This window comes from Microbacterium sp. MMO-113 (assembly GCF_037148555.1).
In the GTDB taxonomy this organism is placed as follows: Bacteria; Actinomycetota; Actinomycetes; order Actinomycetales; family Microbacteriaceae; genus Microbacterium.
In genome coordinates, this window is sequence record NZ_JBBCTD010000002.1 from 226,429 (window position 1) to 281,767 (window position 55,339).

General features: G+C 71.3%; 56 protein-coding genes (2 of these 56 running past the window's edge). 31 read left to right on the plus strand and 25 right to left on the minus strand.

The features are described from left to right. The 3 genes in view from WFJ36_RS07960 to WFJ36_RS07970 are tightly spaced (at most 38 nt apart) and all read right to left on the minus strand, a layout consistent with a single transcriptional unit that may run on beyond the window. On the minus strand, positions 1-1,260 hold the 5' portion of the coding sequence (locus WFJ36_RS07960) for an ABC transporter permease (RefSeq protein WP_336643073.1). It extends 600 nt beyond the left edge of the window; only the first 1,260 of its 1,860 coding nucleotides appear in the window; the start codon lies at positions 1,258-1,260; its stop codon lies off the left edge, out of view. 1 nt (position 1,261) lies between these two features. Then, positions 1,262-2,281 carry an ABC transporter ATP-binding protein gene (locus tag WFJ36_RS07965; protein WP_336643074.1) on the minus strand — a complete coding sequence of 340 codons (1,020 nt, stop codon included), beginning with the start codon at positions 2,279-2,281 and terminating at the stop codon, positions 1,262-1,264. Between the two features lie 38 nt (positions 2,282-2,319). Next, a complete protein-coding gene (locus tag WFJ36_RS07970) occupies positions 2,320-3,393 on the minus strand; it encodes an extracellular solute-binding protein (RefSeq protein WP_336643075.1) in 1,074 nt (357 codons plus the stop codon). Positions 3,394-3,658: 265 nt separating this feature from the next. Here WFJ36_RS07970 and WFJ36_RS07975 point away from each other — a divergent pair, with 265 nt between their 5' ends. Next, the gene (locus tag WFJ36_RS07975) at positions 3,659-5,002 is read left to right on the plus strand and encodes an HNH endonuclease signature motif containing protein (protein WP_336643076.1); all 1,344 of its coding nucleotides are present in this window, start codon (positions 3,659-3,661) and stop codon (positions 5,000-5,002) included. A 48-nt stretch (positions 5,003-5,050) separates the two neighbouring features. Here the strand turns inward: WFJ36_RS07975 and WFJ36_RS07980 are convergent, their stop codons facing one another. From WFJ36_RS07980 to WFJ36_RS07990, 3 genes are all read right to left on the minus strand, one after another. Further along, positions 5,051-6,652, minus strand: coding sequence for a glycosyltransferase family 2 protein (locus WFJ36_RS07980; protein WP_336643077.1), 1,602 nt, complete (start codon positions 6,650-6,652; stop codon positions 5,051-5,053). 127 nt (positions 6,653-6,779) lie between these two features. Continuing rightward, positions 6,780-8,282: a DUF4127 family protein gene (locus WFJ36_RS07985; RefSeq protein WP_336643078.1), complete on the minus strand. Its 1,503-nt coding sequence runs from the start codon at positions 8,280-8,282 to the stop codon at positions 6,780-6,782. A 39-nt stretch (positions 8,283-8,321) separates the two neighbouring features. Continuing rightward, a complete protein-coding gene (locus tag WFJ36_RS07990; protein WP_071327886.1) occupies positions 8,322-9,038 on the minus strand; it encodes a GntR family transcriptional regulator in 717 nt (238 codons plus the stop codon). Between the two features lie 127 nt (positions 9,039-9,165). Between WFJ36_RS07990 and WFJ36_RS07995 the strand changes: the two genes are divergently transcribed. From WFJ36_RS07995 to WFJ36_RS08030, 8 genes are all read left to right on the plus strand, one after another. After that, positions 9,166-10,455 carry an ABC transporter substrate-binding protein gene (locus WFJ36_RS07995; protein ID WP_336643079.1) on the plus strand — a complete coding sequence of 430 codons (1,290 nt, stop codon included), beginning with the start codon at positions 9,166-9,168 and terminating at the stop codon, positions 10,453-10,455. Positions 10,456-10,465: 10 nt separating this feature from the next. Continuing rightward, a complete protein-coding gene (locus tag WFJ36_RS08000) occupies positions 10,466-11,434 on the plus strand; it encodes a carbohydrate ABC transporter permease (protein WP_083391638.1) in 969 nt (322 codons plus the stop codon). After that, the gene (locus WFJ36_RS08005) at positions 11,421-12,287 is read left to right on the plus strand and encodes a carbohydrate ABC transporter permease (protein ID WP_025104068.1); all 867 of its coding nucleotides are present in this window, start codon (positions 11,421-11,423) and stop codon (positions 12,285-12,287) included. Before WFJ36_RS08000 ends, WFJ36_RS08005 begins: the two co-directional genes overlap by 14 nt. After that, positions 12,284-12,967: an N-acetylmannosamine-6-phosphate 2-epimerase gene (locus tag WFJ36_RS08010; protein WP_292790472.1), complete on the plus strand. Its 684-nt coding sequence runs from the start codon at positions 12,284-12,286 to the stop codon at positions 12,965-12,967. The genes WFJ36_RS08005 and WFJ36_RS08010 overlap by 4 nt, the downstream gene beginning before the upstream one ends. Next, positions 12,964-13,875, plus strand: a complete 912-nt coding sequence (locus WFJ36_RS08015; protein WP_336643080.1) for an ROK family protein — start codon at positions 12,964-12,966, stop codon at positions 13,873-13,875. The genes WFJ36_RS08010 and WFJ36_RS08015 overlap by 4 nt, the downstream gene beginning before the upstream one ends. Before the next feature lie 71 nt (positions 13,876-13,946). Then, positions 13,947-14,570, plus strand: coding sequence for a PadR family transcriptional regulator (locus WFJ36_RS08020; RefSeq protein WP_247641783.1), 624 nt, complete (start codon positions 13,947-13,949; stop codon positions 14,568-14,570). A gap of 45 nt (positions 14,571-14,615) precedes the next feature. After that, on the plus strand, positions 14,616-16,331 hold the full coding sequence (locus WFJ36_RS08025; protein ID WP_336643081.1) for an ABC1 kinase family protein: 1,716 nt from the start codon (positions 14,616-14,618) through the stop codon (positions 16,329-16,331). Between the two features lie 136 nt (positions 16,332-16,467). After that, entirely contained in the window at positions 16,468-18,429 is a 1,962-nt protein-coding gene (locus WFJ36_RS08030) for a BCCT family transporter (RefSeq protein ID WP_336643082.1), read from the plus strand. Between the two features lie 18 nt (positions 18,430-18,447). On the opposite strand, the gene WFJ36_RS08035 is transcribed toward WFJ36_RS08030, so the two are convergent. The 3 genes from WFJ36_RS08035 to WFJ36_RS08045 all read right to left on the minus strand — a co-directional run bounded on the left by WFJ36_RS08035 (position 18,448) and on the right by WFJ36_RS08045 (position 20,925). Continuing rightward, positions 18,448-20,031: an SDR family oxidoreductase gene (locus WFJ36_RS08035; protein WP_336643083.1), complete on the minus strand. Its 1,584-nt coding sequence runs from the start codon at positions 20,029-20,031 to the stop codon at positions 18,448-18,450. A 115-nt stretch (positions 20,032-20,146) separates the two neighbouring features. Next, positions 20,147-20,692 carry a MarR family winged helix-turn-helix transcriptional regulator gene (locus WFJ36_RS08040; RefSeq protein ID WP_336643084.1) on the minus strand — a complete coding sequence of 182 codons (546 nt, stop codon included), beginning with the start codon at positions 20,690-20,692 and terminating at the stop codon, positions 20,147-20,149. Beyond that, a complete protein-coding gene (locus WFJ36_RS08045) occupies positions 20,689-20,925 on the minus strand; it encodes a hypothetical protein (protein ID WP_025104060.1) in 237 nt (78 codons plus the stop codon). The genes WFJ36_RS08040 and WFJ36_RS08045 overlap by 4 nt, the downstream gene beginning before the upstream one ends. Positions 20,926-21,053: 128 nt before the next feature. Here WFJ36_RS08045 and WFJ36_RS08050 point away from each other — a divergent pair, with 128 nt between their 5' ends. Both WFJ36_RS08050 and WFJ36_RS08055 read left to right on the plus strand, forming a co-directional pair. Further along, positions 21,054-21,500, plus strand: coding sequence for a MarR family winged helix-turn-helix transcriptional regulator (locus WFJ36_RS08050; RefSeq protein ID WP_085604560.1), 447 nt, complete (start codon positions 21,054-21,056; stop codon positions 21,498-21,500). A gap of 69 nt (positions 21,501-21,569) precedes the next feature. Continuing rightward, a complete protein-coding gene (locus WFJ36_RS08055; RefSeq protein WP_336643085.1) occupies positions 21,570-21,896 on the plus strand; it encodes a DUF7882 family protein in 327 nt (108 codons plus the stop codon). Positions 21,897-22,064: 168 nt separating this feature from the next. Here the strand turns inward: WFJ36_RS08055 and WFJ36_RS08060 are convergent, their stop codons facing one another. Further along, positions 22,065-22,817 carry an SDR family NAD(P)-dependent oxidoreductase gene (locus WFJ36_RS08060; protein WP_071327875.1) on the minus strand — a complete coding sequence of 251 codons (753 nt, stop codon included), beginning with the start codon at positions 22,815-22,817 and terminating at the stop codon, positions 22,065-22,067. A gap of 237 nt (positions 22,818-23,054) precedes the next feature. On the opposite strand from WFJ36_RS08060, the gene WFJ36_RS08065 reads away from it, so the two are divergent. The 4 genes from WFJ36_RS08065 (at position 23,055) to WFJ36_RS08080 (ending at position 26,830) form a co-directional block, all read left to right on the plus strand. Then, positions 23,055-23,945: a GrpB family protein gene (locus WFJ36_RS08065; RefSeq protein ID WP_336643086.1), complete on the plus strand. Its 891-nt coding sequence runs from the start codon at positions 23,055-23,057 to the stop codon at positions 23,943-23,945. Positions 23,946-23,998: 53 nt separating this feature from the next. Next, complete coding sequence (locus WFJ36_RS08070) at positions 23,999-24,403, plus strand: ArsR/SmtB family transcription factor (RefSeq protein WP_060921761.1); 405 nt, start codon at positions 23,999-24,001, stop codon at positions 24,401-24,403. Position 24,404: 1 nt separating this feature from the next. Continuing rightward, the gene (locus WFJ36_RS08075; protein ID WP_336643087.1) at positions 24,405-25,382 is read left to right on the plus strand and encodes an SRPBCC family protein; all 978 of its coding nucleotides are present in this window, start codon (positions 24,405-24,407) and stop codon (positions 25,380-25,382) included. A gap of 95 nt (positions 25,383-25,477) precedes the next feature. Continuing rightward, positions 25,478-26,830 carry a flavin monoamine oxidase family protein gene (locus WFJ36_RS08080; protein WP_336643088.1) on the plus strand — a complete coding sequence of 451 codons (1,353 nt, stop codon included), beginning with the start codon at positions 25,478-25,480 and terminating at the stop codon, positions 26,828-26,830. On the opposite strand, the gene WFJ36_RS08085 is transcribed toward WFJ36_RS08080, so the two are convergent. The 6 genes from WFJ36_RS08085 to WFJ36_RS08110 all read right to left on the minus strand — a co-directional run bounded on the left by WFJ36_RS08085 (position 26,821) and on the right by WFJ36_RS08110 (position 30,617). Then, entirely contained in the window at positions 26,821-27,519 is a 699-nt protein-coding gene (locus WFJ36_RS08085; protein WP_071327872.1) for a Pr6Pr family membrane protein, read from the minus strand. The two genes, WFJ36_RS08080 and WFJ36_RS08085, sit on opposite strands and share 10 nt — an antisense overlap. A 139-nt stretch (positions 27,520-27,658) precedes the next feature. Continuing rightward, the gene (locus WFJ36_RS08090; RefSeq protein WP_071327871.1) at positions 27,659-28,045 is read right to left on the minus strand and encodes a DoxX family protein; all 387 of its coding nucleotides are present in this window, start codon (positions 28,043-28,045) and stop codon (positions 27,659-27,661) included. Between the two features lie 28 nt (positions 28,046-28,073). Then, positions 28,074-28,832, minus strand: a complete 759-nt coding sequence (locus tag WFJ36_RS08095) for a ribonuclease H family protein (RefSeq protein ID WP_071327870.1) — start codon at positions 28,830-28,832, stop codon at positions 28,074-28,076. 103 nt (positions 28,833-28,935) lie between these two features. Continuing rightward, positions 28,936-29,157: a hypothetical protein gene (locus tag WFJ36_RS08100; RefSeq protein WP_336643089.1), complete on the minus strand. Its 222-nt coding sequence runs from the start codon at positions 29,155-29,157 to the stop codon at positions 28,936-28,938. A gap of 103 nt (positions 29,158-29,260) precedes the next feature. Next, entirely contained in the window at positions 29,261-29,572 is a 312-nt protein-coding gene (locus WFJ36_RS08105; protein ID WP_071327868.1) for a protealysin inhibitor emfourin, read from the minus strand. Continuing rightward, complete coding sequence (locus tag WFJ36_RS08110; RefSeq protein WP_336643090.1) at positions 29,547-30,617, minus strand: M4 family metallopeptidase; 1,071 nt, start codon at positions 30,615-30,617, stop codon at positions 29,547-29,549. Before WFJ36_RS08110 ends, WFJ36_RS08105 begins: the two co-directional genes overlap by 26 nt. A 68-nt stretch (positions 30,618-30,685) precedes the next feature. On the opposite strand from WFJ36_RS08110, the gene WFJ36_RS08115 reads away from it, so the two are divergent. After that, on the plus strand, positions 30,686-32,203 hold the full coding sequence (locus tag WFJ36_RS08115; protein WP_071327866.1) for an SDR family oxidoreductase: 1,518 nt from the start codon (positions 30,686-30,688) through the stop codon (positions 32,201-32,203). Positions 32,204-32,273: 70 nt separating this feature from the next. Here the strand turns inward: WFJ36_RS08115 and WFJ36_RS08120 are convergent, their stop codons facing one another. Then, complete coding sequence (locus WFJ36_RS08120) at positions 32,274-33,365, minus strand: sensor histidine kinase (protein ID WP_336643091.1); 1,092 nt, start codon at positions 33,363-33,365, stop codon at positions 32,274-32,276. Next, positions 33,358-34,029, minus strand: coding sequence for a response regulator transcription factor (locus tag WFJ36_RS08125; RefSeq protein WP_292790429.1), 672 nt, complete (start codon positions 34,027-34,029; stop codon positions 33,358-33,360). Before WFJ36_RS08125 ends, WFJ36_RS08120 begins: the two co-directional genes overlap by 8 nt. Positions 34,030-34,116: 87 nt before the next feature. Here WFJ36_RS08125 and WFJ36_RS08130 point away from each other — a divergent pair, with 87 nt between their 5' ends. The 4 genes from WFJ36_RS08130 to WFJ36_RS08145 are packed head-to-tail and all read left to right on the plus strand — an operon-like array spanning position 34,117 to position 37,285. Further along, a complete protein-coding gene (locus WFJ36_RS08130; protein WP_336643092.1) occupies positions 34,117-34,788 on the plus strand; it encodes a M15 family metallopeptidase in 672 nt (223 codons plus the stop codon). Continuing rightward, a complete protein-coding gene (gene alr / locus WFJ36_RS08135; RefSeq protein WP_292790423.1) occupies positions 34,785-35,906 on the plus strand; it encodes an alanine racemase in 1,122 nt (373 codons plus the stop codon). Before WFJ36_RS08130 ends, alr begins: the two co-directional genes overlap by 4 nt. Continuing rightward, a complete protein-coding gene (locus WFJ36_RS08140; RefSeq protein ID WP_336643093.1) occupies positions 35,903-36,853 on the plus strand; it encodes a D-alanine--D-alanine ligase family protein in 951 nt (316 codons plus the stop codon). Before alr ends, WFJ36_RS08140 begins: the two co-directional genes overlap by 4 nt. Before the next feature lie 42 nt (positions 36,854-36,895). Continuing rightward, complete coding sequence (locus WFJ36_RS08145) at positions 36,896-37,285, plus strand: VOC family protein (protein WP_025104040.1); 390 nt, start codon at positions 36,896-36,898, stop codon at positions 37,283-37,285. A gap of 15 nt (positions 37,286-37,300) precedes the next feature. Here the strand turns inward: WFJ36_RS08145 and WFJ36_RS08150 are convergent, their stop codons facing one another. The 7 genes from WFJ36_RS08150 to WFJ36_RS08180 all read right to left on the minus strand — a co-directional run bounded on the left by WFJ36_RS08150 (position 37,301) and on the right by WFJ36_RS08180 (position 44,052). Next, on the minus strand, positions 37,301-39,886 hold the full coding sequence (locus WFJ36_RS08150; RefSeq protein WP_336643094.1) for a DEAD/DEAH box helicase: 2,586 nt from the start codon (positions 39,884-39,886) through the stop codon (positions 37,301-37,303). Between the two features lie 24 nt (positions 39,887-39,910). Continuing rightward, positions 39,911-40,411, minus strand: a complete 501-nt coding sequence (locus WFJ36_RS08155) for a hypothetical protein (protein ID WP_071327860.1) — start codon at positions 40,409-40,411, stop codon at positions 39,911-39,913. Further along, entirely contained in the window at positions 40,408-40,971 is a 564-nt protein-coding gene (locus tag WFJ36_RS08160) for a hypothetical protein (RefSeq protein WP_292790411.1), read from the minus strand. Before WFJ36_RS08160 ends, WFJ36_RS08155 begins: the two co-directional genes overlap by 4 nt. 68 nt (positions 40,972-41,039) lie before the next feature. Beyond that, the gene (locus tag WFJ36_RS08165) at positions 41,040-41,411 is read right to left on the minus strand and encodes a hypothetical protein (protein ID WP_071327859.1); all 372 of its coding nucleotides are present in this window, start codon (positions 41,409-41,411) and stop codon (positions 41,040-41,042) included. Between the two features lie 110 nt (positions 41,412-41,521). After that, a complete protein-coding gene (deoD, locus tag WFJ36_RS08170) occupies positions 41,522-42,235 on the minus strand; it encodes a purine-nucleoside phosphorylase (protein ID WP_071327858.1) in 714 nt (237 codons plus the stop codon). A 13-nt stretch (positions 42,236-42,248) separates the two neighbouring features. Then, entirely contained in the window at positions 42,249-42,908 is a 660-nt protein-coding gene (locus WFJ36_RS08175; protein WP_336643095.1) for a DNA alkylation repair protein, read from the minus strand. A gap of 106 nt (positions 42,909-43,014) precedes the next feature. After that, positions 43,015-44,052 carry an FUSC family protein gene (locus WFJ36_RS08180; RefSeq protein WP_336643096.1) on the minus strand — a complete coding sequence of 346 codons (1,038 nt, stop codon included), beginning with the start codon at positions 44,050-44,052 and terminating at the stop codon, positions 43,015-43,017. A 101-nt stretch (positions 44,053-44,153) separates the two neighbouring features. Here WFJ36_RS08180 and WFJ36_RS08185 point away from each other — a divergent pair, with 101 nt between their 5' ends. The 11 genes from WFJ36_RS08185 to WFJ36_RS08235 all read left to right on the plus strand — a co-directional run. Further along, complete coding sequence (locus WFJ36_RS08185) at positions 44,154-44,609, plus strand: SRPBCC family protein (RefSeq protein WP_336643097.1); 456 nt, start codon at positions 44,154-44,156, stop codon at positions 44,607-44,609. A gap of 95 nt (positions 44,610-44,704) precedes the next feature. Continuing rightward, positions 44,705-45,793: a hypothetical protein gene (locus tag WFJ36_RS08190; protein ID WP_336643098.1), complete on the plus strand. Its 1,089-nt coding sequence runs from the start codon at positions 44,705-44,707 to the stop codon at positions 45,791-45,793. Positions 45,794-45,925: 132 nt separating this feature from the next. Then, a complete protein-coding gene (locus WFJ36_RS08195; RefSeq protein ID WP_071327854.1) occupies positions 45,926-46,144 on the plus strand; it encodes a hypothetical protein in 219 nt (72 codons plus the stop codon). Positions 46,145-46,212: 68 nt separating this feature from the next. Continuing rightward, the gene (locus WFJ36_RS08200) at positions 46,213-49,080 is read left to right on the plus strand and encodes a helix-turn-helix transcriptional regulator (RefSeq protein WP_336643099.1); all 2,868 of its coding nucleotides are present in this window, start codon (positions 46,213-46,215) and stop codon (positions 49,078-49,080) included. A gap of 73 nt (positions 49,081-49,153) precedes the next feature. Further along, positions 49,154-49,357: a cold-shock protein gene (locus WFJ36_RS08205; RefSeq protein ID WP_025104028.1), complete on the plus strand. Its 204-nt coding sequence runs from the start codon at positions 49,154-49,156 to the stop codon at positions 49,355-49,357. A gap of 233 nt (positions 49,358-49,590) precedes the next feature. Further along, the gene (locus tag WFJ36_RS08210) at positions 49,591-50,616 is read left to right on the plus strand and encodes an iron-siderophore ABC transporter substrate-binding protein (RefSeq protein WP_336643100.1); all 1,026 of its coding nucleotides are present in this window, start codon (positions 49,591-49,593) and stop codon (positions 50,614-50,616) included. A gap of 32 nt (positions 50,617-50,648) precedes the next feature. Beyond that, on the plus strand, positions 50,649-51,692 hold the full coding sequence (locus tag WFJ36_RS08215) for a FecCD family ABC transporter permease (RefSeq protein ID WP_071327852.1): 1,044 nt from the start codon (positions 50,649-50,651) through the stop codon (positions 51,690-51,692). Beyond that, a complete protein-coding gene (locus WFJ36_RS08220; RefSeq protein ID WP_336643101.1) occupies positions 51,689-52,762 on the plus strand; it encodes a FecCD family ABC transporter permease in 1,074 nt (357 codons plus the stop codon). The genes WFJ36_RS08215 and WFJ36_RS08220 overlap by 4 nt, the downstream gene beginning before the upstream one ends. Then, on the plus strand, positions 52,759-53,559 hold the full coding sequence (locus WFJ36_RS08225) for an ABC transporter ATP-binding protein (RefSeq protein ID WP_071327850.1): 801 nt from the start codon (positions 52,759-52,761) through the stop codon (positions 53,557-53,559). The genes WFJ36_RS08220 and WFJ36_RS08225 overlap by 4 nt, the downstream gene beginning before the upstream one ends. Then, positions 53,549-54,505, plus strand: coding sequence for a siderophore-interacting protein (locus tag WFJ36_RS08230; RefSeq protein ID WP_336643102.1), 957 nt, complete (start codon positions 53,549-53,551; stop codon positions 54,503-54,505). The genes WFJ36_RS08225 and WFJ36_RS08230 overlap by 11 nt, the downstream gene beginning before the upstream one ends. 1 nt (position 54,506) lies before the next feature. Continuing rightward, positions 54,507-55,339: the 5' portion of an ABC transporter ATP-binding protein gene (locus WFJ36_RS08235; protein WP_336643103.1), read on the plus strand. The gene runs 7 nt beyond the window's last position; 833 of the gene's 840 nt are visible here — the first part of the coding sequence; its start codon is at positions 54,507-54,509; the stop codon falls past the right edge of the window.

Consider the following 55,339-nt stretch of genomic DNA (forward strand, 5'->3'; position numbering starts at 1 on the left):
CCCGCCCACGACGATGACCGCGGCGAGGGCGCTGTAGACGACGCTCACGATGAACGGGCGGAGGGCCGCCGCGCTGGAGAACACGGTGATGTAGTTGTCGAGTGTGAAGCTGTCGAGCGTGATCGATCCGGCGAGGATGCTCCGCGCGTCCACGAACGAGAAGATCACGATGAGCACGACCGGGATGAGATAGATCACCCACAGCAGGTAGGCGACGACGTGCACGACGGCGTTCGCGAACGGGTTGCGGATCCGCTGCTTCTGGATCGGCGTCGCCACCTTCGCCACCGAGAAGTACACCCCCGACTTCTCGGCGCGGTTCATGATCGCGAGCAGGATGATCGTCGCGACACCGAGCACGATCGCCAGCAGCGCCGCGATGTCGCGCGTGATCGGGCTGCGCGACAGGTCGATGATGAGGGGTGCGACGGTCTGGAAGTCCGGCCCGCCGAGCACGAGGGGCGCGGTGAGGGCCCCGAGGCCGATGAGGAACGTCAGCACCGTGACCGCGAAGAGCATCGGCTTCATGACCGGCAGCACGATGCGGCGCAGAATCGTCCAGGTCGAGGCGCCCATGAGCTTCGCGGCCTCGATCGACGCGTAGTCCACCTTGCCGAGCGACGAGGACAGGAACAGCATGTGGTTCGTCGTCGTCGCGAACGTCATCACGAACACGACCGCGAAGTAGCCGGAGAACCAGTCCCGGTTCATGTCCGGCCAGATGTTCACCATCAGGTTCGTGATGAAGCCGAATTTCCCGTAGATGAAGTTGTAGCCGGCGGCGAGCACGATGCCGCCGTAGATCAGGGTCGTGGCGTAGCCGAGCCAGAGGAGTTTCGCGCCGCGCACCTGGAAGTACTGCGTCACCAGCACGATGAACACCCCGACGACGTTGACCGTGACGGACAGCGTGATCGCGAGGAGGAAGCTGTTGCCGAGCGTCTTCAGCGCGCGCTCGCTGCCGAGCAGCTTCTCGACGGCGCGGATGCTGAACTGGCCGTCCGGGAAGAAGGTCGCGGCGAGCAGCTCGGCGTTCGGCAGCACGAGGAAGGCGGCGGCGAACCAGATCACGACGATGCCGGTCACCCAGGCGAGCGGTGAGCGGAGCATCGCGCGCACGCTGCCGGGCCGTCCGCGGCGGAGGCGGGGCTTCGTCGCGGTGCCCGTCTCGGCGGCCTCGGTCGTCAGGGCGCCGGGCGCGTCGGTCATGGCCGCGGACGGCGGCGGCACCGGGCGGGAGTCGTTCTGCGGAGCGCTCATGTCACGCCGCCGGGTACTGCAGGATCCACCGCGGATCGACGTCGATGCGCACGGCGTCGCCGACGCCCCAGCGGTGCGCGCTCGCCGCGGCCGGCACGCTCACCCGAAGCGTCGCATCGGCCGCCGACACCGTGTAGACGCTGTGGCTGCCGTGGTACGTGCGCTCCGCGACAGTGCCGTCGAGCGACGCCGGGCCGCCGGCGGTGGCCTCGGACGGCGATGCCAGGTGCAGCTTCTCCGGACGGACGTAGCTCTCGGCCGTGGCGTCGAGGCCCGCACCGATCGCGACGAGCTGCGCGGGGCTGAGGCGGTTGTTCTCGCCGATGAACCGGCAGACGAAGGGCGTCGCGCTGCGGTCGTAGATCTCCTCCGGCGTGCCCACCTGCTGCAGCGTCCCGGCGTCGAGCACGGCGATGCGGTCGCTGAGGGTGAGCGCCTCCTCCTGGTCGTGGGTGACGTACACGGTGGTCACGCCGACCTCGTGCTGCAGCTCCTTGAGCTGTTCGCGCAGCTGCACGCGGAGCTTGGCGTCGAGGTTCGACAGCGGCTCGTCGAGCAGCAGGATGCTGGGGGTGAGCGCGAGCGCCCGGGCGATGGCGACGCGCTGCTGCTGGCCGCCGGACAGCTCCGCCACGTTCTTCTCGAGCTGCGACGCGGCGAGTCCGGTGCGGTCGGCGACCTCGTCCACGCGCCGCCGCTGCTCGGCCTTCGACACCTTCTGCACCGAGAGGCCGAACGCGATGTTCTCCCGCACGTTCATGCTCGGGAACAGGGCGTAGTTCTGGAACACCATGCCCACGCCGCGCTTCTCGCTCGGTACGCGGGTCACGTCGCGGCCGGCGATGTGGATGCGGCCTCCAGTGGGCTCGATGAACCCCGCGAGCGTGCGCAGGGCCGTGGTCTTGCCGCAGCCGGACGGACCCAGGAGGGTGAAGAACTCACCCTCCCGGATCTCCAGATCGAGGTGCGAGACCGCACGGTGGTCGCCGAACACGACCTCGACGTCGTCGAAACGGATCATCGTCTTCTCTCTCTGCCGGAGCGGCGGGACGGCTCGGCTCAGCCGATGTACTCGAGCGTGACCTTCTCGACCCAGGCGCCGAGGTTCTCGCTCACGAAGCCGAAGTCGATGTCCTGACGGTCGAGCGTGCCCATGAGCTCGACGACCTCGGGATTGGCCTTCTCGACCGCGCCCTCGTTCACCGGCATGGCGTTGAACTCCGCGGCGAACTCGCCCTGCACCTCGGCGCTGCCGAACCAGTCGATGAACTCCTGCGCCTTGTCCTCGTTGTCCGTGCCGTTGATCTGCGCGATCTGCTCGGTCACGTAGGGGACGCCGTACCCGGGAACGATCATGCCCGTGCTGGTGCCGTACTCCTCGTCGCGGGCGGAGATGCCGCTCGACGGCAGCACGCCGTAGTCCACCTCGTCGCGGGTGATGCGGGCGTAGAGGTCGGTGCCCTCCACGGCGGGGGAGCCGTTGGCGTAGTACGACTTCACCAGGTCCCAGCCCTCGTCGCTCACGCCGAGGTCGCCGTCCTCGTCGAGGTGACGGGTGAGGATGCTGGCGAGCACGAGCTGCGGGGTGGCCTGGCCGAGCGCAGGGTTCACCTCGTAGCGGCCGGCGAACTCCTCGTCGGTGTACAGGTCGTCGGGGTCGGTGGGCGCGTCGCTGATGCGGTTCTCGTCGTAGACCGTGACGATCGCCTGCTCCACGAGCGGCCAGAACACGCCGTCCTTCGGGTCACCGGCGTCTGCAGGGACCTCGCCGCTCCAGCTCGGCTCGTAGGCGGTGATGGCCTCTTCCGTCTTGAGCTGCTCGAAGAACATGTTGTTCAGGCCGAACACCACGTCGCCGACGGGGTTGTTCTTCTCCGCGATGATGCGGTTCGTCAGGTCGGCGCCGCCGAGGCCCACGATCTCGATGTCGATGCCCGCGTCCGCCGCCTTCTCGGTGATCCACTCACCGCGGCCGTCGCTGTTGGAGTTCGTGTAGACGATGAGGGTGTCCCCGGAGCCGCCGTCGCTGCCGCCCGCGTCTCCGTCGCCGCCCGCCGTGCATCCGGTGAGCGCGATCGCCGCCGCGGCCGTCAATCCGATGAGCGCCCAGCGCCTCTGCTGCCTGTCGGCCATGTTCGTCCCTTTCTCGCCTTCGAGGTGTGTCGATGCGACATTACCGGTTCTTGTGGTGAAGGCACAAAGATTGTCTGGTTTCGTGAGCGCGGTCGCGCGTCCGCACTCAAGATAGGCGCGCGGCGTGAACGCGAGGATGCGATGAGGTGAACGGGCGGGGGTCTGCGCCGGATCCGGACGCGAGATCCCCTGTCGGTCGGGCGGAATGCCGGCATCCGTTAGAACAAATCTTCGAAAGTCGGGCCACTGGAAGATAAAATGAAGCATGTCGAAAATGTCCGGGTTGCGCGAGGCGATGGATCGCCTCGACGAGGCGTGGAGCGCCTCGGGCGATGCGCTGGAGCTCTCCCGCGCGCAACTCGTTGACGTGGCCGACGCGATCGGACTTCTGCAGCGCCGGCTCGACGCACTGCACGTGGACGTGGCGGCCGGCATCGCTCGGGAATCGCGCGCGGAGCTCGGGGCCGACAGCCTGGCGAAGCAACGCGGGTACCGCACGGCGGCGAAGCTCATCGCCGCGATGACAGGCATCTCGACGGGAGAGGCGCAGCGTCTGGTGAAGGTGGGCGAAGCGACGGCCCCGCGGAGCGATCTGCTCGGCGCGCCGCTGCCCGCGCGGTACCCGCTCCTCCGGGAAGCGCTCGCGTCGGGTGCGCTCGGAGCGCCGGCGGCGGCACTCCTCGTCGCCCTTCTGGATCGCTGCCGAGTGGCCGCCGGGATGGAGCGCATCACCGAGGCGGAGCGCGTGCTGGCCGCCGCAGCCGAGGGGCTTGAGCTCGATGCAGTGCGCAAGCTCGTTCTCCGCGCCGAAGCGTGGCTCGACCCCGACGGCGTGGCGCCACGGGCGGAGGAGCAGCGCGCTCGGCGCGGACTGCGCATCTTCGAACGGGACGGCATGGTGCACCTGCACGCGCAGCTCGATGCCGAGACCGCGGCGCCGGTCGTCACCGCGATCCGGGGGCACATGTCCGCCGTCTTCGCGGCCCGCCTCGACGCCCCGGACGCCGGTGCGCCGGACGCGGATCGGCGGACCGTCGCGATGATCCAGGCCGATGCGCTGGCCCTCTTCTGCGCGCACGTGCTCGGGTGTGAGGGTGATCGGCTTCCGCTCGCGGGGGCGACGGTGATCGTCCGGGTATCGCTGGACGATCTGCAGGCGGGGGCCGGGTCGGCGACGATCGACGGGCTCGACCAGGTGATCGACATCGGCGCCGCGCGGCGGATGGCGGCCAGCGGCGGGATTATCCCGTGTGTCCTCGGCGGGGCGAGCGAAGTGCTCGACTGGGGTCGCGAGAAGCGCCTCTTCACCCGAGCCCAACGCCTGGCGCTCGCCGAACGGGACGGCGGGTGCGCGATGTGCGGGCTTCCCCCGGGGATGACGAAGGCTCACCACCTCCGCTGGTGGCAGCGCGACCGAGGTCCGACCGATCTCTCCAACGGGATCCTGCTCTGCGAGACCTGTCACCACCGCATCCATGACAACGGGTGGGAGATCGTCATCGAGGGTTCCGGTGTGGCCGGCCGGCCCTGGTTCCTTCCGCCGCGGTGGGTCGACCCGCAGCGCACACCACGGCTGGGCGGACGGGCGCGCTTCGATGTCGCGGCCTGAGTGCGGTGCGCAGGCACGCGAGTTCGGGCGCGGGGCGTTGTGGGGCTGTCAGCGGCGGAGGCGGGAGCGCACGCGTCGCGCGGTGCGTGCCAGGGCGTCACGCCAGGCGCCTCCGGGCCATTCCCGGTGCAGGCGCAGGCTGCCGTCGTCGTTCCGCACGAGTTCGACCCGCCGGCCCGCGAGAAGGGGCGAGCGGCCGAGGTGTGCGACCACGTCCGGGGCGGCCGTCAGTGGCGCCGTGAACACCCAGCCGGCCACGCGGACCGCGACCGACAGATCGGCGTCGCGCGCACCGTCCTCGCGGAACACCTTCATGGGGTCCACGGCGACGGGAACCGCGTCGAGGCGCTTCGGTCGGCGCCCGCCGACCTTGCGCTCCGAACCCGCGGTGGACTCCGCGGCCTGGCCCGGCTCCGGGGTGTCCTGCGCGACCACGTCGACCCGGTCGGCACGGCGCTCCTTGCGGGCGTTCAGGAGGCCCGAGGGAAGGTCCTCCGTCGTCGACAGCGGGAGGGACACCAGCCGGTCGGCGGAACCGACGGTCTCGAACACGAACGCCTCCTTGCCGTCCCGGAGCAGACGGACGCGCACCGTGAGCTGCAGGCCGCCGCGCGACCAGCGCGCCGCGGTCACGGTGGCGGTGCAGGTCGTCTCCGCTTCGAAGGCGGCGAAGGCGAGCAGGTCATCTCGGCGATCGGCGCGCAGCAGAGCGGCGCGGATGCGCTGCGGGAACGACAGCCCGGCGTCGACCCCCGGGCCGAAGCGCCGCTGCACGAGCGGCACCACCACATCCAGCAGGCGGTCGCGGTACTCCGCCGGGTACTTCACCATCCGGCGGCCGGCGATCCGGTTGAGGATCTTGCCGCGGAACCAGTGCCGCAGCAGTCGATCCCGCACCTTCCCCGGTTCGGTGTTCGCCTCGACCACGTCGAGCACGGTCTCCAGATGCGGGAAGTACGACTCCGGCTCGATGCGGGCCGAGCTCGCGCTCCCCGGCTCCTTCACCCATGCGTAGCAGGGCTCGCTCGCCAGGACCGAGATCGTGTCGGCGGCGAAGTACGCCTGCATCACGAAGAGATGGTCTTCGAGTCGCACCTTCCCGTCGGGGAAGCGGATGCCGTTCTCCCGCAGGAACGCCGTCCGGAACATCTTGTGCGGCGTCAGCATCTCCAGGATCGGGTCTTCCCCGAGCACGGCGTGCGGGATGTCGCGCTGGAAGATCTTGGCGGGCAGCTTGCGTCCGATGCCCACCTCTTTGCCGGCCACGACATCGGATCCGTGCTGATCCGCATAGTCGCACAGCCGCTCCAGTGCCCGCGGGTAGAGCCAGTCGTCCTGATCGACGAACTGCACGTACGTCCCCCTGGCCTCTTCGACGCCTCGGTTGCGCGGAGTGCCCGGCCACCCGGAGTGCGGCAGCGAGAGCACGCGCACATGGGGGCGATCCCTCGCGATGCTCTCGAGCCGCGCGGCCGTCTCCTCCCCGGAGCCGTCGTCGCAGAGCAGGACCTCGAACGCCTCCCGCTCCAGTGTCTGCGCGTCGAGAGATGCGATCAGGTCGTCGAACGAGGCCTTCGGCCGGAACACCGGCACCACCACGCTCACCCGCACGCGGCCGCCGGCCGCCTCGTCCCCGGTCGCACTGCTCATGGACGTCGTCCCCCTGTGATCATGGCTGGCCCGAATCTCCCCCGCCGGAGGTTCCAGCCAACCATCCCTTCCTGTGGAGCGCGCCAGGCTCGCGGTGGTCCCGGGTGTATGCCGACGCCGCGGAGGATCAGTGCAGGGTGAGACCGATCTCGAACGAGCGCCGCCAGGGGAGGGTCAGCTCCGCGATCCGCACGTCATCGGCGGGCAGCATCGACTCCAGCAGGGCCGTGAGCTCCGCACGGATGACGCGCTCCGCCGTCGCGACCTGCGCATCCTCGGCCATCGGGTAGATGTCGGGGAAGAGGGAGGGGCCCGCATCGGTGCGCACCACGGCCTGGTAGGCGAAATCGTCGAGCAGCCGCGTGAGCAGGGCGATCCGCGCGGCGCGCTCGTCGAAGGAGCCGGTGGCCCGGCCCACCACTCCGGCGGCGGCCACCGCGACGACGCTGCCGAGCGTGTTCCCGGCGGTGTTCCACCCGCCGAAGGCCTCCAGGCGCCCGAGCAGTCCGGCCGCGGACAGCGCGCGCACGAGCGCCTCATCCGCGCCGTTCGGGTAGCGCACGTCGGCCAGGGCCACGTGCTCCCCGGCGTCCAGACGCTCCCGCACGAGCGCGACCGTCCCCGCGACGGCCTCCGCGTCGACGACCTCCGGGCGCCCGCGGAACATGTCGTGCCGGTCGGGGTCCGGGGCGTGCAGCACGAGGGTGACATCGCCTCCCGCGGCGACCTCCTCGGCGCCTGCCGCGCGGATCTGCCGGCTCGCCGACGCCGCGAGCGACATGTTCTCGTAGGGCGGGATGCGCTCCATGCCGGCGGCGTCCGCGCAGGCGACCGAGAACGAAGCGGTCACCCCGGCGTTCGCCGCGAGGGCCCGGGCGACCAGCGCCGCGCCCACTTCGTCCGCCCCCGGGTACATCAGCACCTGGCGGCCCGACGGCAGCATCCGCATCCAGTGCCGGAGCCATACCTGCTCTGCACTGCCCGCCGCGAAGGGCGCGGTGTCATCGGCGGTGATCGCCAGGAAGTCGAGGGTCTCATCCTCCACGAGGCCGAGCGTGGAGAGGTTCACGATGTGGTTGCGCAGCCGCCGCGACGAGTAGTCGGAGACCACATCGGCCGGCACCGGGGTCAGTTCGTCGAGCGGCAGCACCTCGGTCTCGCCGAGCAGCCGGTGCGCGTCGCCGCCGAGCGCGTGGATCTCCTTGCCGTGCTCCGTCCAATAGGTCGGCTCCTCGGCCGCGGAGTAGGAGTTGCTCGCCCTGGTCACCAGCGACACCGCCGAGATCGGCAGGTCGGGCCGCATCCGCCGCACCTCGCGCAGCACGTCCAGGCGCGCCAGCACGTCGCGGGTGGTGTCGTGACTCATGCGGCTCGCGATGAGGCCCCCGTAGAGCAGCATGTCCACCGACACCACCAGGTGCACCGTGGCCGGGTCCGCGGCACGCTCGCGCAGCCAGGCACCCAGCCCGTCGGCGTCGCCCGCGGTCCGGTAGGAGGGGAGGATCGCGGCAGGCGGAACGTCGAGGGTCACCCCGGCAACGGCCGCGACGTCTCCCGGGAGCTTGACGTTCACTGGGCGGTCGTCGAGGGGCAGCAGCGCGATGCGAGGGCGGAGGATCGGGTCGGACACGAGGAGCCTTTCGTCGGTGAAGGGGTCGCAGATCGGGGATCAGGGGCGGGCGATGGAGACGAGATACGAGTAGCGGTCGCCGCGGTACACCGACTCGGCGTACTCGATCGGACGGCTGCGGGCGTCGTAGGTCGTGCGCTTCACGAGGAAGGCGGGGGAGAACGGCGGCGTCTGCAGCGCGGCAGCCTGCTCCTCGTCGAGGACGACCGCGTGGATCTCCTGGTCGGCGCGCACGGCGGTGATGCCGAAACGGGTGCGCAGGTCGTCGTAGAGCGAGTCGCCCTCGATGCCGTCCTCCAGGCCCGGCACCGCGTCGGCCGCGATCGAGCACACCTCCAGGCAGATCGGGATGTCGTCGGCGGTCCGCACCCGGCGGATCCGGACGACGGGCGACTGCGGGCTGAGGTTCAAGGCGTATCCTGCGGTCTGCCCGGCCGCCGCGGTGCCGACATCGACGGAGAGGGAGCCTGGTCTCATGTTCCGGGCGAGCATGTCCTCCGAGAACGAGGTCAGCTCGAACGCCTTGCTGATCCGCGAGGCGCTCACGAAGGTGCCCGCCCCCTGAAGCCGGTACACGAGGCCGTCCCGTTCGAGCTCGTCGAGGGCGCGACGCACCGTCTGCCGGTTCACCTCGAGCGACTCCGCGAGCTCGCGCTCCGTGGGCAGCTTCTCGTGGGGTGCGAGCCCCTGGTCGATGACCTCCTCCAGATGCCGCCGCACGCGTTCGTGCTTCGTGACGCCCTCGATCGCCGCCATGGTTCCCCCTCGTTTGGACTAACCCAATCTTGACGATCACGCGGGATTGTGTCAATGTCTCCTCTCAGCGGTTCTTAATTGGTCTATTCCAATCCTTTGCACGGTCAACGATGAGCGGAGAATCCCCATGCACGTGAAGCACAACATGCGCCGACGCGTCCTGGTCGCCGGGGCGGTGGGCACGGCGACGATCGTCGCCCTAAGCGGCTGCGCCGGCGGCGGCGGTGACGCGGACGGCCCCACCGAGATCACGTTCTCGTACCTGTGGGGAGGGGAGGAGGCGAAGGCGCTGGAGGCGATCATCGCCGACTTCAACGCCAGCCAGGGCGACATCGTCGTCACGGGCGTCTCCAGCCCCGACACCCAGAAGCAGCTCACGTCGATGTCGTCGTCGAACGGTTCCTTCGACATCTCCGACAACTTCGGCAACACCGTCGGCGCCTGGGCTTCGAAGGGCATCCTCGCACCGCTCGACGAGGCGATCGCCGCCGAGGACATCGATGTCGACGACTTCGTCCCCAGCGCCATGGAGCAGATGACCTACGACGGCAAGGTCTACTCGCTGCCGATCGCCATCCACAGCTTCCAGCTGCTCTACAACCCGCAGCTCCTGGAGGAGGCCGGGGTCACCCCGCCGACCACGATGGACGAGCTCGCCGCCGCCATCCCGAAGCTCACCAAGAAGGACGCGTCGGGCAAGATCACGCAGCTCGGACTCGGCTCGGCGAACGACAGCACCACCCTCACGACCCTCGGCTACGCGTTCGGCGGGAGCTGGGACGGCGACGACGGCCCGACCCCCGCGGAAGACGGGAACATCGAGGCCCTGCAGTGGTATCAGGACAACGTGATCGAGCCGGTCGGTGCCGACGCCATGGCCACGTTCGTGTCCGGTCAGGGCGAGTACCTCTCCGCGCAGGACCCCTTCTTCAGCGGCCAGGTCGCCATGATCATCGACGGCGAGTGGCGGTCGGCCAGCGCCGCCAAGATCGCCCCCGACTTCGAGTGGGGTGTGACCGCGATCCCCGCCGCCTCACCCGACCTGGAGAACAGCACGCAGGTCACCGCGAGCACCCTCTTCATCCCCGCGAACTCGAAGCACAAGGAGGAGGCGGCCACCTTCCTCGCCTACCTCGTGAGCGACGAGCCCATGGAGAAGTTCGCCGTCGCCCTCGGCAACCTCCCCGGCCGCTCCTCTCTCGCCGGCAGCGCCGCGTTCGACGAGCTGCAGGACTTCGGTGTCTGGGCGGAGGCCGCGTCCTCCCCGAACGCGAAGTCCCTGGCGAGCCGTCCGTACAGCGCCGAGTACGCGACCGACCTCGCGACCGCGTTCGACGAGGTCGTGCGACTGACCGCCACCCCGGAGGAGGCGATCGCGACCGTCGAGGAGCGCATGGCCTCCTACGCCTCGAAGTGAGCCGGTCCTCGTGACCACGGCAACAGCACCCCGGGTCCGGCAGGAGAACGCTCCTGCCGGACCCGGCGCTCCCGTCCGGCGGCGCCGCAGCCGCCGGACCACGCTGATCGGCCTGGCCTTCGCGTCGCCGTTCATCGTCGGCTTCCTGTTCCTGTTCGCCTATCCGATCGCGGCGTCGGCGTACTACAGCTTCACGGACTTCAACCTGTTCCAGGCGCCGGAGTGGGTGGGGCTGGACAACTACACCCAGATGTTCGCCGACGGGGTCTTCTGGAAGTCCCTCGCCAACACAGCCGTGCTCACGGTGTTCGGCGTGCCGCTCGCGATCGGCATCGCGCTCGCCGGCGCGCACCTGCTGAACACCCCCGTGCGGGGCCAGCCGCTCTATCGCGCGCTCGTGTATCTCCCGTCGATCGTGCCGGTCGTCGTCGGCGGCTACCTGTGGCGCTGGCTGCTGAACGCCCAGTACGGCTTCATCAACCACTTCCTGTCGTGGTTCGGCATCGAGGGGCCGGCCTGGCTGCAGCAGCCGGAGTGGACGAAGCCCGCCATCATCCTCATGTCGCTGTGGACCGTCGGCGGCACCATGATCATCTACCTCGCCGCCCTGCAGGAGGTGCCGAAGGAGCTGTACGAGGCAGCCGAGCTCGACGGCGCGGGGGCCTGGCGTCGCTTCACGAACGTCACCTGGCCCACGGTCTCCCCGGTCACCCTGTTCCAGGTGATCGTGAGCATCATCGGGTTCCTGCAGATCTTCACGCAGCCCTACATCCTGTCGCAGGAGCGCCTCAACCAGGCGGGCTCGGGGCCGGGGCAGTCGATGCTCTCCTACGCGATGTACCTGTACCAGAACGCGTTCGTGTTCCTGAAGATGGGCTACGCCTCCGCCATGGCGTGGACGCTGTTCATCATCACGCTCGCCGTGAGCCTCATCGTGCTCGCGACCTCGAGGAAGTGGGTCCACGATGGTGCACGCTGACATCTCCGCACCGGTGCGCCGGCCCCGCCGCACCCGGCGCACGCTCCGCCGCGTCCGGCAGCAGATCGCGGTGACGCTGCTCGCGCTGCTGTTCCTGTTCCCGCTGCTGGTGATGCTGTCGACCGCGTTCAAGACACCCGGCGACGTCTTCTCCTCCCCGCCCACCCTGCTTCCCGCGGAGTGGACCACGGCCAACTTCGCCGAGGCGTTCGCGCAGATCCCGGTGTGGCGCTACCTCGCCAACACGCTCTTCGTCTCGGGCATGAGCATCCTCGGCACGGTCATCTCCTGCCCCCTCGTCGCCTACGCGCTGGCGAAGGTGAAGTGGCGCGGCGCCCGACCGCTCCTGATCCTCGTGCTCGCCACGATGATGCTGCCGCCGCAGGTCACGCTGATCCCGCTGTTCCTCGTGTGGAACGGGCTGGAGGCGACGAACACCTACCTCCCGCTCATCGTCCCCGCGTTCCTGGGCACGCCGTTCTTCATCTTCATGATCCGGCAGTTCCTCCTCGCGGTGCCGGACGAGCTCATCGAGGCCGCCCGTCTGGACGGTGCCTCCGAGTTCCGCACCTACGCGACGATCGTGCTCCCGCTGGCGCGTCCGGCCATCGTGACCGCCGCGATCTTCCAGTTCGTCTGGGCGTGGACCGACTTCCTCAATCCCCTCATCTACCTCAACGACCAGTCCACGTACACGCTGTCGATCGGTCTGTACGCCTTCTTCGGGGAGAACGACGTGGCCTGGGGGCCCCTCATGGCTGCGTGCGTGATGTTCACCCTCCCGGCCGTGGCGATCTTCCTCCTCGGACAGAAGTTCTTCATCGGCGGTGCCAGTGCAGGAGCCCTCAAGTGACCCATGAATCCCTCGCCCTCCTCCGCGGCCGGCTCGTCGCCTCGGTCCAGGCCTCCGCTGGTGCCCCCGCGAGAGACACCCACGTCATCGGCGCGCTCGCCGAGTCGGCGCTGCTCGGCGGCGCGAGCGGCCTGCGGCTGAACGGGCCGGAGGACATCCGTCGGGTGCGACCGGTGACCGATGCGCCGATCATCGGGCTTCACAAGGTCTGGAACGGCGTCCGCAACGTCATCACCCCGGAACGCGCGCTCGCCGCGGGGCTGGCAGAGGCCGGGGCCGACATCATCGCGGTGGACGCCACGACGGAGCAGCTCGGCACGGACTTCCGGCTCATCGGGGAGGTCGCCGCGGCGACGGGGCGACCGGTGATGGCCGACGTGTCGACGGTCGCGGAGGGCGAGCGCGCCTGGGCGGCGGGGGCGGCGGTCGTCGGCACGACCCTGTCCGGCTACACCCCGCATTCGCCGCGTCAGGACGACCCTGACCTCGACCTCGTGGCCGCGCTCGTCGCCGCGGGGATCCCGACCATCGCCGAGGGGCGCTACCAGACCCCTGCGCAGGTGCGCGCGGCCTTCGACGCCGGGGCCTTCGCGGTCGTCGTCGGCGGAGCGATCACCGACCCGATTGCCCTCACGCGTCGGTTCGTCGCGGCGACGCCGGCCGCCCGGGAGCGGGTGTGATCGTCGGGGTCGACATCGGCGGCACGAAGATCGCCGTCGCCGGGTTCCGTGCGGAGCCGGGCGGGGCGCGCCGTCGCGCCACCGCCGTGCACACCCTGCCGACGCCGGCCCGGGAGGGTGGCGAGGCCATCGTGCGGGCGGTCGTCGAGGCGATCGATGCGATCCGCGGCGGGGAGCGGCTCGCGGCGGTCGGCGTGGGCACCGCGGGCGTGGTCGATCAGGACGGCGGCATCACCTCCGCGACCGATGCGATCAGCGGCTGGGCGGGCTTCCCGCTGCGTGCGGCGCTCGTCCGATCCCTCGATGCCCCGGTGGCGGTCGTCAACGACGTGCACGCGGCGGCGGTCGCGGAGGCCACGGCAGGGGCGGGCCGGGGCGCGCGTGGTCTGCTGATGGTCACAGTCGGCACCGGTATCGGGGGAGCCGTCGTCCTGCCGGACGGTCTCCGCGCGGGTGTGACCGGCACGGCGGGATCGGTCGGGCACACCGAGCTCTCCCTCCCTCCGGAGCTGGCCGGGCGTCGCTGCGGCTGCGGAGGGGTCGGGCACGTCGAGGCCGTGGCCTCCGGTCCGGCATTGGAGCAGACGTACCGCGAGCGCACCGGCGTGGCGCGCACATTGCGGGAGGTGGACGCGGCCGCTCGTGCCGGGGATGCGGTCGCCGAGGAGGTGATCGCGGAGGGTGCGGCGTTCCTCGGCCGCTCGCTCGCCGGGGCGCAGGCGCTCCTGGACGTGGAGGTCGTCGCCGTCGGCGGCGGCGTGGCGGCCATCGGGGAGCGGTATCTCGCCGGGGTCGCCCGCGCCTACCGCGCGGCGGCGATGCCGGGGCCGTCGACCGCCCACGTGCGATCCGCGGAGCTCGGGGTCGATGCGACCGTCACCGGGGCCGCGGTGCTGGCACCGGTCTGAGTCCGGATTCCCACCCTGCATTCAGCGTTAACGATATATCGTTGAGTATCGTTCACGACTGGGAGGTCATCATGAACAACGCATTCCCCTCCACCCCGTTCGGCGGCAGCGGCAACGGCAGCAACGGCGGCGACTTCGCCGGCGGCCTCGGCAACCTCTTCGGCGGCTCGCAGGGTCCGGCCGGAGCACTGTTCGAGGCGATGGACCAGCTCCGCAAGTCGTTCGAGTCGCGTCCCTCCGGCGGGTCCCGCATGGCCCGCGGCGACGTGCGCGCCGCCGTCCTCTCGCTCCTCACCGAGCGACCGATGCACGGCTACCAGATCATCAACGAGATCGCCGAGCGCAGCGGCGGCACCTGGAAGCCGAGCGCCGGCTCCGTCTACCCGACGCTCCAGCTCCTCGCCGACGAGGGTCTGATCGAGGCCGAGGAGCAGAACGGCCGCAAGACGTACGCCCTCACCGAGGCCGGCCGGGCCGTCGCCGCGGAGAGCACCGAGACCCCGCCGTGGGTGCCGTCCTCCGACAAGGACCGCAGCCGCGACGCCCGGTACAGCGCTCTGCCCAAGGCCGGGGTCGACCTTGCCGCCGCGGCCGCGCAGGTCGGGCGCAGCGGCTCGCCGGAGCAGGTGCAGCAGGCCATCGAGGTGCTCGACGAGGCCCGCCGTAGGCTGTACACGATCCTCGCCCAGGACTGACCGCGTCGTGCGGCGTCCGGCGCGGAACGGCGGAAGGATGACGCGATGACGGCAGCGGCGGCACAGGGTCCTCACCGAGCCCGGTACCGCCGCATTCTGTCGTTCGCGAGCCGTGAGTTCCTGAAGATCTGGTGGTTCGAGCTCGTCCTTCCGCGGTTCGGGCTGTCTTCCGTCGCGGAGCGCACGCGCACCCGCCGCATGCAGCGGTTCGCGCGGCGGTTCCATACGCTCGCGGTCGAACTCGGCGGGCTCATGATCAAGGTCGGGCAGTTCATGTCCTCGCGCCTCGATGTGCTCCCGCCCGAGATCACGGCCGAGCTGGAGGGGCTGCAGGACGAGGTCCCCGCCGTGCCCACCCCGCAGATCCGGGCGCTCGCGGAGGCCGAGCTGGGCATGCCGCTCGAGCGGGTGTACACCTGGTTCGACGACACCCCCGTCGCGGCCGCGTCCCTCGGCCAGGTGCACCGTGCCCGGCTGTCGGCGCTCGACGCGGAGGACACCGGGCTCGACGAGGTCGTCGTCAAGGTGCAGCGCCCGGGCATCGACGAGATCGTCGCGGTCGACCTCGCCGCCCTCCGCCGGGTCGCGCGGTGGCTCACCCGGGTCCGGATCGTGGCCGACCGCGTGGACGCCCCCGCCCTCGTGGAGGAGTTCGCCGTCACGAGCATGGAGGAGATCGACTATCTCCACGAGGCCCGCAGCGCCGAGCGGTTCCGGGAGAACTTCGCCGACGACCCGCGCGTCGCCGCCCCCGAGATCGTCTGGGAGCGCACGACCCGCCGGGTGCTCACGCTGTCCGACGTGACGGCGATCAAGATCAACGACACCGCGGCGCTCCGGGCGGCCGGCATCGACCCCTCCGCGGTCGCCGACGCTTTCGCCGAGGTCATGTTCGACCAGGTCTTCACGCACCGGTTCGTGCACGCCGACCCGCACCCCGGCAACATCTTCGTCACGCCCGTCCCTTCGACGGGCTCAGGGGTCCAGGGGGGCTCAGGGACCCCGGGCGGCTTCCGGCTCACGTTCATCGACTTCGGCATGATGGCGGAGGTCTCCGACAACCTCCGGCAGGGACTTCGGACCCTCCTCATCGCGGTGACCGCGCGGGACAGTCGCGGCCTCGTCCGTGCGGCGAAGGAGATCGGCGTACTCCTCCCCACGGCCGACACCGGCGAGCTGGAGCGGGCGCTGACCGCCCTCTTCGCGCGCTTCGGCGGGATGGGGTTCGCGGAGCTGAGCCGGGTGGACCCGCGGGAGTTCACCGACTTCGCCGAGGAGTTCGGCGACATGGTGCGGCGCCTTCCGCTGCAGCTCCCCGAGGACATGCTGCTCCTCATCCGGGCCGTGTCCCTCACCTCCGGCATGTGCAGCGGCCTCGATCCCGCGTTCAACGTGTGGGACGCGGCCGAGCCGTACGCCGCGCGGCTGCTCCGCGACGAGTCCGGCACCCTCATGCAGGACATGGCGCAGCAGGCGATGGCGAACGCGGCCACGACCTGGCGGCTCCCGAAGCGCATCGACGACATCATCACCCGCGTCGACGACGGCAACGTCTCCTTCGACACCTCGCGTCTGGAGCGCCGCCTCGACCGGCTGGAGGGTATCGCGCGGCGGATCGCCTCCGGCGTGCTGTTCGCCGCGATGCTCATCGGCGGGGCGCTGCTCGTCGGTCCGGTCCCGCCGCTGGGTATCACCCTGCTGTGGGTCTCGGTGCTGCCGCTGCTGGGCGCCCTCTTCCTGGGTCGCCGCCGCCCCCGCTGACCCGCCAGGCCCCGCCCAGATCCCGCCGGGCGGCCCCGCCAGAACAGGCGATCGCGCGGAATCAGGCGCTCCCGCGCCGGGGGTGCCTGATGTCCCGCGTCCGCCTGAGCCCGCACAGGTGGAAAGATGGTCTCTCATGGACACGCCTGACGAGAAGCCCACCGAACGCTCCGCAGGATCCCCGACCCGTCCGCGCACCGACGCCGTCGTGACCGGGACGCACCGCCAAGCCGCGAAGGCCTCCGAGACCGCGCGCAAGATCGTCCGCGACATCACGACGGTCCCGCCGCGCAGCGTGCACCCGGCGCTGGTTCCCGGGGTGTCGGTGGAGGAGACGGGGCGCACCTACCGCACCGACCCGCTCGTGTTCGGCGTCGCCGCCGCGTTCGCCCTCGCCTTCATCGCGTGGGGCGTGTTCGCGGGGGACAACCTCGCCGGCACCACGAGCACGGTCCTTGCCTGGGTCGTGGAGTACTTCGGCTTCTTCTTCACGACCATCGCCACGATCATCCTCGTGTTCATGCTGTTCGTCGGCTTCAGCAAGTACGGGCGCATCCCGCTCGGCCGCGACGACGAGGAGCCCGAGTTCTCGATGTTCTCGTGGATCTCCATGCTCTTCGCGGCGGGCATGGGCATCGGCCTGGTGTTCTGGGGCGCCGCCGAGCCGCTGACGTTCTTCGAGAACCCGCCACCGGGCACCGTCGAGGCGAACACCCTCGAGGCCATGCACACGGCGCAGGCCCAGGTGCTCTACCACTGGGGTCCGCAGGCCTGGGCGTTCTACGCGCTCGTCGGTGGCGCCATCGCCTACGGCGCCTACCGCCGCGGGCGCACGCCGCTGATCTCCTCGATCTTCGCCCCGCTGCTCGGCGAGAACCGCACGACGGGTCCGGTCGGCCGCACGATCGACATCTTCTCCATCATCGTGACGCTGTTCGGCACGGCCGCCTCCCTCGGTCTCGGGGCGCTGCAGATCGGCCACGGTGTCGAGCTCGTCAGCGGCATCGGCCCGCTCGGCAACGGCATCCTCATCGCGGTGATCGCGGTGCTCACGGCGTGCTTCATCGCCTCCGCTGTCTCCGGCGTCTCCAAGGGCATCCGGGCGCTGTCGAACATCAACGCCGTCGTCGCGATCCTGCTCGCGTTCTTCGTGTTCTTCGTCGGTCCGACGCTGCTGATCCTCAATGTGATCCCGTCGGTCGCCGTGCAGTTCCTCGGCGATCTGCCGACCATGATCGGCCGCTCCGCATCGCAGGGCGAGGCCGCGCAGGCCTTCCTGTCGAGCTGGACGATCTTCTACTGGGCGTGGTGGATCTCCTGGTCGCCGTTCGTCGGCATGTTCATCGCGAAGATCTCCCGCGGACGCACCCTCCGTCAGTTCGTGTCGGTCGTCATCGTGGTGCCGTCCGCCATCTCGCTCGTGTGGTTCGCGATCTTCGGGACCACGGCGATCCAGCAGCAGATGGACGGCGCAGGGCTCACCGTCGACCCGCCGGAGGAGGTGCTGTTCGGGGTGTTGGAGAACCTGCCGTTCCCGCTCATCACCAGCATCGTCCTCATCCTCCTCATCGCGATCTTCTTCATCACGGGCGCCGACTCGGCCTCGCTCGTCATGGGCACGCTGTCCCAGCAGGGCCGCCCGGAGCCGTCCCGCTGGGTCGCGGTGGTCTGGGGTGTGCTGGTCGGTGTGATCGCGGCGGTGCTGCTCGTCAGCGGCGCCGAGGGCAGCGGACTGCAGTCGCTGCAGAACGCCACGATCATCGCGGCGCTGCCGTTCGCGATCATCATGACGTTCATGATGATCGCGTTCATGAAGGACCTGCGACGCGATCCGCTGATCCTACGCGACCGCTACGCCCGGGCCGCCGTCCGCCACAGCGTCATGGCCGGGCTCGAGGAGTACGGCGACGACTTCGCCCTCGTGCCCGTCGAGTACGACCACTCGGAGGACGACCTCGCCTGGATCGACGAGGACACTGTCGATGACACCCTCGCCGAGGTGTACGAGGCCGCGACCGAGGCGATCGACATCATCCCGCCGGCCGAGGTGGACGCCGCCGTCGATGCCGAGATGGACGCCCCTGCCGACAAGGACTGAACGCGAGAGCTCAGGCGCTCACGCCGGGTCAGGCATGTCCTCTCGCAGGACGCCTGAAGCGGCGTGGTCGCCTGTCTCGGCGGCCGCGGTGATCCGGGCGGCCATGCCGGAGAAGATGAGCCCGTGGAAGGGCAGCACGGCGAGCCAGTACAGCCGGCCGAGGAGCCCGCGGGGGAAGAACACGGCACGCTGCTCGTAGCGGGCACCGTCGCCTTCGGGCACCGCGCGCAGTTCCAGCCACGCCTCGCCCGGCACCTTCATCTCGGCGCGGAGCCGCAGCAGATGGCCGTCCTCGGTCTGATCGACCGCCTCGACGCGCCAGAAGTCGATCGCATCCCCGACCCGGGCGGCGGTGCGGCTGCGGCGTCCGCGGCGCAGGCCCACGCCGCCGACCACGCGGTCCATGAGCCCCCGCACCGCCCAGAGCAGCGGCGACGAGTACCACCCGTTCTCCCCGCCGATCCCGAGGATGACGCGCCACAGCTCCGTGACGGACGCGCGGGTCGCGACGGAGCGCTTGTCCGTGAACACGGTGCGTCCGGCCCAGTCCGGGTCGCTCGGCAGCGGGTCGCTCGGGGCGCCGGTCACCTCGGCGTCCTGCCAGCTCGTCTCCACGGCGTCCGCGTCCACCCGGCCGAGGGCCAGCGCCACGGAGCGGCGATACGGCGTGAGTCCGCCCTCGGGCCGCGGGATGAGCGTGTCGACGGCGTGGTCCTTCATGATGCACTCGTTCTGCAGCGAGGCGACGAGGGGCCGGGCGATGGAGCGCGGCACCGGCGTCACGAGGTTCACCCAGTGCGAGGCGAGCTCGGGGGTCAGCACCGGAAGGGCCGCGATGGCGCGCTGCCGCAGTCCGGCCTCCACCGCGTACCCGTTCATCATCTGGCCGTAGCGCAGCACGTCCGGGCCGCCGATGTCGACCGCGCGATTCACCTGGTCGTCGACCCGCGCGGCGCCGAGCAGGTAGTGCAGCACGTCGCGCACGGCGATGGGCTGGATGCGGTTGCGCACCCACTTCGGCGCCGGCATGTAGGGCAGCACATCGGTGAGGTGTCGGATCATCTCGAAGGACGCCGACCCGGAGCCGATCACCACGCCCGCCTGCAGGACGAGGGTGGGCACCCCGGACTCCAGGAAGATCTCGCCGACGTGGACCCGGGAGCGGAGGTGCGGGGAGAGCTTCACGTCGTCTGGATGCAGGCCGCCGAGATACACGATCCGCCGCACCCCGGCCCGGGCGGCCGCGGTGGCGACGGTGGTCGCCGCGCGCTCGTCGCTCTCCTCGAAACCCTTGCCGGCCGACATGGAGTGGATGAGGTAGTACACGACATCGACCTCGTCCATCGCGGAGGCCACGGCGTGCTCGTCGTCGGCGGACCCCTCGAAGATCTCGCACTCCTCGCCCCAGCCGAAGGAGGCGGCGCGGACGGCGTCGCGGGCGAGGACCCGGACCCGGTAGCCGGCGTTCAGCAGGCGCGGGGTCAGGCGGCCGCCGATGTAGCCGGTGGCGCCGAGCACGAGGGCGCGGGGCGCGGAGCCGTCGTCGCGGGGGACAGCCCGAAGGGCGTCTTCGCGACCGGTGGGCTGGGTGAGCTCGCTCATGCTCCGAGCGTAGATCCCGGGGCCGACATGCGGTACGGGCTTGCGCCCCGGAGCGTCGCCGTCACGACATGGTCGCGGGCTTCCTGGACACGCGTCGTCCGCGGAAAGCGTCGGACTAGGCCGGCTCGTCCACGAGGTCGGCGCTGCCGTGCACGGCGTCCGCCTCGGCGGCCTCCTGGATCGCGGCGGTCATCCCGACGAGGAACCGCATGACGACCACACGCTCCTCATCGGAGAGGTCGTCCACGAGGGAGAGCATCCGACGGTGCATCGCACCGAGTGTCGCGCGCACCTCGTCGTCGCTGCTGACAGTGGGCACGACGATCCCGGCGCGGCGGTCGGTCGGGTGCGGTTCGCGGCGGGCGTGCCCGCCCTTCTCCAGCCGGTCGATGAGCGTCGTCGTCGACGCGGTGGAGATGTCGAGCATGCGCGCCAGATCGATGGGCCGCACGATGCGCCCGGCCTTCTGCTCGCGCAACAGGAACCGGAGGGCGACGAGGTCGGTCTCGTTCATGCCCATGGACGCGCGCGTGCGGGCGCGCATCGCCGTCTCGGCACTGCGGTAGCGCCGCAGCATGTTGAGCACGTCGACCGTGGTGGCGCGCTCGCTGTCGGGGTACCAGTATCCGGAGGCGTGGAACTCACCGGTGCTGTCGGTCACGCGACCTCTCCTTCGTCGCTGGAACCGGCCTCCCGCTCGAGCATCTCCATCGCGCCGGTCTCGACCTCGGCCGGGACGATGCGCAGAAGACCGCCCGTGATCGCATCGGTCTCGGCGGCGATGATCTGCTCGATCCGGCGTCGCGAGACGGAGGGGAAGAGTTCCTCCAGGCGTGCGAGCAGATCGGCGTAGCGGATGTACGACGCCTCCTCGAGGCTCAGTGGCTCGGGCATGGCATCCTTTCGGGGGCAGGGTTCCATCATCGCACCTCCGGAAGTCCCTGGTCGCACCCGATATCGCTAGACAGCCTTACTGTCAGGTTGCCGAGGTACCATGGAGTTCGGGGAAGGAGGATCTCTGCATGGGAAACACGAGTACCGACGTCACGACCTCAGCGCTCGCTCGCGATGTCGACGACTTCCGTCGCGCCGACGCGCAGTTGAACCGCCGTCTCGCCGCCCGGCGCGAACCCAACGATACCGACCGTGCGGCGATGCACTTCATCAGCACCGCGCCCGTCGAGAAGCCCGTCACTCCCCGCGACCTCGCCACCTACCTCGGCATCAGTACGGCCGCCGTCACGAGCGTCGTGCGACGGATGTCGGAGCGGGGGCAGATCGTCGTCGCGCCTCACCCCCTGGATGCGCGGTCCAAGGTCCTCCGGCCGTCGCTCCGCGATCTGCACGGACAGGGCGACGAGCTGGCGCAGCGCGTGGCCGCCATCGAAGGCGAGTTCACCGCAGAGGAGGCGACCGTGATCTCCCGCTTCCTGCGCCGCCTGACCGACGAACTCGGCGATCTCCCCTGATCGATTTGATTTAACTAGTTAAACTAGTAAACTATCCTCGTCCAGCTTTTCTGCCACGAGGAGAAGATCATGGGAACCCTCACTTACGCGAACCTCGCCGAGCCGATCGAGATCGACGACGAGCTGCTCGCCCACCTTCGCGCCGCCACCGTCACCAAGCTGCGGCGCAACGAGCCGTTCGCGCTCACGGTGGAGACCGGCGCCGACCGCACCGAGACGCTGTGGATCCACGCGTCCATCCCGATCCGCTTCGTCGTCGAGACACCGGTCACCCTCCAGCGGCCGCTGCTGGCCCGTCTCATGCAGGCCGCGGGTTCGACCGGCGGGCTCGACCTCACCGACCCCGAGCTCGCGCTCGATGCGGTATCGCGCGAACTGCACGCGCTGTCCGCCTGATCACGGAGGGGTGCAGACCTGCCTCACCGCCTCGGGATCCTCTTCAAGGGCTCTCGGATTCCCGGACGGTGACGGCTACGGCGAGAACGGAGCGGGGGCTCTCGATCGCCGACCGCGGCATCCGGCCGCCGGGATTCGGGTTCCCGGCAGTCGGATGCCGTTTCTTCGTCAGAGGGCGGTGTAACCGCCGTCGACCAGGTGGTAGCTGCCGGTGATGAAGCTCGCGGCGTCGCTCGCGAGGAACACCACGAGGTTCGCGACCTCCTCGGCCTGGCCGAGGCGCCCGATCGGGTGCTTCGACACGAGGAAGTCCTTCGCCTCGTCGCCCATGTTCGCCAGGAGCGGGGTGTCGATGAAGCCGGGGCCGACCGAGTTCACGCGGACGCCCTGCGCCGAGTACTCGAGGGCGGCGGTCTTCGTCATGCCGACGACGCCGTGCTTGGCGGTGACGTAGGCGGGGGAGCCTGCGAAGCCGACGCTGCCGAGGATCGAGGCGATGTTCACGACCGAGCCGCCGCCATTGGAGAGGATCGACGGGATCTGCGCCTTCATGTTGCGGAACACGGCGTTGAGGTTGATGGCGATCACCTTGTCCCACGCGTCTTCCTCGTAGTCCGCGGTGGGTGCCGTCGCGCCGCCGATGCCGGCGTTGTTGACGCCGATGCGGAGCGGGGCGAGCGAGTTGGCGAGCTCGACCGACGAGGCGATCCAGGCCGGGTCCGTCGCGTCGCCGACCGACGCCTCCGCGGTGCCGCCGGCGGCGCGGATCTCCTCGACGACCGCGTTCGCGTGCTCCGCGTTCAGGTCGTTCACCACCACCGCCGCGCCGTTCTGCGCCAGCAGCAGGGCGACCGCGCGGCCGATGCCGCTGCCCGCTCCCGTCACGATCGCCGAGCGGTTCGAGACGTCGTACTGAGCCACTTTCGGGCTCCTTCCCGGGCGGGCGCGGTGCCGGGAGATCTTCTCGGACGGTCCGTCCTTCCCTCCAGCCTACGCCCGGAATACCGGTGTGGATTCATGTGAATGGAAATGCTCGACCGCCTGGCTACGCTGTGGGAACCGTCTGCCGCGGGAGTACCGATTCCGGCGGGACGAATCCCGAGGAGGCGACCAGTGCACCCGCTCGCAGATGATTCCGAAGGCTCTCCGGGGGCTGACGTGTTCTCACCCCTCGCCCTGGTCGTCGTCGGGGAGGGTCATGGCGCGGTCGTGCGCCGCCTGCGTGCGGCGCGGCCGGACGCGGTCGTGACGGGACTCGGGTCCGTCGACGCGGCCACCGTGGCGCACGCCTCCGCAACGGCTCATCTCGTGCTCGGCGTCGGCGATGTGTCTGGCCCCGCCTGGTGCGACGGGCTTCTCGCGGACGGCGACGAGGAAGGCCTGTCCCGCTTCCTCGCCCGAGCGGCGGAGGTCGAGGAGCGCCGGAGGGCTCGGCGACTCCCTCCAGACACGCCGCCGATCCTCGAGTCGTGGTCGCCGCGCTGGGCGGCGGATGCCGCTCGCCTCGGCGCCCGCGTCGCCTCGGCGTTCGACGGCGTCCCGGTGCGGGTCGATCACATCGGCTCGACGGCCGTGCCAGGGCTGCGCGCCAAACCGATCATCGACCTCCAGGTGGGGGTGCGCGACCTCGCGGACGCGGATGCCGCGGAGCAGCGCCTCGGGGACGCCGGCTTCGTGAACGTGCAGCGCATCGTGCCGGACGCGCCGGGCGTCTCCCGCGACAACGCGCGGTGCGGCGGCAACCAGGACGAGTGGGCGAAACGCCTGTTCGCGAGCGTGGACGCCAGGGCGCGGGCGATCGTGCATGTGCGGCGCGTCGAGGCGTCGAACGCGCGGTACGCCCTCCTGTTCCGGGACTGGCTGCGGGCGGACCCGGAGGCGCGCGACGAGTACGCGGCGCTCAAGACCGCGCTGGCCTCCGCGCACCGGGACGACCGCGACTTCGACGACTACGCGCGGGCGAAGGACCACTGGTTCGACCGGGCGCAGGGGGAGATGGAGGCCTGGGCGCGGGCGACCGGGTGGGTGCCGGGCAGGGCTGGGGCGTGAGTGCCGCGAAGCACTCTTGACACGCCCGCGACACGGGTCTAACGTACAACCAAATGGTTGCACAAACGGAGTTGAGCGAAGCGGAGGTCGACCGTGTGTTCCACGCACTGGCGACGTCGACCCGGCGGGACATCCTGCGCCGGACGATCGAGCGGGAGCAGTCCGTCTCGACACTCGCCTCCGAGTACGAGATGTCGTTCGCCGCGGTCCAGAAGCACGTGGCCGTGCTGGAGGCGGCGAACCTCATCGTCAAGCGCGCCGAGGGACGCGAGCGGCTCGTCCGCGCGAACCCCGAGATGATCGCCCGCGCCAGGGCGCTCCTCGCCCGATACGAAGAGCTGTGGCGGTCTCGTATCGCCCGGCTCGACGATCTCCTGGCCGAGCCGTCCCCGCCCGCGGGGAAGCCGGCCTCCACCGACCCCACCAGCAGTCAACGCAACGAATCGCAAGGAGACTGACATGCCTGTCACGGACATCATCACGGATGCCGAGAACCTCACCATGACCGTCGTCGCCGACCTCGCCGCGCCCGTCGAGCGCGTCTGGGCCGCCTACACCCACCCGCAGCAGCTCGAGCGGTTCTGGGGTCCTCCCGGCTGGCCGGCCACCTTCACCCAGTGGGACCACACCGTCGGCGGCCGAGCCGTGTACACGATGAACGGCCCTCGCGGGGAGAAGGCCTCCGGCACCTGGGAGTTCCTGGAGATCGACGCGCCGCGCAGCTTCACGGTGCTCGACTCGTTCGCCGACGAGGACGGCACGCCGGACGCGAACCTCCCCTCCATGCGCATGACCTTCACGTTCGAGCCGACGGCCGAGGGCACGCGCATGGTCAACACGAGCCACTTCGCGTCCGCCGAGGCGCTCGAGCAGGTCGTCGCGATGGGCGCGGTGGAGGGCACCCGGATGGCCATGGCCCAGCTCGACGCCGTGCTGCACGACCTCCGCGACTACGCGCAGGGCAAGGGCACGCGGGTGGAGCTGCTGGATGACACGCACGTGCGCATCACCCGGCTCGTCGAGGGTCCGCGCGAGCTGGTGTGGCGCGCCCATTTCGAGCCCGACCTCATCCGGCAGTGGATGCTCGGCCCGGACGGGTGGGAGATGACCGAGTGCGTGTCGGCGACCGAGGTCGGCCAGTCGTACCGGAACTCCTGGGCGCCCGTGGGCGACACGGAGGGTGAGCCGTTCGGATTCGAGGGGGAGGCACTGCTGATCGACGCCCCGAAGCGCGCCGTCACCACCGAGCGGATGCAGGGCATGCCGACCGAGACGCTCAACGACCTCAACCTCTACGAGGAGGACGGCGCGACCCTCGTCACGGTGCTCATCGAGTACCCGGACAAGGAGACGCGCGACATGATCCTCGCCACCGGCATGGCCGACGGCATGGAGGCCTCGTTCGCGCGACTGGAGCGGGAGCTGCTGTCCGTCTGACACCCAGGCACTCGCGCCGGAACAGGCGGCTCTCGTGGAGAGCCGCCTGTTCCGGCGCTTCTGCCTGTGCGAAAGCGGGATAAAGTGGCGGCACGATGAGGATCACGCGCCGTACCCTGCTCCTCGGCGCCGGAGCCGGTGCCGTCTCGGTGCTTCTCGCCTCCTGCACCCCGGAGCCGGAGCCGACGCCGACCCCCACCCGCACGCGCGAACCGGAGCCGCCGCCCGGCGTCCCCGCCCCGAGCGGGAGCGTCCGCAGCACCTGGACCACCGACCCCTTCGCCCGGGGCGCCGCGAGCTTCACTCCCGTGGGGGTGCTCGCCGCGACCCGTGCGGCGCTCGCGCAGTCCGTCGACGACCGGCTCTTCTTCGCGGGCGAGGCGACCGACGACGAGGCGCCGGGTACCGTCCGGGGAGCCCTGCGCTCGGGCCGCCGTGCCGCGCGGGAGCTCATCGTCGCCGCCGAGGACGGCGAGCGGGTGGCCGTGATCGGCGCCGGGATCGCCGGGGCGACCGCGGCCGCGCAGCTCGCGGAGGACGGCCTGCAGGTGACGGTGTTCGAAGCGCGCGACCGCGTCGGCGGTCGGATCCTCTCCCGCGCGGAAGACGACTGGCCGGTTCCGGTGCAGCTCGGCGCGTGGCTGTTCGGCGAGGCCGACGCGGAGCTGCTCGAGACGATCGACGAAGGGGACATGGACCTCGTCGACCTCGACGGCGCGCGGTGGCGCTCGGCCGAGGGTGACGTCGACCCCGTGGATCCGCAGCCCGTGGAAGCCGCGGTGACCACGGCGCAGTCCGCCCCGCAGGACTCTTCCGTGGCGGACGCCCTGGTGGCGGCCGGCATCGACCCGGAGGACCCCGCGACCGCCGCGCTCCTCGCGCTCCTCGCGGCACGGACGGGTGCGGACGCCGCCGACCTGTCGAGCTGGTTCGCCCCGCCGCTTCCCGATGCAGCGCTGCAGGGAGTCGGCGACGACCTGACCCCGTTCATCGAGAGTGCCCTGGACGGGGTGAAGGTCGGGCTCAGCTCGCCGGTCACGCGCCTCGCGTGGGACGACACCGGGGTGAGTGTGCGCCTCGGCACCGGGGAAGCCCTCTCCTTCGACCGGGTGCTGCTGACGGTGCCGCTCGGGGTGCTGCAGGAGCAGGCCATCGAGTTCGATCCGCCGCTGCCGTTCGACAACCGCGGCGCCGTGTCCGCGCTCGGCATGGGCGCGATCGAGACGGTGTGGCTGCGATGGGACGAGCCCTTCTGGGACGGTGATGAGGCGATCTGGCACGCGGTCGGCGACGACATCGCGATCCCCACGTGGATCAACCTCCGCCCCTCGACCGGCGAGAACGTGCTCGTCGGGATCGTGGGCGGTGCGGCGGCGCGGGACTTCGCGGAGCTCGGGGACGCGGAGGCCGTCGAGGCGGCGCTCGCGTCGCTGGCGCTCTACGCCTGAACCGTCTCGCGTGCGGCCTCGGCCGGGGCACGCTCCTCGGGCGGAGGCTCGGTGGGTGCGCGATCCCACGGGTCCGGCAGGCGGCTGATGAGCACGAGCGCGGTCGCCACGGTGGCGAAGGCGGCCAGCGCGATCGCGCAGGAGACGGTGAACTCGACGGGACCGCTCACCTGCCGCGGGTCGAGGAAGTAGTACGGGTACCAGCCGATCAGTGGTCCGCGGATGAGCGTCGCGACGCCCCACAGCACCGGGTAGGCCAGGGTCACCGGGATCACCCGCCACGGCACCGCCCGATGTCCCGGGGCCAGGGCCCAGGCGGCGACCGTCACTGCGGGCAGCCAGAAGTGCAGCACCTGATCCGACCACGGCACGTCGATGCGGATCCCCCGGACTCCGGCCTGCCAGACGAGGATCGCGAACACGAGCCCCGCCGTGATAGTCCAGGTGAGCACGAGGGCGAGCGCCACCGTGAGCCACCGCGGGTCGCGGGCCCGACGCAGTGCGAGGACCCCGGCGACGGTGAGGAGGACGACGAAGGCGATGTTCGACTGGTTCGTCAGGTACGCGAAGAAGTTCTGGCTCGCGATGGTGTTCGACGCGAGTCCCCACGCGAGGCGGTGGATCAGCGCGATGAGGCAGACGGCGGCGGCGGTGAGCCGGAGCAGGCCGAAGACGGTGCGCCTGCTCACCGTCGCCTCGTCCTTTCCGCCATCCGCCGAGTCTACGGAGCCGACCCGGGGTGACGCCGCATCAGGCCGTCGCGCGGGTTCAGGCGCGGGCGGACGTGGGGGCCTGTTCTCGCGCGAGGGCCTGCTGTGGCGGAGCGGGTCAGCGGCGCGGGGCGCGCGTCGACCACAGGGCCAGCGCGATGAGCGCCGGCTGGAAGAACAGTCGCACGAAGCGCTTCATGTCGGTGTCGAGGCCGAAGCCGTCGCGATGATGCATCCACTGCGCCACGTTGCCGGGGAAGACCGCCGCGAAGAAGAGCGCGGCGACGGTGCCGACCGTGCGACGGCGGCGACGGGTGAAGAGGAGCGCGGATCCGAGCGCGACCTCCGCGACGCCGGACGCGAGCACCGTGGTGTCCGGATCGAGCGGCAGCGATTCCGGAACCTGCGCCTGGAACTCCTCGCGGGCGACCGTGAGGTGGGAGACGCCGGCGAACACGAGCGCGGCGCCGAGGAAGATCCGGCCGATGGTGCGGGGAGTCGACATGGTGCGAGTGTACGCCTCGCGGTCTCCGTCAGATCAGGCGGCGGAGCGCTTCTTCCAAGGCGATTCCCTGGGCCTCGGCGCGGTCGCGGAGACGGGCGTGCTCGTCGGGGGACAGCGGCACCTGCAGCACGATGGGGTCGTCCTGCGCGAGGTCGAGTCCGTCGAGGAGATCGGAGGTCTCGGCCCACAGCGGCGCGGCGAACTCCGCCTCCGCGACGGGGTTCGGGGTGCGGGACGAGGCTGCCGTCGCGGAGGATGCCGGGGCTTCCGCGGCGGCAGCGGCGACCGGGGCGGAGGCGGCGACGGCGGCTCCGGCATCGGTCGCGCGGGTGAACCCGGGGCCTCGACGCGGCTCCTGCTTCTGCTGATAGGCCTTGGCGGCGGCGTTCGCGCGCTCGTCGGCGGCTTCGTTCAGCGGGTGCCCGGCGTGGCCCTTGACCCAGGAGAACTCGACGTCGCGACCGCGCAGGGCCTCGTCGATCCCTTCGAGGAGGTCGCGGTTCAGCACGGGCCCGCCGTCGGACTTCCGCCATCCGCGGCGCTTCCAGCCCGGCATCCACTTCGTCACGGAGTCGATCACGTAGCGGCTGTCGCACTCGATCAGCAGCTTCTCGTCGGTGCCGGCCGTCGCCCGGAGCAGTTCGAGGACGGCGCGGAGCTCGCCCTGGTTGTTCGTGCCGTGCGGGGAGCCGCCGGCCGCCCAGTTCGCGTCGTCGATGTACCAGGCCCAGCCATTCGGGCCGGGGTTGCCCAGGGCGGAGCCGTCTGCGGCGGCGGTGATGGTCATCCGTCCACCGTATCGCTGGCCGCGGACGCACTCTCGCGCCGCGGTCGCACGGATTCCCGCGGAAGCTGCGACGGGAGTGCGAAACAGCGATGCCGTGCGGGCGTCAGTCCTCGGGGTCGGCGTTCTCGGTGCTCGCGGCCTCGGGAGCGGGCGGGGCGACGGGGAACACGATGGAACTCACCGAGGACGGGGTGTCGAGGCCGAGGGTCAGCGGGTCGACCGTCGGCGCGTCGTCGAGCGTGTCTGCGGCCGAGGTCTCGAGAGGCTCAGAGGGGAGTCCCCACTGCTTCTCTTCTTCCTCCGGTCGCTGCTGGAAGAGTCCCATGTCTCCATTGTCACCCCAGGGCGGCGCGAGGTCGCGGTTTCCCACCGAGGTCGCAGGGATCGGGCGGCATCCTGCGACGGGGGTGCGACTCTGCGATCGCGGCTCACTCCGCGCGCGCGGCCTCCCGCACGGCGTCGACGAGGGTGCGCCACGGACCGTCCACGGCGGAGTCGGGCAGCTCCCGCTCCCGGCGCTCGGACGGGGTGCGGGCGCGGATGCTCCACACGAACCGGTCGGCCCCGGGCTCCGTGTCGACGTCGTCGTCCCAGGGGCAGCTGTCGATGAGGCCGATCCATTCCTCGGCGTCCGGCGGCTCGGCCTCCACACGCCACTGGCGACGGATGCCGGCGAGACCTCCCGAGCGCACGACGGCGATGACGACGGGGGCGTCAGGCGGCGTCGGGTCCTCGGTCATCCTCATAGACTCCCACGGTCGTCCACGCGCGTCGAGCGGCGGCGACGGTCTCCTGATCGACCGTGGCTGCCGCGGCGACTGTGGCGTCGGCGAAGGCGGTGAAGGTCGCGGTGCTCGACAGCCCGCCGGTGAGTGCCCGGTACCAGACCATGCCGGCGCGCTCCCAGGCGTTGCCGCCGAGGTCGAGGGCGAAGAGGGCGAAGGCGCGGTTCGGGATGCCGGAGTTGATGTGCACGCCTCCGTTGTCCTCGGTGGTGCGCACGAATCCGCTCATGTGGTCGGGCTGCGGGTCTTTCCCGAGTTCATCGTCGTCGTAGGCCGTGCCCGGCGCGATCATGGAGCGCAGGGCCGACCCCTCCACCGCATCCGTGAAGATCTCCGCCCCGATGAGCCAGCTCGCCTGGTCGGCGGACTGCCCCAGGGCGTACTGCTCGGTGAGGGCGCCGAACACGTCGGCCACGGACTCGTTCAGTGCGCCCGGCTGGCCCTGATACTCCAGGTTCGCCGTGTGCTGCACGACGCCGTGGGCGAGCTCATGCCCGATCACGGTGAGCGAGCCGGTGAAGTGCTGGAACACCTCGCCGTCGCCGTCACCGAACACCATGCGCTCGCCGTCCCAGAAGGCGTTGTCGTAGTCGACGCCGTAGTGGACGGTCGCGTCGAGAGGAGCGCCGGCGTCGTCGAGCGAGTTGCGGCCGAACGCGGACAGCAGCATCTCGAACGTCGCGCCCAGGCCGTCGAACGCCTCGTTGACCGCGGTGTCGGCGACGGGCTCGTCGTCTTCCGTGCGGACCACGGCCCCCGGGAGCTGCTGCGTGTTGCCGGCGTCGCTGATCGTGCGGTTCGGCGCATCCGAGAGCTGCGCGACGAGGTCGCCGTTCTCGTCGATCGAGAGGTCGATGCGGGCGCGGAACGGCGGGCGGCCCGCGGTGAGCGTCTGCCGGGCGGCGGCGGCGGCTTTCGGGAACCGACCCGACTCCGCCAGGCGCGCGAGCAGGTAGGAGGGGACGACGCCGGGATGCGGGAAGGATTCTGCGCTGCTCATGCGTCGACCCTACGCCGGGGATCGGACACGGCAGGAGACCCCCAGGACGGTCGCGTAAAATCGGCCTAATGACCGACGCGCCCGACGCCACCCCCGACCTGGGCCCCGGCATCGACCCCGACGACCTCGCCACGACGCTGCGCGTCCTCGCCGAGCTGCACACGATCGACAACGAGCACCCCGACTTCGTGGCCGTGCGCCACGCGACCGCGGCCATGTTCAAGGCGGTCAAGCGCGTGCGGCGCAAGGAGATCCGGGATGCGATCGCCGAGGCGGACAAGGCCGTCGTCGCCCGCACCGCCACCGGTGCCCCCGACCGCATCGACGACGAGACCCGCGGCAACGACCTCGCCACGAGCGTGGTGGACGCGCCCATCGCCGGCGAGCTCCTGAAGCCCCGCAACTGCTACATCTGCAAGCAGCCGTACACGCTCGTCGACGCCTTCTACCACCAGCTCTGCCCGGACTGCGCGCGCTTCAGCCACGGCAAGCGCACCGCCCGCACCGACCTCACCGGCAAGCGCGCCCTGCTCACGGGCGGCCGCGCGAAGATCGGCATGCACATCGCGCTGCGCCTCCTCCGTGATGGTGCGCACACCACGATCACCACCCGGTTCCCGCGGGACGCCGTGCGCCGGTTCTCGGCCCTGCCGGATGCGGGCGACTGGCTGCACCGGCTGCGCGTGGTCGGCATCGACCTCCGCGACCCCGCCCAGGTGATCGGGCTCGCCGACTCGGTCGCCGCGCAGGGCCCGCTCGACATCCTCATCAACAACGCCGCGCAGACGGTCCGCCGCTCGCCCGGGGCGTACTCGCTGCTCGCCGACGCGGAGCTCCAGCCGCTGCCGGACGGTCCGCTGCCGGAGATGGAGACCTTCGGGCACACCGTCGACCCGCACCCGCAGGCGCTGCAGGCGTCGGTCGACGCGCACCCGCTGCTCTCGGTCGCGGCGCTCGGCGGCACGGTCGCGGAGCAAGGCGGACAGGCGCTCACGGCCGAAGACCTCGCCCGGCTCGCGATGGCCCCCGGCTCCTCCTCGCTCGAGAAGCACGCGGACGGCACGGCGATCGATGCGGGCGGCCTCGTGCCGGACGTGAACCGCGTCAACAGCTGGGTGCAGTCCGTGGATCAGGTCGATCCGCTGGAGATGCTCGAGGTGCAGCTCGCCAACACCACCGCGCCGTTCCTGCTCATCAGCAGGCTGCGGGCGTCGATGGCCGCGTCGTCGTCGCGCCGGAAGTACGTCGTGAACGTCTCCGCCATGGAGGGGCAGTTCTCCCGCCGTTACAAGGGCCCGGGCCACCCGCACACGAACATGGCGAAGGCCGCGCTGAACATGCTGACCCGCACGAGCGCGGGAGAGATGCTGGAGAAGGACGGCATCCTCATGACCGCGGTCGATACCGGCTGGATCACCGACGAGCGCCCGCACTACACGAAGGTGCGACTGGCGGAGGAGGGCTTCCACGCCCCGCTCGACCTGGTCGACGGCGCCGCCCGGGTGTACGACCCCATCGTGCGCGGCGAGGCCGGCGAGGACATCCACGGCGTCTTCCTCAAGGACTACGAGCCCAGCCCCTGGTGACGCCCGTTCGAATCGCCTGAATGGTTCCATCCGGAGCCGGAAAGGGACCAATCGGGCGATTCGAAAGCGGTCAGCCGGGGTAGGGGTGCGGGAACCAGACCGTCACGATGAGACCTCCGCCGGTGCGGGGCGTCAGCACGAGGGTGCCGCCGTGGGTCTGGGTGATGCGCTGGACGATCGCGAGGCCGAGGCCCACCCCGGCGTGCTCCGCCCCGCGCGTGCGCTCGGTGCCGCGCTGGAAGGGCTCGACGAGCGTCGCGACCTGGGAGGCGTGCAGTTCCGCCCCGGTGTTCTCCACGACGAGGGCCACCGCGTGCGGCAGGGAATGCGTGCGCACCGCGACGGATCCGGCGCCGTCCGCGCGGTTGTGGACGATCGCGTTGGCGACGAGGTTCATGACGAGCTGCGGCAGCAGGGCGGAGGAGCCGAGCACGGTCGCCGGCACGCCGGACACCTCCACCTCGACCCCGCGGCGGTCGGCGAGCGGGAGGAGGGCCTCGACGGATTCCTCGGCCAGGAGCGACAGATCCACGAGCGTCCGCGGGAAGGTACGCTGATCCGCTCTGCTCAGCAGCAGCAGCGCCTCGGTGAGGTCGATCGCGCGTGTGTTCACCTCGCGGAGCCGGTCGATCAGGGCGTCGACGTCGCGGTCGGGATCGGTGCGGGCCACGTCGAGGAGCGTCTGCGAGATGGCCAAGGGTGTCCGCAGTTCGTGCGAGGCGTTCGCGGCGAAGCGCTGCTGCTCGGCGACGTGTGCCTCCAGCTGCTCCAGCATCGTGTCGAAGACGTCGGCGAGGTCGCGGAACTCGTCGCTCGGGCCCTCCATGCGGATCCGGTGCGACAAGGAGCCCTGCGCCGCGAGCCGTGCGGCGTCGCCGATGCGGTCGAGAGGCGCCAGCATCCGTCCGGCGAGCAGCCAGCCGCCGCCGAGACCGATCGCGAGCAGGGCGACCATCACCAGCACGGCGACCGGCACGAACGCCCGGATCAGATCCGAGCGGTTGGGGACGAAGAACTCGACGACGGGGATCTGCACATCCGGCACGTACCTGAGGAGGTAGAGCGCCACGGCCCCGAGCAGCAGGAGCCCGGAGACGACGACGATGCCCGCGTAGCTCAGCGTCAGCTTGAAGCGGACGCTCAGCCCCCGCCGCCTAGGCATCCGCGTCGGCCCCGATCCGGTAGCCGACGCCGGGCACCGTGAGGATCAGCCACGGCTCGCCGAGGCGCTTGCGCAGCGAGGAGACGGTGATGCGGACGGCGTTCGTGAACGGGTCGGCGTTCTCGTCCCACGCCCGCTCCAGCAGCTCCTCGGCGCTGACCACCCCGCCCCCGGCATCGACGAGCACCTCCAGCACGGCGAACTGCTTGCGGGTGAGGGCGACGTAGCGGCCGTCGCGGTAGACCTCGCGGCGGAACGGGTCGAGGCGCAGCCCCGCGATCTCCAGCACCGGCGGCCGCGCGCGCTGTCGGCGGCGGTCGAGGGCACGCAGCCGCAGCACCAGCTCCCGCAGCTCGAAGGGCTTGGTGAGGTAGTCGTCGGCACCGAGCTCGAACCCGGAGGCCTTGTCGTCGAGGCGGTCGGCGGCCGTGAGCATGAGGATGGGGATGCCGCTGCCCGAGGCGACGATCCACCGCGCGATGTCGTCACCGGACGGACCGGGCACGTCGCGGTCGAGGATCGCGATGTCGTACGCGTTGATGCTCAGGAGCTCGAGCGCGGTGTCGCCGTCGCCGGCGATGTCGGCTGCGATCGCCTCCAGTCGCAGTCCGTCGCGGACCGCCTCGGCGAGGTAGGGCTCGTCCTCGACGATCAGCACACGCATGGCAGCGATCCTACGCAGTGCGGCATATCGCCGGTGTATGGAAAAGGCCATACGCCGTGGCAACCGCGGCCTCTCTTCACTGGAAGCATGAACGACCTCCGCACCCCCCGAGCCGTCCGCGCCCGGCGCCGTCGGCGGATCGCCGCCACGGTGTCCGTGCTGGCGCTCGCCGTGGTCGCCGCCCTCGCCGTGCAGCAGTCGCTGTCGGCCGCGTTCGCCGAGACCGCCCCGATCGTCGCGCCCGCCACCACGGGTTCCGATCCCGAGCCGCACGCGCCGACCGGGTCGGTGCTCGCCCCGAGCGAGGCCGACGGCGTGATCCGCGACGGCGACCAGCCCACGGTGTTCGACGTCGACAGGGTCGCCGTCGGCAACCTCGACCCCGCCCTGCTCGACGCCCTCCAGCGCGCCGCCTCCGATGCGGAGGCCGACGGGGTGACGTTCCTCGTGAACAGCGGATGGCGTTCGGCGGCGCTGCAGGAGCAGCTGCTGCGCGACGCGATCGACGACTACGGCTCGGAGGAGGAGGCGCGCCGCTGGGTGGCGACCGCCGAGACCTCGGCGCACGTCTCCGGTGACGCGGTCGACCTCGGTCCGCTCCCGACCCTCGACTGGCTCACGCAGCGCGGATGGCGCTACGGCCTCTGCCAGACCTACGGCAACGAATCCTGGCACTACGAGCTGCGACCGGAGGCCGTCGAGGACGGCTGTCCCGCACCGTACGCCGACCCCACCGAAGACCCGAGGATGCAGCGATGACGGCTCTGCTCGCGGAGGGGATGACCCTGTCCCGCCTCCACGCACCGACACTGTCCACCCTTCCGGCCGCCGTGGCCGAGAACCTCTGTCGTGTGCGGACCGCCGCCGCGGTGCCCGTCATGGCCGTGGTGAAGGCCGACGCCTACGGTCATGGCATGGTGGCCGTGGCGACCGCCGCCGTGGCCGCGGGGGCCGAGTGGCTCGGGGTCACCGACGTCGCCGAGGGGGTCGCGCTGCGCGAGGCCGGACTGCGCGTGCCGATCCTCGCCTGGCTGCACCCCGCGGGCATCGACGCGCCGCGCGCGGCCGCCGCCGGGGTCGACGTGGCCGTGGGTTCCGTCGAGGAGCTGCGTCAGCTCGCGGCCGATGCCGCGGCTCCGGTGCGCGTGCATCTGCATCTCGACACCGGGATGGCGCGGGGAGGGTGCCCTGTGGAGGACTGGGATGCGCTGCTGCGCACGGCGCGGGCGGCCCGGAGCCGGATCGAGGTCGTCGGGGTGATGGGACACCTCCCCCGCGCCGACGCCGCGGATCCGCGGGCGAACGCGGCCGCGGTGCTGCGGATGCGCCAGGGGAGGGACGCGGTCCTGCGCGCCGGCTTCGGACCGCTGCTCGTGCACCTCGCGGCTACCTCGGGTGCCCTGACCGATCCCGCGACGCACTTCGACATGGTGCGCGTGGGGGCCGCGCTCGTAGGGATCGACCCGTCCGAGACGGTCTCTCTGGTCGGGGCTTCGCGTTTCACCGCCCCGGTCGTGCACAGCGCCGCCGTGCCGGCCGGCACCGTCGTGGGCTACGGCGGGACGCACACGACGGCAGCGGCCACGCACCTGAGCGTGGTGGGGGTCGGATACGCCGACGGCATCCCGCGGGAGATCGCGCCGGGAGCGGGCGTGGAGATCGGAGGGGAACGGCATCCGATCGTCGGCCGGGTGTCGATGGATCAGATCGTCGTCGACACCGGGGGGAGGGCGTTCCCCCGAGGAGCGGTCGCGACGGTGTTCGGGCCGGACGGCGGCGCGGTGCCGTCGGTGCAGGAGTGGGCACGGTGGGCGGGCACCATCCCGCACACCGTCGTCACGGGCATCGGCCCGCGGGTGAAGAGGAGCGTGGCATGACGATGAAGGTCCTGGTCATCGGAGGGGGACAGAATCCCGAGCACGAGGTGTCGCTCGCCTCGGCGGCCGCGGTCGCCGCGGCGCTGCGGTTGGGGGGACATGCCGTCACGACCGCGACGATCGACCGCGACGGCGTGTGGCGGGCCGACGGCATCCCGCCCGGCGTGAGTCCGGCGGCATCGTTGCAGCAGGCCCTGCCGCTGCTCGCGGCGAGCGACGTCGTGTTCCCCGCGGTGCACGGTGCGCTGGGGGAGGACGGCGCCCTCGCGGCGCTGTGTGCGCTCGCCGGGGTGCCGGTCGTCGGCTCCGCGCTGGGGGCGGGGGCGATCGGCATGGACAAGTGGGCCACGAAGCTCGTGGCCGAGGCCGTGGGGCTGCGCACCGCCCGGGGGCGGCTGGTCGCCGCGGAGGACATCGGCGACGTGGAGTTCGAGGGCGCCGTCGTGGTCAAGCCGGTGACGGCCGGCTCGAGCCACGGCGTGAGCCTGGTGACGGAGGAGGGCGACCTGCTCATGGCGCTGCGGGGGGCGGCGCGCTTCGACCGGCGGATCCTGGTCGAGGAGGTCGTGCACGCGCGGGAGATCGACGTCGCCGTGCTGCGGGAGAAGGGCGGGGTGCGGTGGGCCGCCCCGCCCCTGGAGATCCACGCCCCCGGGCTCTTCGACACCGCGACGAAGTACGACGGCACGGCCCGGTTCACGGTCCCGGCGCAGCTCGATGCGGCCGCCACGTCGGCGCTCAAGAGAGCCGCGATCGCGATGTTCGACGCCCTGGGGTGCGACGGGGTCGCCCGCATGGACTTCTTCCTCACGGACGACGGCCCCGTGCTCAACGAGGTCAACACGATGCCGGGGCTGACCGCGGCCTCCCAGGCGCCGCGGATGTTCGCGGCGGCCGGGGTGGACTACGTCGACCTCGTGGGCCGGCTCGTGCGCGCGGCCGTGTGAGAGGGCCTCGACACGGCGCCCGCGGAGGCGGATGCTGGGGACATGGCAGCCTTCACAGCGGAGAACGCGTTCAGCGGTTTCAGCGTCGACGACATCGACGCGGCGAGAGAGTTCTACGGCACGACCCTCGGGCTCGATGTCGAGGTCAACGCGATGGGGTTCCTCGACCTGCGTCTGCCCCGCGGCGGGTCGGTCCTCGTCTACGCGAAGCCGAACCACACCCCGGCGAGCTTCACGATCCTGAACTTCCCGGTGGCGGACGTCGATGCCGCCGTCGAGGAGCTCAACGAGCGCGGGGTGCAGACCAAGATCTACGGCGACGACGAGTTCCCGTCGGACTCCCGCGGCATCGTCCGCGGGAACGGGCAGGGACCGGACATCGCGTGGTTCCGCGACCCGGCGGGCAACGTGCTCGCCGTCATGCAGGCCTGACGGGGCCCGCCTCGCTCACAGCCGGTCGACCGCCGTCACCGTCACGACCGCCTCGCCGGCCTCGTCCGACGCGGCGAGGTCGACCGTGGCGCTGATGCCCCAGTCGTGGTCGCCGGCCGGGTCGTCGATGATCTGCCGCGCCGTCCACGCGGTCGGCCCCTCCGTGAGCAGCAGCATGCGGGAGCTCCGGGCGTCCGGGCCGGTGCCGATGTCGTCGTGCTCCGCGAAGTACGCGTCCAGCGCGTCGGACCAGGCGGTGGCGCCGAACGACGGGTCGAGCTCGGCCAGCGCGTCCACGTCCTCGCGGGCGGCGAGCTGCACCCGCCGGAAGAGCTCGTTGCGGACGAGCGTGCGGAAGGCGCGGGTGTTGCTCGTGAGGCGCTTCGGCGCCGGCGGCACGATCGGCTCGTCGGTCTCGCCACGGGCGGCGGTCCCGGCGGTCAGCTCGCTCCACTCGTCGAGCAGGCTGGAGTCGATCTGGCGCACGAGCTCGCCGAGCCAGGCGATGAGGTCGTGGAGGTCCTCGTCCTTCCGCTCTTCGGGGATCGTCTGGGAGGCGGCGCGGTACGCGTCCGACAGGTAGCGCAGGACGACGCCCTCGGAGCGGGCGATCTTGTAGAACGCGACGTACTCGCCGAACGACATGGCCCGCTCGTACATGTCGCGGACGACGGACTTCGGGTGCAGCGCGAAGTCGCGGATCCAGGGCTGCGCGGCGCTGAAGGTCTCGAAGGCCGCGTCGAGGAGCTCCTCCAGGGGCTTCGGGTAGGTGATCGCCTCGAGGAGCTCCATGCGCTCGTCGTACTCGATGCCCTCGCGCTTCATCGCGGCGACCGCCTCGCCCCGCGCGAGGAACTCCTGCTGGCTGAGCACGGCGCGGGGATCGTCGAGCGTCGCCTCGACGATCGAGATCATGTCGAGCGCGTACGACCCCGTCCCCACCCCCTGGTCCCCCGAGCCCGCCTGGTCTCCCGAATGCGCCTGGGTCCCTGAGCTTGTCGAAGGGTCCAGCAGGTCGAACGCCGCGAGGGCGAACGGCGACAGCGGCTGGTTGAGCGCGAAGTTGGGCTGCAGGTCGACCGTGAGCCGGACGCCCTTCGGCGCTCCGGGCACGCCCGTGTCGAACGTCTCCACGACGCCCGATTCCCGGAGCGTGCGGAAGATCGCGAGGGCGCGGAGGGCGAGCGCGCGCTGCCGGGTGCGCGGCTCGTGGTTGTCGAAGACGAGCCGGCGGACGTTCCCGAACACATCCCCGCCCCGGGCGATCACATTGAGCAGCATCGCGCTGGTGATCTGCATGTGCGAGGTCAGGGTCTCCGGCGTCGCATCGATGAGCTTCCGGAACGACGGCTCGCCCCACGACACGAAGCCGTCGGGGGCCTTCTTGCGGATGATCTTCCGCTTCTTCTTCGGGTCGTCGCCGGCCTTGCGGATCGCGGCGAGGTTCTCCGTCTCGTGCTCCGGGGCCTGGGCGACGACGGTACCAGCGGTGTCGTAGCCGGCGCGCCCGGCCCGGCCCGCGATCTGGTGGAACTCCCGCGCGTTGAGCTGCCGCATCCGCGTGCCGTCGAACTTCGTCAGCGCGGTGAGCAGCACGGTCCGGATCGGGACGTTGATGCCCACGCCCAGGGTGTCGGTGCCGCAGATGACCCGGAGGAGACCGCGCTGGGCGAGCTGCTCCACGAGTCGGCGGTACTTCGGCAGCATGCCGGCGTGGTGCACGCCGATGCCGGCCCGGAGGAAGCGCGAGAGCGTCTTGCCGAACGCCGTCGTGAAGCGGAAGCCGCCGATGAGGGCGGCGATCTCGTCGCGCTGTTCACGCGTGGCGACCTTCGTGCTCGACAGGGCCTGCGCCCGCTCCATGGCCGCCGCCTGCGAGAAGTGCACGATGTAGATCGGGGCCTGTCCCGTGTTGAGCAGGTCGTCGATGGTCTCGTGGATGGGCGTCGTCTCGTAGAAGAAGTGCAGGGGGACGGGGCGCTCGACCCCCGTGACCGAGGCGGTCTCCCGTCCGGTGCGGCGCGTCAGGTCGGCGGCGAGGGTGGTGACGTCGCCGAGGGTGGCCGACATCAGCACGAACTGCGCCTGTGGGAGCTCGAGGAGCGGCACCTGCCAGGCCCAGCCGCGGTCGGGGTCGCCGTAGAAGTGGAACTCGTCCATGACGACGAGGCCGACGCCGGCGGCATCGCCCTGGCGCAGGGCCAGGTTCGCGAGGATCTCCGCGGTGCAGCAGATGATGGGGGCATCGGCGTTCACGGCGGAGTCTCCCGTGACCATCCCCACGTTCTCGGCGCCGAACACGTCTGCCAGCGCGAAGAACTTCTCGCTGACGAGGGCCTTGATCGGCGCCGTGTAGTAGCTGCGGCGTCCGCCGACCATCGCCGCGAAGTGGGCGCCGACCGCGACGAGCGACTTCCCGGTGCCCGTCGGCGTGGACAGGATGACGTTCGCGCCGGAGACGATCTCGATGAGCGCCTCGTCCTGCGCCGGGTAGAGGCGGATGCCGGTCGACTCCGCCCACTCCACGAAGGTCAGGTACACCGCATCGGCGTCCGCCGCGTCGGGAACGAGCGAGGGTTCGAGCCGCGGCGAGGGAGTCATGGTCCTTCGATCATCCCATCTGCGTCATGTCGACGATCCCGTCACCCCGAGCGCGGTGAGCAGCTCGTACGCCGTGGAACGCGCATGCACGATCACGGTGCCGAGCTGCGACGACGAGGCCGACACCGAGAGCAGGAGCTGGCCGTACGGCGCGAGGATGAAGCTCAGCAGGGCCATCTGGTTCTCGCCGATGGACAGCGACACGATGGCCGACAGCGTCGGCTCCGTCCCTCCCGCGATGATCTCGGCTTCGGCCCGCGCGACCCCGAACAGCGAGCCGTTCATCGCTGCGAGCTGCTCGCCGCCGTCCTGGTCGACGCCGAGGGAGGCGATGTGGAGGCCGTCCGCGGTGCCGAGGACCGCGGTCGTCAGCTCCGGGAAGCGCTCCTCCAACTGCTGCAGCCGGGTCTGGGCCGAGGGGCCGACGATCCGCGACCACAGCGCCCAGTTGCCGGCGACGTCGGGGTGCATGCGGGACGGATCGGGCGTCGTGGCGGCGTCCTGCCGCCCGGCGGGTCCGGTCATGGCTTCTCCTCCGGAAGATCGAGAGCGGCACCGGCGACGCGCATCACGCTGTCGCGGTCGCGCGCGTCGGCCGCGAGCACGCGCGAGGCCGGGATGCCGTGTCGCGCGAGCACGGGGGCGAGATCGCGGCGGATGTCGCCGATCGTGCGTCCTGCCGCGTGGCTGACGGCGATCGCGACGCGATGCTCCTCACCCGCGAACACGCCGAGCCACTCCTCGGCGTCGGCGACGAGGGTGTCGCGGTCGCCGCGCAGCCAGAGCAGCACCCGGGTGCCGGGGATCGAGACGCGCTGTCGTGCCGAGGCGAACCGCTCCTGCCCCGGGATGCCGATGAGTGCGATGGAGACCTCCGGCGTCGGCCGCCACGTCCCGTAGTCGAGCCCGACGGTCGTGGTGGTCTTCCCGTCCCCGCTCGCGAGCGACATCGGCACGTCGGTGTCCACCGGCGGCACGTCGCTCAGGGCGCGGACCGCGGTCGTCTTGCCCGCGCCCACCGGACCGGCGAAGATCACCCGGTACCGCTGAGGCAGGTCGGTCCGTCGCCGACGCGGGCGCCTCATCGTCCGCTCCACGGGACCGCTCGTCCGCTGTCGCCCTCTCCCGAGGCCGCTCCCCACGGCCCCATGGATCACGCGCCGAGGGCGGCGACCCGGCGGTTCACCGAGGAGCGCAGCAGGGCGAGGTTCGTGGCCTGGCGATCGGCGGCCAGGTAGATGAACAGGTCGTCGTCGAGCATCTTGAGCAGGTGCAGCTGCGTGTTCAGCGTCAGCAGCATGTCCTCGAGCTCGCCGTCGATGCCGAGGGCGTCGATCGTGCGCTTCTTGTTCTTCACGATCTCGCTGTTGAACGCGCTCGCGACCTCGAGGTCGAAGTCCGGGCGGACGGAACTCGAGGCGAGCGGCAGCCCCGATTCGAGGTCGACGATCGACGCCCCGATGAATCCGTTGATGTCGCGTTCGATGTCCGCCAGCAGCGCGTTGAGCTGATCTTGCGTGGCCATGGTTCTCCCCAGTCGTCTTCGTCGCACGCAGCAGCGACCGCCCTGTGCGGTCGTCCCCAGCGCCGCGCGACCTGTGAAGTGTATAACGTTACTCGGGGGGCGGGTCAATCTCAGATCGAGGTTGCCGCGCGGAGGGCGATGCGGACCATGTCGCCGAACGTCTGCTCGCGTTCCTGGGCCGTGGTCTCCTCACCCGTGACGATGTGGTCGCTGACGGTGCAGATCGCGAGGGCGCGGCGTCCGTGGAAGGCGGCGAGCGTGTAGAGCCCTGCTGCCTCCATCTCCACGCCGAGGATGCCGTGCTGCACGAAGGGCGCGGTGAGCTCCGGCCGGGTGCTGTAGAACTGATCGCTCGACAACAGCGGCCCGACGTGCACCGTGGACGAGAGGGGCTCGGTCTCGCTGGCCTCCACCGCCGCGCGCAGCAGGGCGAAGTCGGCGAGCGGGGCGTAGTCGAGGCCGTGGAAGCGCACGCGGTTGATCCCGGAGTCGGTGCTCGCGCCGTTCGCGATGATGATGTCGCGTACCGCGAGCCTCTCGGTCAGCGCGCCGCAGGACCCCACGCGGACGATCGTCTGCACGTCGTACTCCGTGAACAGCTCCGTCGCGTAGATCGCCATCGACGGCTGCCCCATGCCCGAGCCCTGGACGGAGACCCGGTGCCCCTCCCAGGTGCCGGTGAAGCCCAGCATCCCGCGCGTCTCGGAGTACAGCTCGGCGTCGTCGAGGAAGGTCTCGGCGATCCACCTCGCCCGCAGCGGGTCGCCGGGGAACAGCACGATGGGGGCGATCTGACCGGGTTCCGCGGCGATGTGGGTGCTCATCCGCTCAGCGTACTCAGCCCTCGCGACGGCGGACGATCTCCCCGATCCAGAGGGGCGCGAAGGGGGAGGTGCAGCCCGGGGCCGTGGGGTAGTCGGCCAGGACCTGGAGCCGCTCGCCGATCTCCACCGCCCGCGCTCGCAGGTCCGGATGGAAGATGCCGATGTTCGCGAGGGTCTCGTTCATGGCCCACTGCAGGCGCGGCGGGGCCTGCTGCAGGTCGCGTTCGATGAGGTCGAGGAGGTGCGACAGGTCGAGGCCGGCGGCGTCCTTCGTCACCCGGACCGTCGTGAGCGACCACGCGGCCGCGGCGACGGTGGGATCGGCGTCGTCGAACCAGCGCCGGCGCAGCGCCTCGGCAAGGGGCGACTTCTTGAGCACATAGTTCACGAACCAGTCGTTCACCTTGGGTGGACGGGTCTCGCGCAGCATCGTGTCGAGCTCGTCGGCGGTGAAGTCGGCCGGGCGGCACACGAGCAGGGCCAGCAGCCGGGCGGACGTCTCGCCCGTCGCCCAGAGCTCCCGGGCGAGGGGCTGGTCGGTCTTGATGCGCTTCGCGAGAGCGCGCATCCGACTCAGGTTGATGCCGTGGTCGTCGCCGCGCTTCTCGTTCGCCGCGCGCTGCTTCGGGTCTTCCAGCGCCGCGAGCTCCGCCAGCGCCTCCTCCACTGTCATCCCGCCAGGGTAACCCCCGTCGACCCACCCCTTTCGGTGCGTCCCGGCCCGTTACGGACGCACCTACGGGGCCGGGAGGCGCGAAAAGGGGTGGGTCGGCGGGAGGTCAGTCCTCGTCGAGCAGTTCGCCGCGGATGCGACGGAGGTCTTCCATGAGGGAGCCGACGAGGATCCAGTGCTGCGAGGACGGCGGACGGATCACGAGCGGAGCGGTCAGTGCGGGGATGGCAGAGGTCAGCGTCTCGGGCTCCGCGGAGGGCGCCGTGGTCTGCACCGCGAGACGCACGTCGTGTCCGGCCCGGCGGAGCTGCTCGGCGATGGCGGCCACCGCGGGCTCCTCGCCGAGCCGGTCGTCGTAGTGGTCGAAGTAGGCGCGGGTCATGCCGATGGTCTGCGTGACGATGGGCGAGAGCCGGTCGAGCAGCGCCTTCAGATCCTGCAGGTCGGCGCGATGGGTCGAACGCCGCGGATTCAGCGTGAGCGATTCCTCTCCGGCGGCGATGGCGGCGGCCGCGGCATCCTTCATGGGCCGCAGCAGTCGCACCTCGAGCATGAGCTCCTGCAGCCGCGCCGGCGTCTGCGGGGAGGGCAGGGCGTCCGCCAGGCGGTCGAGGCTCGCGGCGAGCTCCCGCCCCAGCAGCCCCACGTTCCGCCGCGCCGGCTCGACGAGCACCGGCGGCACGATCAGCGCGTTCACGACGATCCCGATGACCACCCCGATCAGGGTCTCCCCGATCCGCGCGACCGCATACTCCGGACTCGACGACCCGAGCGCCAGCACGAGCATCGCCGAGATCGCGACCTGATTGCCGGTGCCGGGGGACGCCCGGAAGATCCACGCCACGAGCATCGCGACGACGATCGCCAGCAGCACGATCCAGCTCGGCGAGCCGAGGAGCAGGCCGAGACCGACCGCGATGACGACCCCGACGATCACGCCGATGCTGCGCTCGAGCGCCTTCGACAGCGACTGGTTGACGCTCGGCTGCACGACCAGGAGCGCGGCGATGGCGGCGAACACCGGCAGCTGCCCCGGGAAGACCCAGCCCGCGATCAGCCACGCGGCGATGGTCGCCGCGGCCGACTTCACCACCTGCAGCAGGGGGGAGCGCTGGGAGGCGCGGATCGCGGCGGGGATGCGCATGACCTCCACGGTAGTCGCGCCGATGTCAACCCCATCGCCCTTCTCGCGCGGAGCAGGCTGAATGGAGGCACACGAACGACGAACAAGTGAGGAGCATCCCCATGGTGCAGATCATCGAGACCATCGACGTCGACGTTCCCGTCCGCACGGCGTACAACCAGTGGACGCAGTTCGAGAGCTTCCCGAAGTTCCTCGACGAGGTCGTCTCCATCACGCAGATCGACGAGACCCGCACGCACTGGAAGGTGAACGTGGGGGGCGCGGAGCGTGAGTTCGACGCCGAGATCACCGAGCAGCACCCGGATGAGCGCGTCGCGTGGAACAGCGTCGGCGGCGAGACCGAGCACGCGGGCGTCGTGACGTTCCACAAGCTCGACGACAACACCACGCGGGTGACCGTCCAGCTCGATTGGGAGCCGGAGGGGCTGCTGGAGAAGGTCGGTGCGCTGGTCGGCGCGGGATCCCACGCGGTGAAGAAGGATCTGAAGAACTTCAAGGAGTTCATCGAGGGCCGCGGCGTCGAGACCGGCGCCTGGCGCGGTGACGTGGACGCCTGACACCTCTGCGTCGAGGCCCGGGACCGCTGTCTGCGGCCCCGGGCCTCGTCGCGTGCGGGGCTGCGGACGTCGGACGCGCGTGCTTGCATGGGCGCATGGACACGACGGAGCGTCTGCGCGGCGAGGGGCGGGCCGTCCTCGCGACCGTCGTCTGTTTCGTCGGGGGAGCCCTCGCCGGGGCGCTGCTCCTCGCCGGTCCGCCGCGGCCGCTGACCGGTGAGGGAGGTCTCGCGTTGCCCGCCGCGGGAGTCGCCGGCGGCATCGCGGCGCTGGCCTTCGTCATCAGCACGCTTCTGCACCGTCGGGGGGAGGCGACGGGGATGCCGCGCTGGCAGCGGGTCGTGTCCCGCCTCTCCGCCGCCGCTCTCACCGTGGCGCTCGGGGCCGTGACGGCGATGGGCGTGCTGCTCACCGCGGAGGTGCTCGCGGCGGGCCTGCGCGGTCTCGCGCTCGGAGCGATCGGCGGCGGGCTGCTCACGGGGGTCGCGGCGGCGGTCGGCGGACGACTCGCGTTCGGTGCGGGGATCGGTCTCCGGACCGCCGATCTCGCCGGACTCCTGTTCGGGTTCCTCGTGATCGGCACGCTGTTCGCGATGGTGACCGCCGTCGACCCCCGGTGGTGGGCGGAGAACTTCTCGCAGCTCGGGGTGGGCTGGGCGTTCAACGGCACCCTCGTCGTGGCCGGGCTGCTGGTCGCCACCGTCGGCGCGTACATCGGCCGCGACCTGCATCGGCTGCGCGGCGACGACGCGCTGTCCAGGATCGCGACCGTGGTCGTGCTGTGGGCCGCGGCCGGACTCGCGCTCGCCGCCGTCGGGCTCCTGCCGCTGTATCGGGCCCCCGTTCCGCACGATATCGCGGCCGTCGCGGCGCTACTCCTCTTCCTCGGGGCTGCCGCCGCGACGACGCTGACCGTCCCCGGCCGACCCCTGGCCCTCGTGGTGACCTCCGTCGCGGTGGGGGTGCTCGTGGTCGCGGCCGTGCTGCTGTGGTGGCCGCTCGGCTTCTTCCCGGTGACCGCGGTGGAGGCGGTCGTCGTCGGGCTCGGGCTGCTGTGGATGACGACGCTCGTCCGGGTGCTCGCGATCCTCGTGCCGGAGGGGACCCGTCCGTCCGCGCGGCCCTCGCTCTGGCAGGGCAGGCGGTCGCGCGAGCTCAGGCGGGTTCGCGCGCCAGGAGCCTGATGCGGCGTGGAGGCCTGCGCCAGCCTTAGGAAGAAGGGGCGGAGGGGGCGCGGAAGATAGGGCATCCGTCCGATGCCGAGGGGACACCTCAGAGCGGAGTGTAGGGATACACCGAACCGTCGAGGAGACACCATGTTCGAGCACCCCTATCTCAGCCACCAGGTCACCGTCTTCGAGCAGGAGCAGATCGAACGCGCGGTCGCCCGGCGCCGGATGCTCCTGGAGCACGCGGATCAGATCGTGCCGCGACCGGCGGGTCCGCTGCGCCGGTGGCTGCGCCGCCACGGACGCGGAACGCCGGCACCGCGGGCCTCCCAGACGGGAGCATGCGATCCGGCTCTCGCGCGATGACCGACGGCGTCGTGCTGTCCTTCCCGTCGGGCCCTTCGGATGTCCGAGGGGAGTGGCACGATGGGTCCATGGCCCCAGCCCCCACCGCCACGATGGTCGGGCGTGCCGCCGAGCTCGCCGAGATGCGCCGCCTGTTGGACGGCGTGCGCGCGGGCGTGCCGGCTGCGCTTCTCGTCGAGGGCGAGGCGGGGATCGGCAAGTCCCGCCTGGTACGGGAGTTCGCCGCCGAGATCGCGAACGGCGCCGACGTGCACGTCGGGTGGTGCCTCGACCTCGGCACCTCGCGTGCCCCGTTCGGGCCGCTCGCCGGCATCCTCCGCTCCATCGTGGAGCGCATGGGCGCGGACCGCGTGCGCGAGGCGGTCGGCGTGGGCGTCGAGGCGCTCGGCATGCTGCTGCCCGAACTCGTCGACGCACCCGCGCCCCGCGACCGCACGAGTCCCGAACGCCTGCGCGACGCGATCGCGTCCCTCATCGAGGCCGCCACGGAGCTGGCGCCGCAGGTGGTCCTCATCGAAGACCTGCACTGGGCCGACGATTCCACGCTCGCGATCCTCTCCTTCCTGCTCCGCACGCTCGACCACGGCCGGCTCCTGCTGCTCATCACGTGCCGCACCGACGACGTACGCCGGGGCGATGCGGTGAGTCGCTTCATCGGCGAGGCGACGCGCGCGCGGCTGCTCGAGCGGATGACGGTGTCGCGCCTCGACGACGATGCGGTTCGCGAACTCGTGGCCCAGATCACGGGCCGCGCACCGACGGCGACGGCGCTGGAGCGGCTGCAGGTGCGTGCCGAGGGCGTGCCCTTCTTCGTCGAGGAGATCGCCGGGTGCGCCCAGGGTCCCCTGCCGGAGAGCCTGCGCGACCTCCTTCTCGCCCGCTTCGACCGCCTCGGGGACGACGCGCGCCGCGTGGTGCAGGTCATGTCCGGCGCGGAGCGACCGCTCACGGATCCTCTGCTGCTGCGCCTCGTCGAACTCCCGGAGGATCGCGTCGAGAACGCCGTCCGCGAGGCCGTGCGCAGCGGCATCATCGTCGTCGGCGAAGACGACTACGGGTTCCGGCACGCGCTGCTGCGCGAGGCCGTGCACGACGATCTGCTGCCGGGCGAGCGGGCCCGCCTGCATCGCGCGTACGCCGAGGCGCTGGAGGAGGGCGGTGGCGACGACGCGGCGGCCCTGGCGTACCACTGGCAGCTCGCACAGGACGACCGTCGTGCCATCGCGGCCGCCGCCGACGCCATGCGCCAGGCCAAGGCCCAGTACGCCTTCGCCAGCGCGGCGCGGTTCGGCGAGCTCGTCCTCGAACTCTGGCCCCTCGTGCCGGACGCGACGGAGGCGACGGGGTTCGCACGCCTCGACCTGCTCCATGTGCTCGGTTCCGTCCTGCGCAACGCCGGCGACGGCGAGCGGGCCCTGGCGGTCGCCAACGTCGCCCTGAGTGAGGTCGATCCGGCGGCGGTCGACCCGCGGCTGCACGCGCGGCTGCTGCGGAACAAGGCGCTGTACCTCGTCAACCTCGGTCGCCTCGGGGCCATCCCGCTCCTCCAGGAGGCGCTCGCGCTCGCGGAGCGCGTCGACGACGACGTGTTCCGCGCCGAACTGCTGAACCAGCTCGCGAGTCGCCGCATGATCGCGGGCGACCGCGAAGAGGCTATCCGGCTCGCCGACGAGGCCGAGCGTCGCGCGGCGGGGGCGTCCACGACGGATCAGCTCTCGATCGCGGCGAACGTCCGCGGCGGGTCGCTGGCCCACCTCGGCCGGGTCGAGGAGGGGGTGCGCGAGTACGGACGGGCGCGCGACCTCGCCGCCGGATCGACCGCGGAGATGCGCTACCGCGTCAACTACTCCGACCTGCTGACGCTGCTGGGCCGCTACCGGGAGGCGGTCGCCGTCGCGGAGGAGGGCCTGCGGCGAGCCCGTGAGCTCCGCGTCGAGCGCACCTCGGGCTCGATCATGGCGCAGAACATGATCGTGCCGCTGCTCGAGCTCGGCGAGATCGGTCAGGTCGAGGACATGCTCGCCCGGGACTTCCTGCAGGGCACGCTGCGGGTGTTCCGGATGTACGTGAGCATGACCAGGGTGCGGGTGCTCGCCTGGCGAGGTCGAGCGGCGGAGGCGGCGGAGACCCTGCAGGAGTGGCTCCCGGCGTTCGAGGAGACCGGGGTCTCGGAGCGGCAGATCTGGTACGACCGGATCACGATGCAGGTCGCCGTGGCAGAGAGCCGGGGCGACCTGCGCGGCGCGCTCGACGTGATCGGGGAGATGCTGCGCGACGACAGGCCGGCACTGCTGCATCAGCGGCGGCTGCTTCTGGAGGCGGGTGCTCTCGTGACGGCGCTGCGGGCGGGCGGCGCCGACGTCGGAGCGACGGTCGCGGCGGTCCGGGAGGCGTGGGAGGCGCAGCCGCCGGAACTCCAGGACGACGCGTGGTCGGCGGTGCTGCATGCCCTGCTCGACCCGGGTCCGGCCGCGGTCGACGAGGTGCTGAGCCGCGCGGACGGCGACGACGTTCCGGCGACCTTCCGCGTGGTGCTGCGGCTCGAGCGCGCCCGGCTGCACGTCGCCGCCGGAGAGCGCGCCGAGGCGGCTGCCCTGCTCGCCGCGGCGACGACGACTGCGGAGGAGCTCGGTCATGTGCCGCTGCAGCAGACGTTGGCGCGGTTCGGCGAGGCGGCCGGGCTGCGGTCGTCCGGGCCCCGCGAGGTCGCCGCCACGGAGCAGCTGACGGCCAGAGAACGGCAGGTGCTCGCCCTCATCGCGGAGGGGCTGAGCAACCGCCAGATCGGGGAGCGCCTGTTCATCAGCGTGAAGACCGTGAGCGTCCACGTCTCGGCGGTGCTGCGGAAGCTCGGCGTGAGCACGCGCACCGAGGCGGCGCTCGCCCATCGCACGGCCGAAGAAGGGGAGACCCGTCAGTCCGCCGTGGTAGCGTGACCGAGCATGCATGTCGGATCATCGGCATGGTGCAGGCCGCGTGAGCGGCCGGTCAACAGAAAGTAGAAAACACATGGCCACTGGCACTGTGAAATGGTTCAACGCAGAGAAGGGCTTCGGCTTCATCGCTCCCGATGACGGCACCGAAGACCTCTTCGCCCACTACTCGGCTATCGCCGGCTCCGGTTTCAAGGAGCTCCGCGAGAACCAGAAGGTCGAATTCGACGCTGAGCGTGGCCCCAAGGGCATGCAGGCGGCGAACATCCGCGCTCTCTGAGCGTGCGCTGACTTCCTGAAGCCGGCCGGATCCGTACGGGTCCGGCCGGCTTTTCGCTGCCCCGGCACTTTCGAATCGCCCACTTTGCGGCATCTGGGCGCCGGATGGGGCAAGGTGAGCGATTCGAAACGGGAGTGAGGGCGCCCTAACCTCCGTGTTAGATTAGGCGAGGCTTACCAAAGGCCGGACGCTCTCGCGTCGACACCCCATCTCCCATCCCGAAGGGAACGCCTGTGCGCACCTCTCGACTCCTCGCCCTCGGCGCGGCCGCCGCGCTCGCCGTGACGCTCTCCGCCTGCTCGTCCTCCGCGCCGGAGTCGACCGCGACCACCGGCGGCAACCCGGCCTCCGACGACGCGTTCCCCGTGACCATCGAGCACGTCTACGGCGAGACGACCATCGACGAGAAGCCCGAGCGCGTGGCGACCGTCGCGTGGGCGAACCACGAGGTGCCGCTCGCCCTCGGCATCGTCCCGGTCGGCATGAGCAAGGCCACCTGGGGCGACGACGACGACAACGGCATCCTCCCGTGGGTCGAGGAGAAGCTCGACGAGCTCGGCGGGGAGACCCCGGTGCTCTTCGACGAGACCGACGGCATCGACTACGAGGCCGTGGCCGACACCGAGCCCGACGTGATCCTCGCCGCCTACTCCGGCCTCACGCAGGAGGAGTACGACACGCTCTCCAAGATCGCCCCGGTCGTCGCCTACCCCGACGTCGCGTGGGGCACGTCCGTCGACGACATGGTCGGGATGAACGCCAAGGCCCTGGGGCTCGAGGCCGAGGGCGAATCCCTGATCGAGGACCTGCACGCCGACGCCGACGCCGCCCTGGAGAAGTACAGCATCCTGAAGGACAAGAAGGTGCTCTTCGCCTACTTCGACCCGAGCGACCTGAGCCAGATCGGCTACTACACCGCGGCCGACACGCGCCCCGGGTACCTGCACGACCTCGGCCTGCCGCTCCCCGCGATCGTCGAGGAGAACGCGGACAGCGACCAGTTCTACCTGCAGGTGAGCGCCGAGGAGGCGCAGAAGTTCGACGACGTGGACGTGCTGGTGACCTACGGCGACGACTCCACCCTGGCCACGCTGCAGGCCGACCCGCTGCTGTCGAAGATCCCCGCCATCGCGGAGGGCCGCGTCGCGATCCTCCCGGACGCCACCCCCATCGCCGCATCGGCGAACCCGTCGGCGCTGTCGATCCCGTGGGGTCTCGAGGACTACCTGGCCATCCTCGCCGCGCCGCTCGCGAAGTAAGCTCCGCGTCCGCCCCCCAGCGGAGAGCCGTCGTGATCCCAGCACCCGTCCTCGCGTCGGACGCCGCCACCCTGCGGCGTCCGACGGTGGTGCGCACCCTCTGGCTGCTCGCCGGAGTCGGTGTGATCCTCGTGCTCGTCGTGCTCTCGGTGTCGTTCGGGGTGCGCGCGGTCACGCTCGACGACATCCTCGCGGCGCTCTCCGGCCAGACCGACACGATCGCCCAGGCCGCGGTCGTCAAGCGCATCCCCCGCACCGTGCTCGCGCTCCTCGTGGGGGCGGCCCTCGCCCTCGCCGGAGCGACCATGCAGGCCGTCACGCGCAACCCCGTCGCCGACCCCGGCATCCTGGGGGTCTCGAACGGCGCCTCGTTCGCGGTCGTCCTCGGCATCGCGTTCTTCGGGCTGAGCAACCCCTACGGGCAGATGGCCTTCGCGATCGTGGGCGCCGCGGCGGCGGCCGTCTTCGTGTACACCGTCGGCTCCCTCGGCCGCGGCGGGGCCACGCCGCTCAAGCTGGCCCTCGCGGGGGCGGCGACCTCCGCGGCGTTCGCCTCGCTCATCAGCGCGGTCATGCTGCCGCGGGTCGACTTGCTGCAGACGTTCCAGTCGTGGCAGATCGGCGGCGTCGGCGGGGCGGAGTGGCCGCGGATCGCGATCACCGCTCCCGTCCTCGCGGTCGGCGCCCTCATCTGCTTCCTGTGCGCCCGGGGCATGAACTCCCTCGCGCTCGGCGACGACATGGCCAAGGGTCTCGGCGAGCACGTGCTGCGCACCCGGATGCTGTCGGCGCTCGGGGCGGTCATCCTCGCCGGCGCGGCGACGGCCATCGCGGGGCCGATCGGGTTCGTCGGGCTCATCGTCCCGCACATGTGCCGGATGCTCGTGGGGACCGACCACCGGTGGCTGCTGCCCTTCTCGGCCCTCGCCGGCGCCGCGCTGCTCACCGCGAGCGACATCGTCGGACGCGTGATCTCGCCGTCGTCCGAGGAGATCCAGGTCGGCATCATCACCGCGATCATCGGGGCGCCGTTCTTCATCTGGATCGTCCGCCGGCAGAAGGTGCGGGAGCTGTGAGCACGACCGAGCACACCCTCGTCCGCGGCGACGAGTCCGCCGCCGCCCGCACCGCGCGCATCATCGCCGGTCGCCGGGCACGCCACCGCCGTCACGCGGTGGTCACCCTCGCCCTCGGGGTCGTCGTGATCGTGCTGTTCACGGTGGCGCTCATGGTCGGCAACACGTTCTACCCGCTCGACGAGGTCATCCGCGTGATCCTCGGTGAGACGGTGCCCGGCGCCTCGTTCACGGTCGGCGACCTGCGGCTCCCCCGTGCGGTCCTCGCGATCCTCACGGGCCTCGCGTTCGGCATGGCGGGCGTCACCTTCCAGACCATGCTGCGCAATCCGCTCGCCTCGCCGGACATCATCGGCATCTCGAACGGCGCCGGCGCCGCCGCGGTGTTCGGCATCGTCGTGCTCTCGCTCAACGGCCCGGCCGTCTCCCTCCTCGCGCTCGTCGGCGCCCTCGTGACGGCGCTGGCGATCTACCTCCTCGCCATCAAGGGCGGCTTCGCGGGCACCCGCCTCATCCTGATCGGGATCGGCGTCGCGGCGATGCTGCAGAGCGTCATCTCCTACCTGCTGTCTCGGGCCGCGAACTGGGACATCCAGACCGCGATGCAGTGGCTCACCGGCAGCCTCAACAACGCGTCCTGGGAGCGGGTGCTGCCGATGGCGATCGCCGCCGCGATCCTCGTGCCGCTGCTGCTCTCACAGGGGCGGGCGCTGGGCACGCTCCAGCTCGGCGACGACTCGGCCGCGGGGCTCGGCGTGCGGGTCACCGCCACGCGCCTCGTCTTCATCCTCGGCGCCGTGGCCCTCCTCGCCTTCGCGACCGCCGCCACCGGGCCGATCGCGTTCGTCGCGTTCATGGCCGGACCCATCGCCGCGCGGCTCACCGGTCCCGGCGCCACGCTGCTGCTGCCCAGCGGTCTCGTCGGGGCGGTGCTCGTGCTCGGCGGCGACCTCATCGCCCAGTTCGCGCTCGGCGCGCGCTACCCGGTCGGCGTGGTCACCGGCGTCGTCGGCGCGCCGTACCTCATCTATCTGCTCATCCGCACCAACCGCACCGGAGGCTCGCTGTGACCGCCGCCCACCGCCTGTCCGCCGAGGGGGTCACCCTCTCGTACGGCGACCGCACCGTGGTCGAGGGCCTCGACCTGCAGATCGCGCCGGGGAAGATCACGACGATCGTCGGCGCGAACGGCTGCGGCAAGTCGACGCTGCTGCGCGCCCTCGCCCGCCTGCTGTCCCCGGGGGACGGGGAGGTCGTGCTCGACGGGAAGTCGATCCACGCCCGTCCGACGAAGGAGGTCGCGCGCATCCTCGGCCTCCTGCCCCAGTCGCCCGTCGCCCCCGAGGGCATCGCCGTCGCCGACCTCGTCGGTCGCGGGCGTCATCCCCATCAGCGGGCGCTGTCGCGGTGGAGCGCGCATGACTACGAGGTCGTCGCCGACGCCCTGGACGCGACCGGCATCAGCGACCTCGCCGACCGCAGTGTGGACGAGCTCTCCGGGGGCCAGCGGCAGCGGGTCTGGATCGCGATGGCCCTCGCGCAGGAGACCGACATCCTGCTGCTGGACGAGCCGACGACCTTCCTCGACGTCGCCCACCAGGTCGAGGTGCTCGACCTGCTCACCGACCTCAGCGTCGCCCGCGGCACCACGATCGTCATGGTGCTGCACGACCTCAACCTCGCCGCGCGCTACGCCGACGAGCTGGTCGCCATGAAGGACGGCCGCGTGCACGCGACCGGCGCCCCGCAGGAGATCGTCACCGCCGAGCTCGTGCAGGAGGTCTTCGGCCTCCCCAACCAGATCACCATCGACCCGGTCTCCGGCAAGCCGATGGTCACCCCCATCGGAAGGCATCATGTCCGCTGAATCCACCACGACCGAGCGCCCGACCTACATCCTCACCCGCGCCGAGGTGCGCGCCGTCTCCCGCGTCTCCCCGTCGTTCGTGCGGGTGACGCTCGGCGGCGAGGAGCTCAGCGAGCTGGGGACGCCAGGGGAGGTGTACGACAGCCGGGTCAAGCTCGTCTTCCCGCCCGCGTCCGGCGTGCTCGCCGAGATCGACCGGTCGACGCACGACTGGTGGGGTTCGTACCTGGCCGTCCCCGAGGAGGAGCGCGGCTCGATGCGCACCTACTCCGTCCGGGACCTGCGGGTCGACGACGACGGCCGCACCGAGGTCGACATCGACTTCGTGCTGCACCTGGAGCCGGGGCTCACCGGTCCGGCCTCTCGGTGGGCGAGCACGGCCGCGGTGGGCCAGGAGCTGTGGCTGGTCGGCCCGCGTCGGGGCGTCGTGGCGCACGGAGGAGCGGAGTACGCGCCGGGGGTGGCGACCTCGGTGGTCCTCGTCGGGGATGAGACCGCGGCCCCCGCCATCGCCCGCATCCTGGAGGATGCCCCGCGCGACCTCCGCGGCACGGCGTTCATCGAGGTGCCGTCGCCCGCCGACGTGCTCGCGATCGATGCGCCGGACGGGGTGGACGTGCACTGGCTGCCGCGCGATGCCGGCGAGCCGCACGGCCTCCGCCTCATCCCCGCGGTGCTCGAGCACCTGGGCGACGACGATGCCGGGGACGAGATCCGCGTCACCGACATCGAGGGGGAGGACCTCCTCTGGGAGACCCCGGAGTACTCGAGCCTGGGGGAGGAGATCGCCCGGGAGGACGACGCCGCCGGCCGCTACTTCTGGATCGCGGGGGAGAGCGGTATCGTGACGACGCTGCGTCGGCACCTCGTGAAGGATCTCGGGATCGACCGCGCGCAGGTCGCGTTCATGGGCTACTGGCGCCGCGGCATCGCGATGCGGGGCTGAGATGACCGACGCCATCGATCGTCACAGCCTGGCGGGGGAATCCCTCGTCCTCGGCTACGGCCGCACGCGGGTCGTGCACGACGTCTCCCTGCGCCTCGCGCCGGGCCGGGTGACCGCACTGATCGGTCCGAACGGCAGCGGCAAGTCGACCGTCCTCCGCGCCCTCGCGCGGCTGCACCGCATCGAGGCCGGGACCGTGCGCGTCGGCGGCGCGGAGTCGCGCGATGCCGCCACGCTCTCCGCCAAGGAGTTCGCGAAGACCGTCGCCATGCTGTCGCAGTCCCGGCCGCACCCGTCCGGGATCGAGGTCTCCGACGTCGTCGCCTACGGCCGGCACCCGCACCGCGGACGGTTCTCCGGTGTGAGCGACGCCGACCGTGCCGCCGTGGCGCGTGCCCTCGCCCTCACCGGCCTGTCCGCGATGGCCGCCCGTCCGGTCGACCAGCTCTCCGGCGGCGAGCTGCAACGCGTCTGGCTGGCGACCGCGCTCGCCCAGGACACCGGGGTGCTGCTGCTCGACGAGCCGACCAACCACCTCGACCTGCGCTACCAGGTGGAGACCCTCGACCTGGTGCGGGAGCTCGCCGACGACCACGGCACCGCGCTCGGCGTCGTGTTACACGACCTCGACCACGCCGCCTCGGTCGCCGACGACGTCGTGCTGATGCACCGCGGCCGGGTGCACGCGGCGGGGGCTCCCTCCGAGGTCCTCACCCGCGAGAACCTGTCGCACGTGTACGGCCTGCGCATCGACACCGCCCTCGACGAGGAGACCGGCCTGGTGCGGGTGCGTCCGCGCGGCCGCCACCACGGTCGACTCCGCGCCCCCTCCGC

Coding starts and splice junctions, on each gene's coding strand:
- WFJ36_RS08075 (WP_336643087.1), top strand. CDS start 24,405: ATGCCTGTCACGGACATCATCACGGATGCCGAGAACCTCACCATGACC.
- alr (WP_292790423.1), top strand. CDS start 34,785: ATGACGGCTCTGCTCGCGGAGGGGATGACCCTGTCCCGCCTCCACGCA.
- WFJ36_RS08190 (WP_336643098.1), top strand. CDS start 44,705: ATGGACACGACGGAGCGTCTGCGCGGCGAGGGGCGGGCCGTCCTCGCG.
- WFJ36_RS08100 (WP_336643089.1), bottom strand. CDS start 29,157: ATGGGACTCTTCCAGCAGCGACCGGAGGAAGAAGAGAAGCAGTGGGGA.
- WFJ36_RS08025 (WP_336643081.1), top strand. CDS start 14,616: ATGACGGCAGCGGCGGCACAGGGTCCTCACCGAGCCCGGTACCGCCGC.
- WFJ36_RS08035 (WP_336643083.1), bottom strand. CDS start 20,031: ATGAGCGAGCTCACCCAGCCCACCGGTCGCGAAGACGCCCTTCGGGCT.
- WFJ36_RS08020 (WP_247641783.1), top strand. CDS start 13,947: ATGAACAACGCATTCCCCTCCACCCCGTTCGGCGGCAGCGGCAACGGC.
- WFJ36_RS08180 (WP_336643096.1), bottom strand. CDS start 44,052: ATGCGCATCCCCGCCGCGATCCGCGCCTCCCAGCGCTCCCCCCTGCTG.
- WFJ36_RS08050 (WP_085604560.1), top strand. CDS start 21,054: ATGGGAAACACGAGTACCGACGTCACGACCTCAGCGCTCGCTCGCGAT.
- WFJ36_RS08110 (WP_336643090.1), bottom strand. CDS start 30,617: ATGAGCAGCGCAGAATCCTTCCCGCATCCCGGCGTCGTCCCCTCCTAC.
- WFJ36_RS08005 (WP_025104068.1), top strand. CDS start 11,421: ATGGTGCACGCTGACATCTCCGCACCGGTGCGCCGGCCCCGCCGCACC.
- WFJ36_RS08105 (WP_071327868.1), bottom strand. CDS start 29,572: ATGACCGAGGACCCGACGCCGCCTGACGCCCCCGTCGTCATCGCCGTC.
- WFJ36_RS08145 (WP_025104040.1), top strand. CDS start 36,896: ATGGCAGCCTTCACAGCGGAGAACGCGTTCAGCGGTTTCAGCGTCGAC.
- deoD (WP_071327858.1), bottom strand. CDS start 42,235: ATGAGCACCCACATCGCCGCGGAACCCGGTCAGATCGCCCCCATCGTG.
- WFJ36_RS07995 (WP_336643079.1), top strand. CDS start 9,166: ATGCACGTGAAGCACAACATGCGCCGACGCGTCCTGGTCGCCGGGGCG.
- WFJ36_RS08185 (WP_336643097.1), top strand. CDS start 44,154: ATGGTGCAGATCATCGAGACCATCGACGTCGACGTTCCCGTCCGCACG.
- WFJ36_RS07980 (WP_336643077.1), bottom strand. CDS start 6,652: ATGAGCAGTGCGACCGGGGACGAGGCGGCCGGCGGCCGCGTGCGGGTG.
- WFJ36_RS08055 (WP_336643085.1), top strand. CDS start 21,570: ATGGGAACCCTCACTTACGCGAACCTCGCCGAGCCGATCGAGATCGAC.
- WFJ36_RS08115 (WP_071327866.1), top strand. CDS start 30,686: ATGACCGACGCGCCCGACGCCACCCCCGACCTGGGCCCCGGCATCGAC.
- WFJ36_RS08230 (WP_336643102.1), top strand. CDS start 53,549: ATGTCCGCTGAATCCACCACGACCGAGCGCCCGACCTACATCCTCACC.
- WFJ36_RS08090 (WP_071327871.1), bottom strand. CDS start 28,045: ATGTCGACTCCCCGCACCATCGGCCGGATCTTCCTCGGCGCCGCGCTC.
- WFJ36_RS08195 (WP_071327854.1), top strand. CDS start 45,926: ATGTTCGAGCACCCCTATCTCAGCCACCAGGTCACCGTCTTCGAGCAG.
- WFJ36_RS07965 (WP_336643074.1), bottom strand. CDS start 2,281: ATGATCCGTTTCGACGACGTCGAGGTCGTGTTCGGCGACCACCGTGCG.
- WFJ36_RS08080 (WP_336643088.1), top strand. CDS start 25,478: ATGAGGATCACGCGCCGTACCCTGCTCCTCGGCGCCGGAGCCGGTGCC.
- WFJ36_RS07975 (WP_336643076.1), top strand. CDS start 3,659: ATGTCGAAAATGTCCGGGTTGCGCGAGGCGATGGATCGCCTCGACGAG.
- WFJ36_RS07970 (WP_336643075.1), bottom strand. CDS start 3,393: ATGGCCGACAGGCAGCAGAGGCGCTGGGCGCTCATCGGATTGACGGCC.
- WFJ36_RS07990 (WP_071327886.1), bottom strand. CDS start 9,038: ATGGCGGCGATCGAGGGCGTCACGAAGCACGAACGCGTGCGGCGGCAT.
- WFJ36_RS08095 (WP_071327870.1), bottom strand. CDS start 28,832: ATGACCATCACCGCCGCCGCAGACGGCTCCGCCCTGGGCAACCCCGGC.
- WFJ36_RS08140 (WP_336643093.1), top strand. CDS start 35,903: ATGACGATGAAGGTCCTGGTCATCGGAGGGGGACAGAATCCCGAGCAC.
- WFJ36_RS08125 (WP_292790429.1), bottom strand. CDS start 34,029: ATGCGTGTGCTGATCGTCGAGGACGAGCCCTACCTCGCCGAGGCGGTC.
- WFJ36_RS08165 (WP_071327859.1), bottom strand. CDS start 41,411: ATGGCCACGCAAGATCAGCTCAACGCGCTGCTGGCGGACATCGAACGC.
- WFJ36_RS08150 (WP_336643094.1), bottom strand. CDS start 39,886: ATGACTCCCTCGCCGCGGCTCGAACCCTCGCTCGTTCCCGACGCGGCG.
- WFJ36_RS08130 (WP_336643092.1), top strand. CDS start 34,117: ATGAACGACCTCCGCACCCCCCGAGCCGTCCGCGCCCGGCGCCGTCGG.
- WFJ36_RS08200 (WP_336643099.1), top strand. CDS start 46,213: ATGGCCCCAGCCCCCACCGCCACGATGGTCGGGCGTGCCGCCGAGCTC.
- WFJ36_RS08175 (WP_336643095.1), bottom strand. CDS start 42,908: ATGACAGTGGAGGAGGCGCTGGCGGAGCTCGCGGCGCTGGAAGACCCG.
- WFJ36_RS08045 (WP_025104060.1), bottom strand. CDS start 20,925: ATGCCCGAGCCACTGAGCCTCGAGGAGGCGTCGTACATCCGCTACGCC.
- WFJ36_RS08205 (WP_025104028.1), top strand. CDS start 49,154: ATGGCCACTGGCACTGTGAAATGGTTCAACGCAGAGAAGGGCTTCGGC.
- WFJ36_RS08120 (WP_336643091.1), bottom strand. CDS start 33,365: ATGCCTAGGCGGCGGGGGCTGAGCGTCCGCTTCAAGCTGACGCTGAGC.
- WFJ36_RS08160 (WP_292790411.1), bottom strand. CDS start 40,971: ATGAGGCGCCCGCGTCGGCGACGGACCGACCTGCCTCAGCGGTACCGG.
- WFJ36_RS08070 (WP_060921761.1), top strand. CDS start 23,999: ATGGTTGCACAAACGGAGTTGAGCGAAGCGGAGGTCGACCGTGTGTTC.
- WFJ36_RS08155 (WP_071327860.1), bottom strand. CDS start 40,411: ATGACCGGACCCGCCGGGCGGCAGGACGCCGCCACGACGCCCGATCCG.
- WFJ36_RS08030 (WP_336643082.1), top strand. CDS start 16,468: ATGGACACGCCTGACGAGAAGCCCACCGAACGCTCCGCAGGATCCCCG.